The sequence below is a fragment of the Zoogloea ramigera genome, assembly GCF_006539865.1.
Classification (GTDB): Bacteria; Pseudomonadota; Gammaproteobacteria; order Burkholderiales; family Rhodocyclaceae; genus Zoogloea; species Zoogloea ramigera.
Genome location: NZ_BJNV01000029.1, coordinates 1 through 52,060, shown reverse-complemented (window position 1 = coordinate 52,060; position 52,060 = coordinate 1). Strand labels below are relative to the sequence as shown.

Here is a 52,060-nt window from a genome sequence, read left to right as displayed (position 1 = left end):
AGTCACGTTGGATTGCGATGAGTCAGGCGTACTTGCTGTCAGCGCGAAGAGTTCGCCTGACTTTCAGCGATGGCTAGCAGCGGCAAATCCCGATGTGATCTGGGAGCACGTTCTAGAGCCAATCCTCGCAAGTGAGGCCGCTTCCGACTGGCCAGCGCTCAGTGAAGCAAACGTCCGCAGTGCTGTTGCGATTGCTCTGCTGGGCGCAGACTCTCCAGTTGACCGTAACAAGGCGACCCCATCGAGGGCAGCGCTGCGCGTATTGGTTGAAGAGGAGCAACTGGAAAATCACATTGGCGAAGACATCGTTCTGCTGAAAAAAGACGGTCATGTCTTCCAGCGCTTGACTGCGCTGTTCAAGGGTGCAGATCATGGCCTTCGCCGGTTGCCATCTCAAAAGGGAACGATCTGGCTTGAAATGGCTCCACCATCGGATCTGCCCCCAGGATTTGACGGATTGGTGCTTCGCAAAGACGATCACGCACCAGAGGTGCGAATGACTGGATCGTCGCGAGTCTTTTGGGCGGGCCAGGAGCGTCGTGCAGTGCTCACGCTAACTGCCGAGAAAGATTCCAGCGCGCGCGTTTGGCAAACTGTGCAGACCGAGTTGAGTGCCGCCTTGAGTTCGGCACAGCCTGCTGACGTCTATGCGATCGCTTCTCTGTGGGAAGCGCCACAGGAAACCATTCTGCGCTGGCGATCGCGAGTCGAGGCATTGCCTATCGGCGAGTTGCTCACAGACGCCTCTGACTTCATCACCGCGCTGGAGCGATTTTCACCCGACGCTGGGGATGGTTGGCGAGCGGGCTGGTATAGCGCCTTGGCGGATCGCCTGATGTTGGCGATCGAGCGCTTTGCTGATGATGTTGATCTCGCCGAGATGTTGGCCTATCTCGCAGGAGTCGAACGGCTGATGCCAAATCAGTCGGATGAGCTCAAGTCTGCTCTTTTGAAGCACTGCCATCCGATTTCTGATACCGAGTCCCTTGAATCGCTTCGCAGAGCTGTCGGGCCATCGCTACCCCTGCCAGATGCCGTGATTGGCGATGCGCTTCTGCAGACCTGGGTCGCCCAAGTCCTGACAGATTCCAGTTTGGCCCTTCATGGTCCCCATTCTTATTCGCAACCATTGACGGCGATTAGGTCTGCTCACCAAGCTGTGCTGCGCGATGTCGGCTTGAAATCCCTTCAGGATGCATCCGATGGAGGCCTTAGCCTTCAAGGCGTAAAGACTTCTGCTTTGACCAGCGTCACAAAGTGGCAGGAGGCTTGCGCGGGTGTTCTCAATATGCGGAGAGCTCTCACGGGCGACACACTTTTGCCAATTCATCAATTTGATGCATTGGTCGGTTCATGGCGCGACTTGGCAGTGCGGAAACTTGCGCACCCGACAACTCCCGGCCAAAGACTAATCGTGCTTGACACCAATGCCTTGATGGTGGCTCCCGATCTTCTTACTACTATGCGTCGAAACGACATCCCTGTTGTTGCCCGACGCGTGCTTGAGGAGCTGGACGGAATCAAGGAATCCTCCGAAGAGGAAAGAGCCCAGAAGGCACGGGCTGCAATTCGTTCTTTGGAGCGTTCCGGGCAAGCCATCCGCTACGAGTCTGAGGTGCTGGATCTTTTGCCGCCAGACTGGGAGCCGACAGCAGACAATCGAATCTTGTCGGTGGCGCTCTATCTCCGGCTGAGTGATGTCATCGTGGTGACCGGTGACAGAAACCTCAGAAACAAGGCGCGTGCAGAGAACATCACTGCCATGCTGCCGGAAGAGTACAGGGGCGGAAGTCCAAATCAGACAGGACGTCGCGACGCAGGAGGAAAACGTAAATGAGCAGACATGACGAGGCACGTTATCAGATCGAACGCCAACGGCGTCAGGATCTTTTTAACCAGCGTGTTCGAGAGACGACTCGCACTTACCTCGCACGATATCGCGGCATTCTCGAAGATGTGCAAAGCCAGGGGCTCAACGAATATGTTCAGGCAGAGTTCTCTGAGCTGGAGAGGGAGCTGGCAAGCCTGACTCGCCTTGTCGAGAGCGATCCTGCCGCAGCGCGTGACCGCAGCATTGAGTTGGGGCGACAGGTGCATGCACTGCCACGACATGCACGAGGAATGAGGCAGGCATACGTCGAGGCACAACGCCAAGCCGAAGAAGCCGCCAGAGAAGAGGCTCGCCGTAGGGTCGAACAAGAGGCTAAAGCGCGGGACGAGTTGGAAACCGCGTGGCAAGACGAGTTGATGCGTTGGGCGGACCCATTGGCCAGGCAATTGGCTTTCAAAGCGCTGTCCGAAGCTCGGGCACGCCTGATGGGGGCGAATAGCCAAACGTCGATCGTTGAGCTGCGAACGGCGATTGGGACGATCAAGGCCGAGTACGAGCAGCGATCTCGGCAGATCAGAGAGAAGGAGTCCAAAGCAGCAGAAGAAAGTGCGTCAGTGGACGCGTTGCAATTATGTCGTGAGCAGATCGCCTCCGTCGGTGGCGGAGCAGCAGAGCGCGCTCAAGCATTGGGATCGATGCTCAATTCAACCAGCGCGATGTCGCCCGAAGAGGTTTCCAGGCGATTGGTTGAAGTCACCCGAGATCTCGATGCTGTCGTGGTTGATGAGAGTTGCAGGCGGGAAGTTGTGCAGGCCGTTTACCGCGCACTGGAGGACGCTGGGTTTGTCACTGAAAAGCCTCGACTCGTTCGCGAAGGTAGCTCCAACGAGGTAGTGATTCGCGGAAAACGCCCCGCTGGTGCCCAGGCAGAGTTCAAGGTTGAGCTCAGTGGAAAGCTGAATTACAAGTTTGATCACTATCACGGCGCTGCGTGCAAAAAGGACATTGATACGGTTCTGCCGCGACTGCAATCGATCTATGGAATACAGCTTTCCACCGAACGCACGATTTGGGAGAACCCAGATGACAAGGACAGCGATGCCAAGCCACAGCCTGGCATGACAAGGGAGAAGTAAATGGCATCTGGACAAACATCTTGGCAAGACGCTTTCCTTCGGGAATGCGGCATTCGGAGAGGGATCATCCTGCACGGCAATGTTGTCGATGTGGTGGCTGATCCAAGCTCGCTTGATCGTTGGCAGAGCGTGCCCGACGCAGTGGACACTATTCTCAAGCAGCGTGGTTATCGTCACGTGATCCGTTGGGATCGTGTCGCAGGCGTTTCTGGCGTCGACTCGAGAACCTGGCGAGAGCTGGCGGCGTCTGCCGTTGCCACTGCGCCTCCTGCGGCAGGAGAAGACTACGACATGGGCGAACCGCTCGCCCCCAGTCACCAAGTTCCGGACACGGGGTCACTAGAGGTAACCCCACAGGACTTTCTGTCGGTGGTTTCGCGCTTGATGAAGCAGTCTGGTCCAGATCGCGTGGCGTTTGTTTTGGACTGGTCACATCTCCTGTTTGGACAAGCCAATGCCTTGAGCGAAGCCGAAAGAGGATGGTTGCTGATGATGGGCAAGGCGACCAGGGATGCGCAAATTACGCTCAACCCGGCAGATGTAGATAGGCCGCAAACATTGATGGTCTTCCTGTGTCAGGGGCTCTCGGTCTTACCGCCGTCGCTCTATCTGAATAACCCGCTGTTCAAAGAAATCAATGTCCCTCTGCCACCTCGTGTAGTGCGGGAGACTGCTGTGCTTCAGCTTTCTTCTGTACTCAGTGTTGAGCCGCCAGTGCTTCCTAAGAGCCGAGTCCTCGCAGATATTGTCGACTCCCTAGAGGGACTCACACTTCGCGACATACACAACCTTGCGAAGCTTTCGCGCCAGCTGCCGAAGATGAGTGCTGAGTCGTTAGTCAGCATGTATCGCTACGGTGAACGCCATAGCCCGTGGGAGCAATTAAACCGGGACAAACTTGGTAAGGCTGTCGAGACACTGAAAGTCCGAGTCAAAGGCCAAGATCAAGCAATCGATGCGGTCAATCAGATCCTGGTTCGGGCATACACCGGATTGTCGGGGCTGCAGCATTCCAGCAAGCAAAGAACACCGAAAGGCGTATTGTTCTTTGTTGGCCCTACTGGCGTGGGCAAGACGGAACTGGCCAAGGCCCTCGCGCAGTTTCTGTTCGGTGATGATGAGGCCTGCCTCCGATTCGATATGTCGGAGTTCAATCACGAGCATGCTGATCAGCGCTTGGTCGGAGCGCCTCCTGGCTACGTTGGCTATGAAGAAGGGGGACAGCTCACCAATGCAGTGAAGAAGCGCCCATTCTCCTTGCTTCTATTCGACGAGATCGAAAAGGCGCACCCGCGGATTCTTGATAAGTTCCTTCAGATCCTGGAGGACGGAAGACTGACTGATGGTAAGGGAGATACCGTTCTGTTTTCCGACACCGTTATCGTGTTCACGTCGAACATTGGGGCGGCACAAATCGAAGCGGACAACCCGGACGCGCGATCAGCCTTTGTCGAGAGAGTCCGTGCGCATTTTGTGAATGAACTGAAGCGGCCGGAATTGCTTGGCCGTATCGGCGAGGGGAACATCATCCCCTTCAACTTTATGGCGGATGACAAGTTTCTCGTCGACATTGCTCGATCAAAGCTCGAGCCACTGCGGCACCGCCTCAGCGAAAAATGGGGAGCTTCTGCGCTGCAATTCGTTGACGAGACCAAGGCGCTGCAGTCGATCGTTGGCATGGTCGATCGAAGCAGCGGCGGGCGTGGTGTTCTCAACGCGCTGACAATTTACTTGTTCGACCCACTAGCTCAGTTCCTATTTGATCAGGTCGGCTCCCCAGACAGATCCCAAGGTCGAACCATTAGGGTTGTACAAGCTGGGTCCAAACCGAACTTCGACTTCGAACTGGAGTGACCCGTGTCTTGGTTGAATCTGGCGTCGTGGATACCTTGCACGGAAGTTGAGGGGCCCGGAAGACGTGCGGCACTCTGGGTCCAAGGCTGCGACAAGCGTTGTATCGGGTGCTGCAATCCGGGCTACCTGAAGATCATGGAACGCGACATTCTGAGTGCGGAGACCATGATTGAACGCTTGCTCGCGGCACACGAGGAGTGGGGTCTGGAGGGGGTCACGTTTCTTGGTGGCGAACCATTTCTTCAGGCGCAGGGACTTGCTGTAGTTGCCGAGGCGGTATCACGTGCGGGGTTGTCAGTCATGACGTTCACCGGCTACACGCTTGAGGAACTGAATGATTTGTCGCTGCCTGGCACGCGAGGCTTGCTTGCATGGACCGATGTGCTCGTCGATGGCCCTTACGAAGCATTGAACCCTGACCGCTCAAGGAACTGGGTCGGCTCAACAAACCAGCGATTTCACTATCTGACTGACCGGTACAACTCATCCATTGAAGGCGTAGATGTTCCGGATAGACAGCTGGAGTTGCGCATTCGCGATGATGGACGATTGGTCTTCAACGGCTGGCCATTTTTGATAAGGTGATTGTTTAGCTATTGGCCTTTGGAGTGGGTAGACTTCCATTGGTCTAGTTTGTGCGCCCAGTCTTGCATCATGACTCGCCGCTCGTCTAGGTAAGTGGCATGGTTGTATGTGCGCCGAACACTGTTCGGCTCCGCATGTGCAAGCTGGGCCTCAATGGCGTCAGGCCGGTAGCCCATTTCATTGAGCCGAGTGCTACCCGTCGTGCGCGTGCCATGCGGGCTGTACTTCGTTGCCCAGCCTAGCTTCTTGAGCGCCTGCCGCAGAGCGGCGTCGGCCATGGGGCGCTGGCGGTCATCGCGGTTCGGGAAAACGAACTTCGTGTGCCCTGTGATTGGATGCATGGCCTTGAGAAGTCCGACCGCTTGAGTCGGTAGCGGAACGACGTGCTCTCGCCGAGCCTTCATCCGGCGTGCAGGAATGGTCCAGAGCGCCTTGTCCAGATCGAACTCGACCCACTCTGCTTGGACGGATTCATTCGGTCGACTGAGCGTCAGCCACATCAGCTGGAACGCCTTGATGGTCTGGAAGTTGCCGCCATGTCCATCAAAGTCGTTCAGCAGCTGGCCGACCTCCTCCGCGCTGAGGGCGCGCTTGTGTTGCGTCTTGTTGGGCGGCAGCGCTTTGCGAACCGGCCAAACGGGGTCAGTGTCCGCCCGCAGGGTGGCTACCGCATGCTCGAAGACGCCAGACATGGTGCGCTTGGCTTCAGCTGCTACCGTGGGTGCGCCGCGCTTGACCGTCTTGTTGAGAATGTCGAGAACGTGGGCTGGGGTGATCTGACGCACCGGCAGCTTGCCAATCGATGGGAAGACCACGCGCTCCAGCATGTCGAGTCTGCGCTTCTTGGTTACTTCTTCCCAGTCCTTCAGGCCCAGCCACTCCTTGGCGATGGCCTCGAATGTGTTCGCTGAGTCTTGCTCGCGCTTGATGCGTTCGATCTGGCGATTCTGGACGGGATTGACGCCCTCCTTGACCAGCTTCCGCGCCGCCTCGCACTTCTCTCTGGCTTCGCCGAGCGTCACGCTGGGGTAGTCGCCAAGTGCGAACCATGATGCCTTCTCATTGAGCTTGAAGCGATAGCGCCAAGCCTTGATGCCGTTGGGTTTGATTTCTAGGTACAGCCCCTTGTAGTCATTGAGGCGGTAGATGCCTTCTCTAGGCTTGGCGGCTCGGCACTGGGCGTCTGTCAGCATCGTGAAGGTCTCCTGTTCGTCCTTAGGGCTTCATCGTATACACCTTCATCAGTCCAGTGCAAGATCCATATACACTCCCGTATTCACTTGCGCAGCGCTATCAAGTGTCGTTGCATGCAACGAGCTGAAATGAAAAAGCCCCGTATCTACGGGGCCTTTCGTCGTTTTCAGTGATGCGCCTGCAAGCAGATGCAATCGCCTGAAATGGCTTGCTCGAATCAGACGTTGAAAAGGAAGTTCAGCACGTCACCGTCCTTTACCATGTATTCCTTGCCCTCCGAGCGCATCTTGCCGGCTTCCTTGGCGCCGGCTTCGCCCTTGAACTTGATGAAGTCCTCAAAGGCGATGGTCTGGGCGCGGATGAAGCCGCGTTCGAAGTCGGTGTGGATCACGCCGGCGGCCTGGGGGGCGGTGTCGCCCACGTGGATGGTCCAGGCGCGGACTTCCTTGACGCCGGCGGTGAAGTAGGTCTGCAGGCCCAGCAGCTGGTAGCCGGCGCGGATCAGGCGGTTGAGGCCGGGCTCTTCGAGGCCCAGGTCGGCCAGGAAGGCCAGCTTGTCCTCGTCGTCCAGGTCGGCCAGCTCGGCTTCGATCTTGGCGCACAGGGCCACCACCGGGGCGCCCTCCTTGGCGGCGTGCTCGCGCAGGCGGTCGAGGTAGGGGTTGTTCTCGAAGCCGTCTTCCATCACGTTGCCCACGTACATGGCGGGCTTGAGGGTCATCAGGCACAGGGGCTTGAGGAGCAGCTTGTCGTCGTCGGTGAGCTGCATGGTACGCGCGGGCTGGCCCTCGTTGAGGTGGGGCAGTAGCTTCTCGAGCAGGGTGACGAGCTTTTGTGCGTCCTTGTCGCCGGCGCGGCCCTTCTTGCTTTCGCGGTGGATGGCCTTCTCGACGGCGGACATGTCGGCCAGGGCGAGTTCGGTGACGATGGTTTCGATGTCGGCCAGCGGGTCGACCTTGCCGTTCACGTGCACCACGTTCTCGTCGTCGAAGCAGCGCACCACGTTGACGATGGCGTCGGTCTCGCGGATGTTGGCCAGGAACTGGTTGCCCAGGCCTTCACCCTTGGAGGCCCCGGCGACCAGGCCGGCGATGTCGACGAACTCGACGATGGCGGGCTGCACCTTCTGCGGCTTGACGATCTCGGAGAGGGCGTCGAGGCGCGGGTCGGGCACTTCGACGATGCCCACGTTGGGCTCGATGGTGCAGAAGGGGTAGTTCTCGGCGGCGATGCCGGCCTTGGTGAGGGCGTTGAAGAGGGTCGATTTGCCGACGTTGGGCAGGCCGACGATGCCGCATTGGAGAGCCATGGAAATCCTTTGTTGTTCAGTCGCTTCCGGCCAGATGTGCCGGAGAAGGCCGCCATTGTAAACCACCGCCTCGGGTTTCCGGAAAAGGGCGGTTTTTTGGGGCCCTGCACGCAGCGCGAGCGCGACGCGCCGCCTTCAGCGGATGAGCAGCAGCCAGAGCATCAGCAGATTGGCGACCAGCGACACGGCGGTGAGGATCTTCAGGCCGAGCTGCGGGTCGCGCTCCAGCAGCGGCGACTTGCGGGGTACGACGAGGGGGCGGTGGGCGCCGCGTTCGAGGGCGAGCAGGAACTCCTCGGCGGTCTCGAAGCGCGCCTTGGGGTCACGGGCGACGGCCTTCAGCAGCACCGATTCGAGCCAGGCGGGGAGGTCGGGGCGGTAGCGGGTGGGGGGCACCGGGTCGCCGAACTTCGGGGTCTGGAAGGGTTCGATCTCGCCGTAGGGGTATTTGCGGGTGAGCAGCTGGTAGAGGGTGACGCCCACCGCGTAGAGATCGGTCTGCTCGCTGGCCGGCACCGGCCGGGCGGCGTGCAGCTCGGGGGCCATGTAGCTGGGGGTGCCGGGGTTGTTGATCTCCTCGAACGCCTGGCCGTCGTGCTGGCTGTCGGCGGCGGCGACGCCCAGGTCGAGGATGCGCAGCCGGCCTTCGGCGTCCACGTGCAGGTTGTCGGGCTTGATGTCGCGGTGGACGATGGACAGCCGGTGCAGGGCGGCGAGGCCCTTGAGGATGCGGGCGCCGAGCTCGGCCACCTCGCCGCTGCCGAAGCGGTGGCCGTTGTCGAGGCGGGCCTTGAGGGTGGCGCCGTCGTGCCAGCTCATCAGGTAGTAAAGGTGGCTGCGCGGCGGGTGGGGGATGACCTGGGGGAACCACGCGTCGCTCACCCGCCGGGCCAGCCACTCTTCGTGGGCGAGGGCGGCGGCGGCCTGCGGGTCGTCGTGCTCGGGGCGCAGGGTCTTCAGCACGCAGGCCTGGCCGCGGGCGTCGTGCACGCGGTAGAGCAGGGTGACGACGGATTCGTGGAGCAGGGCGTCCACCGTCAGCCCGTCGAGCTGTTGGCCGGGCTTGAGGCGCGGCGGCAGGGGCAGCTGGCGCAGGCGGGCGACGTTGTCGCGCAGGCGTTCGGCGGGCAGGGCGTCGACCCGCAGCACCAGGGCTGTGCAGTTGTCCTGGCTGCCACCGCCTTCGGCCGTCACGGCGAGGCGGGTGGCGGCGGCCTGGGGGTCGGCTTCGGACTGCAGGATGTCGGCGATCTTCCGGTCGCCGAGCTGGCCCCAGATGCCGTCGCTCATCAGCGCAAATACATTGCCGGCCTCCAGCTCGCCGTCGGCGTAGTCCACCGACAGGTGGGCGTCGAGGCCGACGGCGCGGGACAGCACGTTCTTCAGCTCCGGGTGTTCCCACACGTGGTCGGTGCTGAGCTGCTCCAGCCGGCCGCCCCGCAGCCGGTAGATGCGCGAGTCCCCCACGTGGGCCAGGTAGTAGCGCCGCCCGCGCAGCACGATGGCCGACAGCGTGGTAGCCATGCCGGCAGTTTCGCGGGTGCGCGCGGCGTGGGCCACCAGCCAGCGGTTGAGGGCTTTGATGACGGTGTCGAGGGACTTGTTGACGGCCCAGGTGTCGGGCGTCGCGTAGTAGTCGGAGAGCAGGCCGCGCACGGTGTATTCGGCCGCTTCCCGCCCGTTGGCGTGCCCCCCAACGCCGTCGGCCACCGCCGCCAGGATGCCCTTGGCGTCCAGCTCCGGCCCCTCCGGCGTGGCCGCGCCACAGAAATCCTCATTCCGCGGCCGTGGGCCGGTGAGGGAGGAGTGACCGAGGGAGATCTGGGGCATGGGCGGGGGGCGTTGGGGTAGTGGGTAGTAGGGAGTGGGGAGTGGGGGTGGGCATATGCGAGGGCTGCAGCCGGCCCCCACTCCCTAATTCCAACTTTCCAGTTGCCAGCTCGTCAGATCTTCGCCGCGGTCAGGTGCGGGGCGCCCCAGGTGGTGCGCCAGCGTTGCTTGACGGCGGTGAGGCCGATGAGGGCGGCGATGGCCAGGGCGGCGAAGATCAGGAAGCCGGCCTGGTAGCTACCGGTGACCTGCTTGCTGTAGCCCAGGCTGGAGGCCAGGTAGAAGCCGCCGACCCCGCCGGCCATGCCCACCAGGCCGGTCATCACGCCGATTTCCTTGCGGAAGCGCTGGGGCACCAGCTGGAACACCGCGCCGTTGCCCATCCCCAGCGAGAGCATGGCACACACGAAGACCGCCAGGGCCTGCCAGGCTTCGGGCATGCCAAAGCTGACGATGGCCAGGAACAGCGCTGCCAGCACGTACATCACGGTGAGGCTCTTGATGCCGCCGATGCGGTCGGCCACGTTGCCGCCGATGGGGCGCACCAGGCTGCCGGCAAACACGCAGGCGGCGGTGAAGAAGCCGGCGGTCTTCGGGTCGAGCCCGTACTGGGTGTTGAAGTAGATGGTGAGCGACGAGGCCAGGCCGACGAAGCCGCCGAAGGTGACCGAGTAGAAGAACATGAACCACCAGGCGTCCTTGTCCTTGAGCACCTTGAGGTACTCGGCCATCGACTTCGCCGGCGGGCACTCGGGGGCGTCCTTGGCCATCACCAGGTAGATCACGAAGACGATGGAGAGCGGGATCAGCGCCAGGCCGAACACATTCACCCAGCCGAAGGCGGCGGCCAGGCCCGGCCCGAACAGCGCGGCCAGCGCGGTGCCGGAGTTGCCGGCGCCGGCGATGCCCAGCGCGGTGCCCTGGTGCTCCGGCGGGTACCAGCGGGAAGCCAGCGGCAGCGCCACCGCAAAGGCGGCCCCGGCGACGCCCAGGAAGAGGCCCAGGGTGAGCACCTGCGCGTAGCTGTGGATGCCGAACTTCCAGGCCACGGCCAGGGCGGCAATCACGATGACCTGGCCGATGGCACCGGCCATCTTGGGCTTGAGGTGGTCCACCAGCACCCCCATCACGATGCGCAGCAGGGCCCCGGCGAGCACCGGGGTGGCCACCATTAGGCCCTTCTGGGTGTGGGAGAGGCCCAGGTCGCTGGCGATCTGCACGCCCAGCGGGCCGAGGATGACCCACACCATGAAGGCCAGGTCGAAGTACAAAAAGGCGGCCAGCAGTGTGGGCGTGTGGCCGGCCTGGAGGAATGATTTGCGGTCCATGGATGACTCCCGGTACGGATTTGAGTGTGAGGGGGCCCGGGCAGGCGCCGGAGGGGCGCTGCCAGGAAGGTTTCTTGGGTTCGGATGGGTGGGGCCCCGGCTGGCGGGAGGCGGTGGAGGAGAGACTGCCGCTGCAGGGCACGCCTCCCGCCGCGCGGGACCTTTATAGGGCGAGGAAGACCTCGCCGTTGTCCACCCTGGTGGCGAAGTGCTTCACGCAGCCCACGTCGGGCGGCACTACCTGGCCGTCGCGGAGCTGGATCTTCCAGCTGTGCAGCGGGCAGGTGACGGTGTCGCCATGCACGATGCCCTGGGACAGCGGGCCGGCCTTGTGGGGGCACTTGTCGAGCACCGCGAAGACTTCGTCGGCGGCGCTACGGAAGACCGCGATGCGGCCGTGGCTTGCACTGTCCACCACGCGGGCGCCCAGCACGGGGACGTCGCCGAGGGCGCAGATCTTTTTCCAGTCGCTCATGATGGGGGCCTCAAACCTTGATGATTTCGAACTGGCGTTTGTGGATGCCGCCGGCCTGGTCTTCGACGATCTCGGCCCACGGGTCCTTGTAGTTCTGCAGCGCGAACAGCAGGCGTTCGTAGAGGGCCTTGCGCTGCTCGGCGTCTTCGAGCACCGCCTTTTTCACGTGCTCCAGGCCGACCCGCTCGAGGTAGTGGCAGGTGCGCTCAAGGTAGAAGCCCTCCTCGCGGTAGAGCTGGATGAAGGCGCCGCCGTATTCGAGCACCTCGTCGTCGTCGGCCACCTTGCAGAAAAACTGGGCCACCTCGGTCTTGATGCCGCCGTTGCCGCCCACGTAGAGCTCGTAGCCCGAATCGACGCCGATCACGCCGATGTCCTTGATGCCCGATTCGGCGCAGTTGCGCGGGCAGCCCGATACGGCCAGCTTGAACTTGTGGGGGCTCCACATCCCGAACAGCATCTTCTCGAGCTTGACGCCCAGGTCCATCGAGCGCTGCGTGCCGAAGCGGCAGTGCTCCGAACCCACGCAGGTCTTCACGGTGCGCAGGCTCTTGCCGTAGGCGTGGCCCGACACCATGCCGGCCTTGGCGAAATCGGCCCACATGGCGGGCAGGTCTTCCTTCTTCACGCCGAGCAGGTCGATGCGCTGGCCGCCGGTGACCTTGACGGTGGGCACCTTGTATTTCTCGGCGGCGTCGGCGATGGCGCGCAGCTCGGCGGGGGTGGTGAGGCCGCCCCACATGCGCGGCACCACCGAGTAGCTGCCGTCCTTCTGGATGTTGGCGTGGGCGCGCTCGTTGATGAAGCGGCTCTGGGGGTCGTCCATCGCCTCGTGGGGCCAGCTGGAGATGCAGTAGTAGTTGAGGGCCGGGCGGCAGCTGGCGCAGCCGTTGGGCGTCTTCCAGTCGAGGAACTGCTGGGCCTCGGCCACCGACAGCAGCTTGTGCTCGCGGATCGCCCTGCGCACCTCGCCGTGGGAATGGTCGGTGCAGCCGCACACCGGCTTGTTGGTGGAGTCGGCCGGCTGGTAGGCGCCGCCGATGGTCGAGGCGAGGATCTGCTCGACCAGGCCGGTGCAGGAGCCGCAGGAGCTCGACGCCTTGGTGTGCTTGCGCACGTCTTCCAGCGTGAAGAGGCCTTGCTCCTTGATCGCCTTGACGATGGTGCCCTTGCACACGCCGTTGCAGCCGCACACCTCGGCGCTGTCGGGCATGCCGGCGGCCAGGCTGTTGCCCTTGTGGCCGACGTCGCCCAGGTGCGAATTACCGAACACCAGGTTGTCGCGGATGTCGTGGATGTCCTGGCCGTCCTTGAGCAGTTGGAAGTACCAGGCGCCGTCCTTGGTGTCGCCGTAGAGCACCGCGCCGACGAGCTTGTCGTTCTTCAGCACGAGGCGCTTGTAGATGCCGGCGCCGGGGTCGTGGAGGACGATGTCCTCGGTGCCGTCGCTGCCCGAAAAATCGCCCGCCGAGAACACGTCGATGCCCGTCACCTTGAGCTTGGTGCTGGTCACCGAGCCCTGGTAGCGGCCGATGCCGTACATCGCCAGGTGGTTGGCGCAAACCTTGGCCTGCTCGAACAGCGGCGCCACCAGGCCGTAGGCGGTGCCCCGGTGGTTGGCGCATTCGCCGACGGCGTAGATGCGCGGGTCGTAGGTCTGCAGGGTGTCGTTCACCACGATGCCCCGGTTGCAGTGGATGCCGGCCTGCTCGGCCAGCGCCACGTTGGGGCGGATGCCGGCGGCCATGCACACCAGGTCGGCGGGCAGGGTCGAGCCGTCCTTGAACCTCACGGCGCAGACGCGGCCTGATTCACCCTTCACCAGCTCGGCGGTGTGGGCGCTCAGCTTGAATTTCATGCCCTTCTTTTCGAGCGCGGCCTGCAGCATCTTGCCGGCGTTGCGGTCGAGCTGGCGTTCCATGATCCAGTCGGAGATATGCACCACGGTCACGTCCATGCCGCGCAGGGCGAGGCCGTTGGCCGCCTCCAGGCCCAGCAGGCCGGCGCCGATGACCACCGCGTGCCGGTATTTGGCCGCGGCGTCGATCATCTCGTCGGTGTCCTGGATGTCGCGGTAGGAGATCACGCCGGGCAGGTCGTTGCCGGGGACAGGCAGGATGAAGGGCGTCGAGCCGGTGGCGATCAGCAGGCGGTCGTAGCCCACGCTGATCGTCTCGCCGCCCTTGCCGGTGGCGGTGACCGAGCGCGTGTTGCGGTCGATCCCGGTGACGGTGCTGCCCAGGTGCAGGGTGATGCCGTTGTCGGCGTACCACTGCAGGTCGTTGAGGATGATGTCCTGTATCGTCATCTCGCCGGCCAGCACCGGGGAGAGCAGGATGCGGTTGTAGTTGGGGTGGGGCTCGGCGCCAAACACCGTGATGTCGTACATCTCCGGTGCGATCTTCCGCAGCTCTTCCAGCGTGCGGACGCCCGCCATCCCGTTGCCGACCATGACCAGTTTGAGTTTGCGCATGATTCCTCCGACGATTGATCCTTGCCGGCCCCGGCACGCAGGGCGGCCGGCGCGGGCGAATGAGCCTTGTGCAGGAGTGATCGTCGTTGATCAGGGGCCGGACCGCCGTTGGTCTGCCCGAGTCGCCTGGCCTGGTTAGGGCTGGCGCGCAATGCCTGGAGCACTTTGCGGGCAGTGCCGCATTTTTGCGATTGCGCGTGCCCGCATGATTTGCGAAGGAATTAGCAGGTTGTGTGCCAGCAGCACAAACCCGCGTGGCTGGCGGGATGTGGGCGTTTCACGGGGGTGTGAACGGGTGGCGGTGCGCACTGCCGTGGTGCGGCAAGCCCCGCGCTGGGGCGTTGTCAGCGGGTTTGTCTTGCGCGCTGCAGCAGATAAACCGTGAGGGCGACCAGGATGGTCGTGAAGCTGAGGAGGGACCAGTTGGCGATGGACAGGCCGAGGAAGGTCCAGTCCACCACCGAGCAGTCACCGGCGCCGCGGAAGATCATCGGCAGGGCGGCGCTGAGGGGAAAGCTCTCGAGCATGTATTCGAGGCCGGGGCCACACTCAGACACGGCGGGCGGAAACCACTGCATCCACGACTGGCGCGCCGCCACGCCCAGGCCGGCGATGGCCGCCACTGCGAGGAAGGCGCCATACACCGACACGCCGCGGCGGCCCGGGTCATGCAGCCCGGCCAGCAGGCCGATCAGCCCGCAGGCGGCCAGTGCGTAGCGCTGCATGATGCACATCGGGCAGGGCTCGATGCCCTTGGCGTGCTGCAGGTAGAGCCCGAAGGCGAGCATGGCCGCACAGATGGCAAAGAGGAGCAGGGCGAGGATGCGGAAGGGGAGGCGCGCGAGCATCGGTTGATGAAAAGGCAAGGGAAAGCTAAAGGATCATTGTAGCCGTCCCGGGTTCCCCTCGTCCGCTCGGGATGTCGATCAGGGCTTGCCGCCCTGGAGGGTGCGCGGCAGGTGATGCTGCGCGCGGTGCTTGAGGGTCTGGTGGAGCGCTCCGGGGAGTGGCAGGACGAGGGCGTGAATTGCCGGCGCTTCGGAGCTTTAACGCAAGCGGGGCGCACCGTGGGGCGCCCCGCCGGGAGCTGCCGGGTTGTGGCGGCTTACTTGCTCTTGATCATCGTGCCGACGCCGTGGTCGGTGAGGATCTCGAGGAGCAGGCAGTGTTCGACGCGGCCGTCGATGATGTGCACGCTCTTCACGCCGTTGCGGGCGGCGTCGAGGGCCGAGCCGATCTTGGGCAACATGCCGCCGGAGAGGGTACCGTCGGCCACCAGGTCGTCGATGTCGCGGGGCGTGAGGCCGGTGAGCAGATTGCCCGCCTTGTCGAGCACGCCCGGGGTGTTGGTGAGCAGCACCAGCTTCTCGGCCTTGAGGATTTCGGCCAGCTTGCCGGCCACCACGTCGGCGTTGATGTTGTAGCTTTCGCCGTCCTCGCCGACGCCGATCGGGGCGATCACCGGGATGAAGTCGCCCTTGTCGAGGAAGGAGATCAGGCTCGGGTCGATCTGGGTGATGTCACCCACCTGGCCGATGTCGATCAGGTCGCCCGGGTTGTCCTTGTTCTCCATCATCAGCTTCTTGGCGCGGATGAAGTTGGAGTCCTTGCCGGTGAGGCCCACGGCCTTGCCGCCGGCCTGGTTGATGAGGCTGACGATCTCCTTGTTCACCTGGCCGCCGAGCACCATCTCGACGACCTCCATGGTCTCGGCGTCGGTGACGCGCATGCCCTGCAGGAACTCGCCCTTCTTGCCGACGCGGGACAGCATGGTCTCGATCTGCGGGCCGCCGCCATGGACGACCACTGGGTTGAAGCCCACCAGCTTGAGCAGCACCACGTCACGGGCGAAGCACTCCTTGAGGTGGGGGTCGGTCATGGCGTTGCCGCCGTACTTGATGACGAGGGTCTTGTCCTGGAAGCGCCGGATGTAGGGCAGGGCCTCGGCGATGATCGCGGCTTTCTGGGCGGGGGAGAGGTTGGAGGTGTCGATATGCTCGGTCATGGTCTCGTGCGGCACGGGGAGTGATTTACGGGTAGCCGCGATTGTAATCCCTGTGGTGGGGCTTGGCGTGCCGTGTCGGTGCAAGTGAGAGGGGGCGGAAAGCTCGCGCCTTCCGCCCCCCGATGGCCGCGTGCGAGCGGCGTGGTGCTTACTCGATCACCAGGCGCTTGGCCTGGGGCGCGAGCTTCTTGGGCAGCGTGAGCTCGAGCACCCCTTCGTTGAACTTGGCGGTGGCCCGGCTTTCGTCCACATCCTGCCCGAGCTGGAAGCTGCGGGACACCTGGCCAAAATAGCGCTCGGTGCGCAGTACGCGCTCGCCTTCCTTCACTTCCTTGTCCTGCTTGCGCTCTGCGCTGATGGAGACCACCGGGCCATCGATATGGACATGGATGTCTTCCTTCTTGATCCCCGGCAGTTCGGCATGCACTTGGTAGGCGTCCTCCTGCTCCTTCACGTCCACGCGCATCTGCGGCGCTTCGGCGTTTGCGGCGGCCCCGCCACCATATTCCACCGGGCGCACGAAGAAGCCGCGGAAGAAGTCGTCAAGAGGGTCACGGCGAGTGATGTTGCTCATTCGTAAGTCTCCTTGTCTGGTCTCGGGATAGCGGGCTCTGCCCCGCTCTGATTCTTATATAGGGTTCGGCCTTCTTCACTTCAAGCCCCGCGCGGCGGGTAGACTGGGGTTTCGCAAAAAGGGAGCCCAGGCATGTCGCAAGAGAACAGTGAAGCGTCGACCAACATCTGCCCGGGCTGTGGTGCGGGCTTTACCTGCGGGATGCAGGCCGGCCAGCCCGAGTGCTGGTGTGCCACCTTGCCGCCGCTGCTGGCGGTGCCGGCGGCCGGCGCGGGCAGCTGCTATTGCCCGGCCTGCCTGGCGCGGATGATTGAGACCCAGCAGGGCGGGCCGAAGATCTAGCTGGCCTGGAGCCGCCGGGCGACGAGGTGGATGGCGTCGCGGTTGGTCCACGAGAACACTGCCTGGGCGGCCTCCTGCCAGGGCACCCAGCGGGCCGCCGTGTGCTCGTCGGGGGCTAGCCGCACGGGTTGTGGGGCCGGCAGGCACAGGCTGAAGACGTGTTCGGTATTCTGGGTGACGCCCGGCGCGTAGCGCTTGCGCCAGCGCTGCATGATCAAGAAGCGGTTGGCGAGCTGCCAGTCGTGGAGCGCGGCGGCGCTTGCCTGGATGCCGGTCTCTTCGGCGACCTCGCGCAGGGCCGTGTCGGCGAGGTGCTCGTCGCCTTCGCGGCTGCCGGTCACCGACTGCCACAGGCCCGTGCTCTCGGCCCGTTCGAGGAGCAGCACCTCCAGCGCCGGGGTGTGGATCACCACCAGCACCGACACGGGCTGCTTGAAGGCGGCGCTCAAGCCAGCTCCTGCAGCCAGTCGAGGCCGTCGGAGACGGTGCCGACGAGGGTCCAGAACGGTACGCCGTCGTCGCGCCAGGTGTCGGCCGCGTCCTGGAAGATGGACAGCGCGGTGGCGAAGTCGGTCGGGGCGGCGCTGGCGAAGGCGTCAGCGCGCTCGAGGACGATCACGTAGCCGTCGGCCGCCATCCACGACAAGTCGGTGAGGCAATCGGCCAGGGCGTCCCAGTTGTGGCCGTACCAGTCGGGAAAGTCGAGGGCCTTGCCGACGGCCTCGAGAAAGGCCTCCTTGGTCGTGACCCGGGCGAGATCGACCCGGTGCATGGGGTAGTCGAGGCTTTCGGCGGCTTCTTCGAGGGCGAGGTCGGCGGCAAAGGGCATGTGGTAGATCCCGGCCCGCTCGGCGCGGGGCAGCAGGGAATGGTAGGCAGGGGCGTGCATGGTCAGTCCTGGATGCGCCGGAAGCTGCGGTAGTGGTCGTTGCTGTAATAGAAGACCGAGGGCGGGTTGCCGCCGGTGACGATGCGCCGGGCGCCCCGGTCCCGCGAGCCGGGGGTCGGGACGGTGTATTCGCGGTAATAGCCGCGTCTGGCTTCGGGCAGCTGGTTTTCGCGGTTCTGGAAGGTGATGCCGTCGCGGCGGTAGGGGTAAGGCCCGCCCTGGCGGATCAGGGCGAGGGTCTCGCGGGCCTCGGGCGGCAGGCGGGACTCCGCAATGGTCGAGCTCTCGCGGCTGCCCCAGTCGAGGAAGTCGCGGGCCTCGGCGCCGGGGGCGGCAAAGGCGAGCAGAACGGCAACGAGCCGCAGAAAGCGTGGGAGCATGACGTGCCCTCGGATAAACGGAACGCAGTCAGTTTAGCAGGCGGGGAAGTGGGAGGTGGGAAGTGGGCGGGCACACCTTGAGTCCGTGCCCCCACTCCCCATCACCCATCACCCCCTCACGGCTGTATCCCGAATTTCTTCAGCAGGTTGTAGTAGTAGGTGGTGAGGGCCGGCAGGCGGGCGTTGCCCGGGTCTTGCGCGCGGGCGCGTTCCATCAGGTTGCGGGCCTGTTCGGCGAAGCGTTCGTTCCAGCCGCAGCTCTCGATGTGCTTGAGGAGCGCGAGGGTGGCGTTGAAGAGGACGTGGGTGTTGCCGGGCATCTTGCGCACCGCGGTGAGCATGAACTGCACAGCGCCGTCGAAGTCGCCATCCTGCGCCTTGCGGGCGCCTTCGGCGACGAGGTCGCGGATTTCCGTGTTGATCTGCCCGGCCAGCTGTTCGCCGAGCTCGGTCTTGCCGGCCTCCCGCAGTATGTTCTTGGTGGTGGCGAGGGTGCGTTCGTCGGGGGCGTTGCGCATGATGTCGAGGACGACCTGGGCGCCTTCGCCCTCGAGCTGGGTGGCGAAGCAGGCGCGGGCAAGCTCGCCCTTCAGCTTGAGGGACAGGCTCTGGCCGCCGTCGGATTCGGACATGAGGGCTTTGAGGGCTTCGCCGGCCCGGTCGGTCTCGCCCTTCTTGACATGCACGAGTGCGCTCGAGAGGGCCGTGCACATGCGGGTTTTGTCGAGGCCCGCCATGGAGCGCTCGAGGTCGCGGATGGTGGCTTCGGCCTGGGCGGTGTCGCCGCGGCCGAGCTGGGCCTGGAGCAGGCGGACGTGGTCTTCGGGGTCGCGGAAGTCGGAATACTTGCCCTTGCGCACGACCTCGGCGAGCACCTTTTCGGCGGCCTCGTGGTCGCCGGTCTCGATGGAGAGCTCGCCCAGGCGGCGCAGACGCCCGACCCGGTGGGGCGACAGGGCCATCGCGTTGGTCAGCACGTTGCGTGCGGCTTCCAGCTCGCCGGCCGCCTCGCGGGTGCGTGAAAGCCAGTCGTAGGCGTCCACGTAGAGCTCGTTTTCGCCGACCAGGGCCTGGAGGATCTCTTCGGCCTCGGCATAGCGGCGCTGCAGGTAGAGTGCCTTGGCCAGCCCGAGGCGGGCCCAGGGCACGCTGCGGGTGGACAGGATGCGCTCGTAGAGCTTCTGCGCTTCGTCTGCATTGCCGCTGGCCACATGGAGCTCGGCCCGCAGGCGCAGGAAGTCGAGCTGCCACTGGGGGTGCTTTTCTTCCGCTTCAGCGCAATAGGTGATCGCGTCGGGCACGTTGCCCAGCTCGATCAGCTGGTAAGCCGGCATGAAGGCTTCGCGCTTGACGAGGGCCCGCTCAATGCGGTCGTGCAGGGTGTCGGCGGCGAAGGGCTTCAGGATGTAGTCGTTGGGGGCCAGCTCGGCAGCGCTGACGACACGCTCGTACTGGCGTTCGCCGGTGACCATGATGAACAGGGTCGACAGGGGGATGACCGCGTTGTGGCGCAGGTCTTCGAGGAGGTGCTGGCCGTCCTGACCGTCGCCGATGTGGTATTCGCAGAGGATCAGGTCGTAGCGGGCGTCACGCAGCTTGCGCACGGCGACCCCGGCGGTGACGGCAAACTGGACTTTGGTGATGCCGGCCATGTTGAGCATGTTGCGGAGCTGGGTCCGCATGCTGGGGTTGGCTTCGACGATGAGGGCGGAGACGGTGCCGAGTTCGATCACGGTGGGCGGGGCGTTGGCGCGGGATTGAGGGGTGGAACGGCCGCGCGCGTGGATTCTTGAGGCCCGCACAAAAAGAAAGCGGGCAAACGGCCTGGCCGTGTGCCCGCTTTTGCAGCGCCGGAGAGGCGATCAGGCGGCCGGGGTTTCCGGGGCCTTCTGGCGCAGGCGGATGTGCAGCTCGCGCAGCTGCTTTTCGTCCACTGGCGACGGGGCGTCGGTGAGCAGGCACTGGGCGCGCTGGGTCTTCGGGAAGGCGATCACGTCGCGGATGGATTCGGCGCCGGTCATCATGGTGACGATGCGGTCGAGGCCGAAGGCCAGGCCACCGTGCGGGGGCGCGCCGTACTTGAGTGCGTCGAGCAGGAAGCCGAACTTGGCCTGTTGCTCCTCGGGGCCGATGTTGAGGGCCGAGAAGACCTTCTCCTGCACCTCGGCGCGGTGGATACGCACCGAGCCGCCGCCGATTTCCCAGCCGTTGAGGGCCAGGTCGTAGGCCTTGGCGAGGCACTTGCCCGGGTCGGTGAAGAGCAGCTCCATGTGCTCGTCCTTCGGGCTGGTGAAGGGGTGGTGGCAGGCGGTCCAGCGCTTGTCTTCCTCGTCGTATTCGAACATCGGGAAGTCGACGACCCACAGCGGCTCCCAGGCCTTGCCGTTGACGTAGCCCTTCTCGTGGCCGAGCTTGGTGCGCAGCGCGCCGAGGGCGTCGTTGACGACCTTGGTCTTGTCGGCGCCGAAGAAGATCAGGTCGCCGGACTGGGCGCCGGTGCGTTCGAGAATCGTGCGCAGGGCGGTTTCGTGGAGGTTCTTGACGATCGGCGACTGGAGGCCGGTTTCGTTGACCTGGGTGACGTCATTGACCTTGATGTAGGCGAGGCCGCGGGCGCCGTAGATGCCGACGAACTTGGTGTATTCGTCGATCTCGCCGCGGGACAGGCTGGCGCCGCCGGGCACGCGCATGGCCGCCACGCGGCCGCCGGAGGTGGCGGGGCCGCTGAAGACCTTGAAGGCCACGTCGGCCACGGCGTCGGTGACGTCGGTGAGCTCGAGGGTGACGCGCAGGTCGGGCTTGTCGGAGCCGAAGCAGCTCATGGCCTCGGCGTAGGTCATGCGCGGGAAGGGGTTGGGCAGCTCGACGGACAGCACTTCACTGAAGATCGTGCGGATCATCTCTTCCATCATCGCCGTGATCTCGGTCTCGGTGAGGAAGGAGGTCTCGATATCGACCTGGGTGAATTCGGGCTGGCGGTCGGCGCGCAGGTCTTCGTCGCGGAAACACTTGACGATCTGGTAGTAGCGGTCGTAGCCGGCCACCATCAGCATCTGCTTGAAGAGCTGCGGCGACTGGGGCAGCGCGAAGAACTGGCCGTCGTGGACGCGGGAGGGCACCAGGTAGTCACGGGCGCCCTCGGGGGTGCTCTTGGTGAGCATCGGGGTTTCGATGTCGATGAAGCCGCGGGCATCGAGGAAACGGCGGAAGGCCATTGCCGTCTTGTAGCGCAGCATCATGTTCTTCTGCATCTGGGGGCGACGCAGGTCGATGACGCGGTGGGTGAGGCGGGTGGTCTCGGAGAGGTTTTCCTCGTCGAGCTGGAACGGCGGCGTGGCGGAGGTGTTGAGCACCTCGATGTCGTGGCACAGGATCTCGATCTCGCCCGACACCAGGCCGGCGTTCTCGGTGCCGGCGGGGCGGCGGCGCACCTTGCCGGTGATCTTCAGGACGAACTCGTTGCGGACGGACTCGGCCACCTGGAACATCTCGGCCCGATCGGGGTCGCAGACGACCTGGACGAGGCCTTCACGGTCGCGCAGGTCGATGAAGATCACGCCGCCGTGGTCGCGCCGGCGATGGACCCAGCCGCAGAGGGTGACGATCTGGTCGAGGTAGGCGGCGGAGACGAGGCCGCAGTATTGAGTTCGCATGGTGGGATCTTTATTCCTGGAAAAAACGGAACGCACCTGACCGGCAGGCGCGTTTATCGATTCAGTAGGGCTGCGCTGGAGTGAAGGGCGCTGCCGGGGGGCGAGGGCGGCGCGACCACGCCCATCGAGATGATGTACTTGAGGGCGTCATCGACGCTCATGTCGAGCTCGATGGCGTCCTTGCGCGGCAGCATCAGAAAGAAGCCGGAGGTCGGGTTGGGCGTGGTGGGCACATACACGCTGACGAAGTCGTCGCCAAGGTGGCGGGCGGCGTCACCACCGGGCTTGCCGGTCTGGAAGGCGATGGTCCAGATGCCCTGATGGGGGTACTGGATCAGGAGGGCCTTGCGGAAGGCCTGGCCGTTACTGGACAGCAGGGTGTCGGAGACCTGCTTGACGCTGTAGTAGATCGACTTGACCACCGGGATGCGCGACAGCAGGCTTTCCCAGAAACCCACCAGCCGCTGGCCGACGAAGTTGGCTGCGGCGAGGCCGGTGATCAGGATCAGCAGCAGCGTGACGAGGACGCCGACGCCCGGCAGGTGGAACCCCAGCAGGGCGTCGGGCCGAACTGCGGCCGGTGCGATCAGGAGGATCTGGTCGAGGGTGTTGACGATCCAGGCCAGCACCATCAGGGTGATGACCAGCGGAATCCAGATCAGCAGTCCGGTGACAAAGTATTTTTTCATTCAGCGGTTTCGCGGGCGTCCTGGCTCAGTGGCACGCGCAACTGCCGCCGCAGGGGGTCGGGGCAGGGCTTTCGCTCTTGGTGGCCTCGGCCTTGGGGCTGGAACCGCTGCTGCCCTTGAAGTCGGTGGCGTACCAGCCACTGCCTTTGAGCTGGAAGCCGGCGGCCGAGAGCTGCTTGGAGTAGGTTTCGGCACCGCAGGCGGGGCAGGTGGTGAGCGGGGCGTCGCTCATTTTCTGAAGGTGGTCTTTTTGATGGCCGCAGGCGCTGCAGCGATACTCGTAGATGGGCATGACGAGCTCCGGAAAGTCAATTGGGCGAAGTTTAGCGCATCGCAACATCGGGCGAAACAGACCCCGAGCCGATCAGATGGGGGCAGGCGCTGCTGTTTCAAGTCGTGGGCCCGGGCCGTGCCGGGAAGCGCCCCGTCAGAGCAGGCCCAGGTAGGCCTCCGTGAGGGGCTTGCCCCAGTAGAGGGCCAGCAGCCCGGCGGCGGCCAGGTAGGGGCCGAAGGGGATGGGGATCTCCCGCCCGTGCTTGCGTAGCACGATGAGCGCGACGCCAACCACGGCCCCCACCAGGGACGAGAGCATGATCGTGAGCGGCAGGATCTGCCAGCCGAGCCAGGCACCGATGGCGGCGAGCAACTTGAAGTCTCCATAGCCCATGCCCTCCTTGCCGGTGGTGAGCTTGAACAGCCAGAACACCGACCACAGGGCCAGGTAGCCCGCCGCGGCACCGACCACGGCACCGGCGAGGTCGGTGAAGGTGCTGTCGAGGTTGAGCAGCAGGCCGAGCCACAGCAGGGGCAGGGTGATGCTGTCGGGCAGCAGCTGGGTGTCGAGGTCGATGAAACACAGCGCGATCATTGCCCACAGGAAGATCAGCGCACCCGCCCCTGCCAGGCCATAACCGAAATGCAGCGCGGTGAAGCCCGACAGGGCGGCGCAGGCGATCTCGACCAGCGGGTAGCGCACGCCGATGGGCGCGCTGCAATGCCGGCAGCGGCCACGCAGCACGAGGTAGCTGACGACCGGGATGTTTTCGAGGGCGCCGATCGCGTGGCCGCAATGGGGGCAGCGCGAGCGGGGCGTGGCAATGTTGAAGACCTGGGCTTCGCCATCGGCCTCCTCACCCCGCAGGCTGGCGGCTTCGGCCTGCCATTCCCGCTCCATCATCACCGGCAGGCGGTGGATGACCACATTGAGGAAGCTGCCGACGAACAGGCCCAGCAAGGTGCACAGGGCGGCGAAGACGAGGGGATCCCGCAGGGCGCTCATGACTGCTTCCAGGGAGCTTGCGGCATCAGCCGACCACGGCGCCGAGCTTGAAGATCGGCAGGTACATCGCGACCACGAGGCCGCCGATCACCACGCCCAGGAAGACCATGATTATTGGTTCGAGCAGCTGGCTGAGGCCGGCGACGGCATCGTCCACCTCGCGCTCGAAGAAGTCTGCGACCTTGCTGAGCATGGAGTCGAGCTGGCCAGACTCTTCGCCGATGGAGACCATCTGGATCACCATGGTGGGGAAGACGAGGACGTTCTGCATGGCCACGGTCAGGCTGGTACCCGTGCTGACGTCGGACTGGATCTGCTTGGTGGCGTTTTTGTACACCACGTTGCCGGATGCGCCGCCCACCGAGTCGAGGGCTTCGACGAGGGGGACGCCGGCGGCGAACATGGTGGACAGGGTGCGCGTCCAGCGGGCGATGGTGGCCTTGCGGATGACGTCGCCGATCACCGGGATCTGCAGGGTGAGGCGGTCGACGGTGGCCTGCATCTGCGGCGAGTGCTTGTAGGTGTAGGAGATGGCGGTGATGGCGCCGAAGATCAGGCCGAAACCGATGTACCAGTAATTGACGAAGAAGTCGGAGAGGGTGATGACCAGCATGGTCGGTGCCGGCAGGTCGGCGCCGAAGCTGGCGAACACCTTCTTGAACTCGGGCACCACGAACAGCATCATCACCGAGACCACCAGGGCCGCCACCACGACCACCGAGATCGGGTAGAACAGGGCTGACTTGATCTTGCTCTTGATGGCGAGGATCTTTTCCTTGTAGGTGGCCAGGCGGTCGAGCAGGGAGTCGAGGATACCGGCCTGTTCGCCGGCGGCGACCAGGTTGCAGAACAGCGCGTCGAAGTGGTCCGGGTGGCGCCGGAAAGCCTGGGACAGGCTGCTGCCGGTCTCGACGCTGGCGCGCACGTCGTTGAGCAGGCGCGCTAGCGAGGGGTTGCCGCAGCCCTTGATGGCGATGTCGAAGGATTGCAGCAGCGGCACCCCCGAACGCACCATGGTGGCCAGCTGGCGGGTGAACAGCGCGATATCCTTGTCGCCGATCTTGCGCCCGCGGGCGAAGGCCTGCTTGCGGATCTTGTGGGAGAGGATCCCCTGGCGGCGCAGCACGGTTTGCACGACGGTTTCCGTCGTGGCGCGCATTTCGCCGCGGATGATCTTGCCGGTCTTGTCTTTCCCCTCCCAGACGAACAGGTGTTCGCGTACGGCGGTGGTGCCGCGGGCGGGGGTTTTCTTGGTAGGTGCAGTGGCCATCGGTTGTTTCCGCGTGGGGCGATCACTCGTTGGTGCAGGCGAGGACTTCGGTCAGTGAGGTGACCCCTTGCTTCACCTTCAGGAGGCCGGACTGGCGCAGATCCCGTACGCCTTCACGCTGGGCCTGGGCGGCGATGTCCATCGAGTTGCCGTTCGTCATGATTATACGTGCGATCTCCTCGGAAATCGGCATGACCTGGTAAATGCCCAGCCGACCCTTGTAGCCGCTGCCCTTGCAGCGCTCGCAGCCCTTGGGGCCGTAGGGCTGCCAGCTGCCGTCCAGATCCTCGTGGGTGAAACCGGCCGATAGCAGCGCCTCGATCGGGATGTCCACCGGCTGTTTGCAGGTGCACAGGCGTCGGGCGAGGCGCTGGGCGGTGATCATGATCACCGAGGATGCGATGTTGAACGGCGCGACGCCCATGTTCTTTAGGCGTTCGAGCGTCGAAGGGGCGTCGTTGGTGTGCAGGGTGGACAGCACCAGGTGGCCGGTCTGGGCGGCCTTGACCGAGATCTCGGCGGTGTCCAGGTCACGGATTTCGCCGACCATGATCACGTCCGGATCCTGGCGCAGGAAGGCGCGCAGGGCGAACGAGAAGGTCAGGCCGGCCTTCTCGTTAACGTTGACCTGATTGACGCCGGGCAGGTTGATTTCGGCCGGGTCTTCGGCGGTGCTGATGTTCACGCCGGGCTTGTTGAGGATGTTCAGGCAGGTGTAGAGCGACACCGTCTTGCCGCTACCCGTCGGGCCGGTGACCAGGATCATGCCGTAGGGGCGCCCGATGGCCTCCATCAGGGCGGCCCGCTGCTCGGGCTCGTAGCCGAGGGCGTCGACGCCGAGCATCGCCGAGCTCGGGTCGAGGATACGCATGACGATCTTCTCGCCATACAGGGTCGGTAGCGTCGATACCCGGAAGTCGATGGCCTTGTTCTTGGAGAGCACCAGCTTCATCCGGCCGTCCTGGGGGATGCGCTTCTCGGAGATGTCGAGGCGCGAGATGACCTTGATGCGGGCGGCGATCTTTTCCTTGAGGACCAGCGGCGGCTGGGCGATCTCGCGCAGGATGCCGTCGGTGCGGAAGCGGATCCGGTAGTACTTTTCGTAGGGCTCGAAGTGGATGTCCGAGGCCCCTTCGTTGATGGCGTCGATCAGCAGCTTCTGGATGAAGCGCACCACCGGCGCGTCTTCCACGTCGGAGGCCGTTTCGTCCTGCTGGGGCGTCTCGACGCCGCTCTCCTGGCCGAGGAGGTCCATGTCGAACTCTTCGCCGGTCAGCTCCTTGAGGGTGGTGCTGGCCGATTCGGAGAGCTGGTCGACAAGGGCCACCAGCTTGGGCGCTTCGACCACCACCGGGTCGACGGCGAGCCCGGTCTGGAAGCGGATCTCGTCGAGGATGCGCAGGTTGGACGGGTCGGCCAGCGCCAGGGTGAGCCGGTTGCCGCGCCGGCCCAGGGCCACTACCTGATGCTTGATCATCAGCTTGCGGTCGATGGCGTCGACGGGCAGGTGGCCGACGTCGTAGGCCGCCAGGTCCATGATCGGCGAACCGAAGGTCTGGCCGGCGAAGCGCGCCAGGTCGCCGGCGCTCATCAGCCCGCGCTTGATCAGCTCGAGGAGGAAGTCGTTGGGGTTGGCGGACGGCGAGGTGCACGCCAGCGCCTCGGCTTCGAGGATCCGGCCGTGCTGTACGAGGGCGCGAGCGAGCCCGCTCAGGGCAACTTGGGGTGGTGCTGACATGCCGGAGCGTCTAAATGGGTGGTCTGGCTGAAATTTGCAGCGATCATGCCGCCGGGGGGCGGGCTTGTAAACCCGCGCCACATTCTGTGTCTATTTGCCGGTTTGCGGGCGGAATATTCTCACGGTCTTGATGCGACGGTCTTCGGCCTGCATCACTTCGATGGGCACCCCGGCGATGCGCACCGAAAGGCCCGATTCGGGGATGTCCTGGAGATGTTCGAGCACCAGCCCGTTGAGGGTCTTCGGCCCGTCCACCGGCAGGTTCAGGCCGAGCTTGCGGTTGAGGGCGCGCAGGGGTTGGCTGCCGTCGGCGATCACGCTGCCGTCCTCGCCCCAGCGCAGCCGCTCGCTGGCGTCGGGGGCGCCGGTGGTGAACTTGCCGATGAGCTCCTCGATGATGTCCTCGAGGGTTAGCAGGCCGAGCAGTTCGCCGTATTCGTCGACCACCAGGCCGAGGCGTTCGCGGTTCTCCTGGAAGAACTGGAGCTGGGAGTAAACCGGCGTGCTGGCCGGGATGAAGTAGGGCCGGGCCAGCAGCTCTCGGATGTCGGGCACCGACAGGCGGTTCTCGAAGCTGTGGGCGAGCAGGCGGCGTACGTGGAGCACGCCGATCACCGCGTTCATCTCGCCATCGAAGACCGGCAGCCGGGTGTGATAACAGGTGGCCAGGTGGCCCTGGATGATCTCCATCGGCTCGGCGATGTCCACCGCCTCGATCTGGTGGCGGGGCGTCATCACGTCCTCGACGGTGATGTCCTCGAGCTCGAACAGGTTAACCAGGATGCTGCGGTGCTTGGGCGGGATGAAGGCGCCGGATTCGAGCACCATGGTGCGCAGCTCGTCGGTGGACAGATCCTGGTTGCCGCTGCCGGCATCACGCAGGCGCAGCAGGCCGAGCAGGCCGGCCACAAAGAGGTTCACGAACCACACGACGAAATACAGGCCCTTCAGCAGCCCGGTGAGCGGGTAGCTGACGACGCAGGCCAGGCGATTGGCGTGGTTGGCGCCGATCACCTTGGGGGTGATCTCGGAGAACACCAGGATCAGGAAGGTGACCCCCAGCGTGCTCACGCCGAGCACCCACTCCTCGTTGCCGAAGAGCTGGATCGTGATCACGCTGACCAGGGTGGCCGCGGCGGCATTCACGAGGTTGTTGCACAGCAGGATGATGCCCAGCAGCTTGTCGGTCTGGTCGAGCAGCGCCAGCGCCAGCCGGGCCCCGCGGGAGCCCTGCCCGGCGGCCGAGCGCAGCCGGTAGCGGTTGGCCGCCATCATTGAGGTCTCGGCCATGGAGAAGAAGCCCGACAGCGCGAGGAGCGTGACGAGGATCAGCGACTGGACGGAGAGGGGGATGCTTTCCAAGCGGGGCGCGGGGGAGGAGGTTCAGCCGGGGGATTGCCCGAGTATTGGATTCGGGCCGGGGCTTGTCAAGCCGCGCGCCCGAGCAGCACGTCGGCCACGAAGCGGCTGCCCACGTAGGCCAGCATCAGCGCCACGAAGCCGGCCAGCGTCCAGTACTGGGCCTTGCGACCCCGCCATCCGCGAGTGTGGCGGCCCACCAGCAGGCTGCCGAAGAGCAGCCACGAGATGATCGCGAAGACGGTCTTGTGGTCGAGGCGGAAGGCCTTGCCGAACAGGGCCTCGGAGAACAGCACACCCGAGGCCACGGTGAGCGTGAGCAGCACGAAGGCGATGCCGATCAGGCGGAACAGCAGCGTTTCCATGGTGAGCAGCGGCGGCAGCGCGGCGAAGGCCCGGCTTAGGCGCGCGCCGTGGAGGCGTTTCTCGGCCACCGCCATCAGCACCGCGTGGAGGGCCGCCAGCGTAAACAGGCTGTAGGCGAGCATCGCCACGACGAAGTGGGCCCTGAACAGCGCGCTGCCGGCGTTGGCGAGCAGGTGCTGGTCGGGGAAGAAGGCCGGCAGCAGCGAGCACACCGCGGCGAAGGGCATGGCCAGCGTCTGCAGGCCCTCGAGGCGGGCGTAGAGGCTCTCGATCCAGTAGAACAGCATGGCCAGCCACATCATCAGCGAAAGGGCCAGGCTGAAGCCGAAGTGGATGCCCTCCGGTGAAAAGAACACGCTGTGCAGTGCAAAGCCGTGGGCCAGCAGCGCCAGCAGCATCAGGGCGCGCTCCCACGGCCGCAGGCCGGGGCGGGAGGACAGGGCCGGTGCGTGCCAGCGGCTGTGCCAGAAACGCACGCCCAGTGCGGTGTACAGGGTGGCGGGGAGCAGATGAAGTAGAATCGAGGGCATTTCGCAAGTTTACTCCAAGCCCTCGGCTACAGACCATCATGCTGGACAACCTCACTACGCGACTGGCCAAGGTCGTCAAGACCCTGCGCGGCCAGGCCCGCCTTACCGAAGACAACATCCAGGACGCCCTGCGGGAAGTCCGCATGGCGCTGCTGGAGGCCGACGTGGCCCTGCCGGTGGTCAAGGACTTCATCGCCCGGGTCAAGGAAAAGGCCGTCGGCACCGAAGTGCTCAGCTCGCTGACCCCCGGCCAGGCCCTGGTCGGCGTGGTGCATCGCGAGCTCACCGACCTCATGGGCGGCGCCCATGCCGGCCTCAACCTGGCCACCCAGCCCCCGGCGATCATCCTGATGGCCGGCCTGCAGGGCGCCGGCAAGACCACCACCACCGGCAAGCTCGCCAAGCTGCTCTCCGAGCGGATGAAGAAAAAGGTGATGGTGGTGTCCACCGACGTCTATCGCCCGGCCGCCATCGCCCAGCTCCAGACCGTCGCCCAGCAGGCGGGGGTCGAGTTCTTCCCGTCCACGGCCGACCAAAGGCCCGTCGACATCGCCCTCGCGGCCGTCGACTACGCCCGCCGCCATTACATGGACGTGCTGCTGGTCGACACCGCCGGCCGGCTCGCCATCGACCAGGCGATGATGGAGGAGATCCAGGCCCTCCACGCGGCGGTCAAGCCCATCGAGACGCTGTTCGTGGTCGACGCCATGCTCGGCCAGGACGCGGTCAACACCGCCCGCGCCTTCAACGATGCGCTGCCCCTTACCGGCGTCGTGCTCACCAAGCTCGACGGCGACGCCCGCGGCGGTGCGGCGCTGTCGGTGCGCCACGTCACCGGCAAGCCGCTCAAGTTCGCCGGTGTCGGCGAGAAGCTCGCCGGCCTCGAGGAGTTCCACCCCGAGCGCATGGCCAGCCGCATCCTCGGCATGGGCGACATCCTGTCGCTGGTCGAGGACGCGCGCCGCGGCGTCGATGAGGAGAAGGCCAAGGAGTTTGCCCAGAAGCTCAAGAGCGGCAAGGGCTTCGACCTCAACGACTTCAAGGACCAGCTCGGCCAGATGAAGAAGATGGGCGGCCTCACCAGCCTCATGGACAAGCTGCCGGCCCAGTTCGCCCAGGCCGCCGGGCAGCTCCAGGGCGGCGTCGAGGAGAAGGCGGTCAAGCGCATCGAGGGCATCATCAACTCCATGACCCCCGCCGAGCGGGCCCGGCCGGAGCTCCTCAAGGCTTCCCGCAAACGCCGTATCGCCGCGGGCTCCGGGGTGACGGTGCAGGAGGTCAACCGCCTGCTCAGCCAGTTCGAACAGACCCAGAAGATGATGAAGCAGTTCTCGAAGGGGGGCATGCAGAAGATGATGCGTGCCATGAAGGGCATGATGCCGGGCGGCGGCCTGCGCTGACGGCTGGCGGCGTGGCCGTGGAGCAGCCGCAAGCCTTTCCCCGTGAGCCCGGCGGGCCGCCGCCGGATGATGCCGAGCGCTGGCGGCTGGCTCTCGAAGCCTCCGGCGACGGCGTGTGGGACTGGCATCTGGCCAGCGGCCACGAATACCGCTCGCCCCTCTGGGGTGCCATGCTCGGCTACACGCCCGACGAGACGGCGGGCCTCGAGTGGCGCACTCTGCTCCACCCCGAAGACCGGGACGACGCCCTGCGGCGGCTCGAAGCCTGCCTGCACGGTTCTACTGTGGCCTATGAGGCCGAGTTCCGGCTGCTCTGCAAGGACGGCAAATATCGCTGGATCCAGGCCCGGGGCAAGGTCTGTGAGCGTGGCGCCGGCGGCGATCCGCTGCGCTTTGTCGGCACCCACCGGGACGTCAGCCATGCCCACGAGGAGATCGAAAATCTCCGTAAATCCGAGCGGCTGTGGCGCTTCGCCCTCGAAGGCTACGGCGATGCCCGCTGGGACTGGAGCATTGACGGCGGCGAGATCCATGTCAGCCCTTCGTTCCGCAGCATCATCGGCCTGTGCGGAAATCGCCCGGTGCGGGGCAACGACATCTGGCCCGAGCGCCTGCACCCGGCCGATCTGCGGCGGGCGATGGCCGTCTTCGACGCCCACCTCCGGGGGCGCGAGCCGATCGCCGACGTCGAGTTCCGCCTGCGCTGCGAGGATGGCACCTACCGCTGGGTGGCGGTGCGCGGCAAGGTCATGGAGCGCAACGCCGCCGGCAAGGCGCTGCGCATGACGGGCACCGTGCGCGATGTGCACGATCGCCACCTGGCCGTCGAGCGCGAGAAGCGTCAGGCGCAGGAGCTGGCCCACGCCGGCCGGCTCATTCATGTGGGTGAGATGGCCACCGCGCTGGCCCACGAGCTCAACCAGCCGCTCACCGCGATACGTAACTTCAGCGGCGTTGTGCTGCGCCGGCTCGATGCCGTGGGGCCCCTCGCCGACCCCATCCGCGAGCCGCTCCAGATGATCGCCCAGCAGGCCCTGCGTGCCGGCGAGATCGTCCATCGGGTGCGTGGTTTCGTGCGCAAGGGCCGTCCGGTGACCGCTCCGGTGGCCATTGCTAGCGTCGTGCGCAGCGTGGTGCGTTTCATGCAGCCCGATCTGGGTGCCAGCAACGTGCGGGTGGTGGTGGATCTGGCCGAAGGTCTGCCGCCGGTGCTGGCCGACCACGTGCAGCTCGAGCAGGTGCTGGCCAACCTGATCCGCAACGCCATCGACGCCATGGCGGAGCTCGCCGATGAGCGCATCCTGCGGATCACGGCGTGCACCGGCGCCGACGGTTGCGTGGTGCTGGCCGTCTCCGACCGGGGCCCGGGGCTCGCCGACGCCATCCGGGCCGACCCCTTCGCGCCCTTCCTCACCACCAAGCCGGACGGCGTGGGGCTCGGCCTGCCGATCTGCCGCACTATCGTCGAGAATCATGGCGGGCGTTTGTGGGTCGAACACAGTAGTCCCGCTGGGACGACGTTCTGTTTTACGCTCCCGGCCCTCGCCGGATGAGGCTGTGCCGACAGCCGCCGGCAGCGGCGGGGTTGAGCTGGCAGGAGGCCTGAAATGGATGATCCACTGGTTTGCGTGGTTGACGACGACGATGCCGTACGCCTCTCGATGAGCCTGCTCATCGAGACGCTGGGGCTGCCGGTGCAGAGCTTCGCCAGCGCCCTCGACGTGCTCGCCGACGAGGAGGCGCTGCGCCAGGCCCATTGCCTGGTGCTCGATGTGCGCATGCCGGGGCTGAGTGGGGTGGGGCTGCAGGAGCGCCTCAGTCGCCTCGGCCACCCGCTACCCATCATCTTCGTCTCTGCCCACGGTGATGTTCCGATGGTTGCCCGCGCGATGCGGGAGGGGGCCTTCGATTTCCTCCAGAAGCCCTTCAACGAGCAGGTGCTGCTGGATCGTGTCCAGGAGGCCGTCCAGTTTGCCGCCGCCCAGCGTGCCGCGCGGGGCTGGCTGGCCGAGATCCAGGCGCGGATCGACAGCCTGACCGCCCGCGAGTCCGATGTCATGGCCGGGATGGTCGCCGGCCGCCTCAACAAGCAGATCGCCGAGGGCCTCGGCATCAGCATCAAGACGGTGGAGCAGCACCGTGCCCGGGTGATGGAAAAGCTGCAGGTCGATTCCCTGGCCGAACTCGTCCGCCTGGTCGTTGGCGTGGGCTGGTCTGCGGAGTCGAAAAACGGGCAATGAGCAGGCTGGCGGCGGCTTGCTTCCGGGTTTTCCCGGATGCCTGAAGGGGAAAAGCCGGATTTGGTGATATCGCTAAATTTGGCACACTCCGGCTCGTTGTGCACCGCAATCAAGGTGCATCGCGAGCCCGGCCACTGCGTGGGACGCAACCCATAGAGGTGGAGGAGACAACCCCCCGCGCGCCGCCCACCGGCTCATTCAATCGAGAGGAAGCAAGGAATGTCCGTCAAAGATTTCAGTCAGTTCGTCCAGTTCAACCCGGCCGCGTTCGATCGTCTCGCCGAGCTTGGCCAGAGCCTGGGCGACCAGCTCGAGAAGATCACCCGCATCCAGTTCGACGCCGGCCTGGCCTCCACCCAGAGCGCGCTGGCGGCCACCCGGGCCCTGCTCGAAGTGCGTGAGCCGGCCGCCCTGCTGCAATGGCAGGAGGCCCATGTGACCCCGGGCTTCGAACGCGCCGCAGCGAGTGCCCGTGAGCAGTACGAAGTGCTCATCGAGACCCGTGACATGATCTCCGCTGCCCTGCAGCAGTCCGTCGTCGAGGCGACCCGCCAGATGCAGGAGAGCATCGAGCGTCTGGCCGAGGGCGCACCGGAAGGTTTCGGCGTGGTGTTCGACGCCTTCCGCAAGAGCCTCGAAGCCCAGATCACCGCGATGGACAACATGAACAAGGTCGGCGCCCAGATCCAGGGCATCACCGACTCCAACCTGCTCGCCATCAAGCGTGCCGTCGAGACCGGCGCCGCGGCGCCCGTGGCTGCCAAGCGCAAGGCCGCCTGAGCGTCCGAAACAGAAAGTTCGTATCAAGGGTTAGAGCCGCATCGGCAAGGATGCGGCTCTTTTTTTGCGTGCAAACCCTGCCCGCGGGGTTGAGCGGGAGCTGCTACCATCCGCTCCCATGTTCCAGAACGACGATCTGTACGCCCGCGCCTACCGGGCCCTGATGTGCTGCGCCCCGGCCGACAAGGTGGCAGCGGTGGTGCAGCTGCATGACGACCGCGCCGCCGGGCGTCTCCCGCTGCCGCTGGCGAGCGCCTGCCCGGTCCTGCCGGTGGAAGACGCCGGTCGCCCGGCCCGCCCCGAGCTCATCCCCCACACCGCCGTGCCGCGCCGCAAGCCGGGCTCGCCCGAGGGACACGCGGCGCTGCTGCACGCCATCGCCCACATCGAGTTCAACGCGATCAACCTGGCCCTCGACTGCGTCTATCGTTTTCGGGGGTTGCCGGACGACTACTACGACGGCTGGCTGCAGGTGGCTCGGGAAGAGGCACATCACTTTGGCCTGGTGAGCGCCCGCCTCGCCGACCTGGGCTTTGCCTATGGCGACTTCCCGGCCCATCGCGGCCTGTGGGACATGGCCGTCAAGACCGCCGCCGACCCGCTCGCCCGCATGGCCCTGGTGCCACGGGTGCTGGAGGCGCGGGGGCTGGACGCCACCCCGCCCATCGTGGCCAGTCTGCGCCGGATCGGCGACGAGGCGAGCATCGCGGTGCTCGACATCATTTTGCGCGACGAGATCGGCCACGTGGCGCTGGGCGACCGCTGGTTCCGCCATTTCTGCGCCGAACGCGGCCTCGAGCCCGAGGCGACCTATCTGGCGCTGATGGCGGATTTCGACGCCCCGTGGCCGCCGCGGCCCCTGAATGTCGAAGCCCGCCGGAGGGCGGGCTTCAGTGCGGCCGAGATCGCTCGCCTCGAGGCGGGCCGGCGGGGCGGGTGAGTTACAGCGACCCGTAGGAGTGCAGGCCTGACAGGAACATGTTGACGCCCACGAAGGCGAAGGCGGTCACCAGCAGGCCGATCACCGCCCACCAGGCCAGCATCGGGCCGCGCAGGCCCTTGGTCAGGCGGATGTGCAGCCAGGCGGCGTAGTTGAGCCACACGATGAAGGCCCAGGTCTCTTTCGGGTCCCACTGCCAGTAGGTGCCCCAGGCTTCGGCCGCCCACAGGGCGCCGAGGATGGTGGCGATGGTGAAGAACGCAAAGCCGATCGCGATGGCCTTGTACATCACGTCGCCCAGCACATCCAGGCTCGGCAGGCGGCTGGCCAGGATGCCGCGGCGCACCAGCAGGTCGGCCACGCCTATCATCGCCGCCAGCGCGAAGGCACCGTAGCCGATGAAGTTGGCCGGCACATGAACCTTCATCCAGTAGCTCTGCAGCGCCGGGATCAGGGGCTGGATCTCGTGGGCCTCGCGGGAGAAGCTGTACCACAGCAGGAAGGCCACCGCCGCCGAGATCACCAGCAGCACGAAGGCGCCCATCCGCCGGGTGGCGTAGTGGCCTTCGTAATACAGGTAGAGCAGGCCGGTGATCAGCGAGAACAGCACGAAGACTTCGTACAGGTTGCTCACCGGGATGTGGCCCACGTCGGTGCCGATCAGGTAGCTCTCGTACCAGCGCACCAGGAGGCCCGTGGTGCCCATCGTGACGGCGCACCAGGTGAGTGCCGAGCCGGTCTTTTCGGCAAAGTCGGAGCGGGCCAGCAGGCCCAGCCAGTAGGCACCGGTGGCGATGAAGACGAGGGCGCTCATCCACATGATCGCCGTCTGGCTGGATATCAGGTATTTGAGGAAGAACACCTGCTCGGCCCGGGCCAGGTCACCCTGGTAGAGCGTGATGCTGGCCAGGGCGAGGGCTGCCGCCGCCGCCAGGAAGGCCCGGAAGGGCTTCCAGGCCCAGCCGATGGCGGCCAGGCCCGGCACGACAAGCAGCAGGATGCCCTTGTCGTAAACATCCATGAAGCCGCCGTACTGGCGCAGCGCGAACACCGCGGCGCCGGCCAGCACGAGGGCGAACAGCCAGTCGCCGATGCCGGTGGGGCGCAGCAGGCGGGAGTGGTCGGGCTGGGCGATATCCATGATCAGGCGATCCTCACATCAGGAGCGGGCAGACGGCCCGGCGTTCGGGTTGAGCAGGGCGGCGAGGGCGTCCCGGTGCTGCCGGAAGCTCTCGTCCACGTCCAGCGACTTGCGGTTGGAGCTGAGGGCCACCAAGGCCTCGCCAGAGGCTTTGATCAGCACGAAGAGCCGACGTTCGCGAATATAAAGCATCGCGAAGACGCCCAGCACCAGCAGCAGCGAGCCCAGGTAAACAATCGGCTTGCCCGGCGAGCGGGTGACCTGCAGCACGGTGGCGCGCACCTCTTCAAAGCCGTTGAGCTGCAGATACACAGGCGCGCCGTAATGCAGGCTGTCGCTGGTGGCGTTGAGGGTGTCGCGCAGCAGGCGGGCGCGGGCGCCGTTCATCTCGAGGGGCGGCTGGCCGGCGCTGGCGCGGGCGATCTTCCAGGCTTCCCAGCCGGCGCCTTCGAGGATCTTGATGAAGACGTCGGCGGCCTTCTCGCGCTCGGCCTCGGGGATGGTGCTCTCGATGAACTTGCCGACGCTCTCGAAGCCGCCCACCGCGAAGAGTTCGAGGGTCTTGGCGGTGGTTTCGTGCATGCGGGTGCGGATGGCCGGCGTGGCGTCGGCGCCGAGCATCACGCTGGCGAAGCGGCGGGCGAGCTCGTCGTGGCGGCTCTTGTCGATGAGCACGCGGCGGATCGCCAGGCTGGTGTCGGCCTTGCCGTCCTCGTCGACCGGGATGCGCATGAAGCGGAAGGGCGCCGAGGGGCTCTCGCGCATGCCCGACAGCATGTACCAGGCGCCGTCCTGTTCGATCGGCTGCATGTAGTTCTGGTACTCGCGGGCCTGGCCAGCGGAGTCGCGCAGCTTGTACTGGACGCTCGGGCCGACGTTCTTCATGTCTTTTTTGGTGGGCGACTTGGCGCCGCTGCCCAGGTGCTTCTCGAGGCTGGCGATGGTGTTCGTCTCGGCGGCCTCTTCGTTCGCCATGTTCTCGATGTTGAAGGCGCGGAAGCTGCCGACTTCCAGGGTGTAATCGAGGCCCGCATTGCTGAGCTTGATGCTGTCGCCCACAGCGGCCTCGGCCGGGAAGGTGGCGGCGGTGCTGCCCGGGCGCAGGTCGTGGCCCACCAGCTTGAGGCGTGAGCCGCCGTCCTCGAAGCTGGCCTGATACATCATGATGCCGTCGAACTCGAAGGGCTTGTTCACCTCGATGGTCTTCTCGACCGACTTGCCGGTGGCGTTGTCGGTGATCAGGATGTCGCTGGCGAAGCGCTTCGGCATCCCGGTGTCGTAGTGCTCGAGGTGGAACTTGTGCAGGGACACGGTGAAGGGCAGGTCCTGCAGCAGGATGCCGTCCTGCACGTTGAGCACCGCCACGTTGGCGCTCTTGCCCTCGGGGATGAACACGTTGCCGCGGAAGCTCCAGTTCTCGAGGCCCAGGCGGCTCTCGGGCTTGATGTCGGAGATCAGCTGGTTGCCCGAGGTGACGACCTTGCCGCCCAGCGCCATCTGGGCCTTGAGGGGCAGGTTGCCGTCGAGCAGGCCGCCGAGGCAGATCAGCACGATCGCCGAGTGGGCCAGGAAGTAGCCGATGCGGGTCCAGCTGCCCTGCTTGGCGGCCAGCAGCAGGCCGTCCTCGCGGGGGTTGGCGCGCACCTTGAAGCCGGCGCGGGCCAGGTAGGCTTCGGTAGCCTGGCGGGCGGCGTCGGCGTCGAGGCTGGTGCCCAGCCGGGCGTGGTGCTGGAACTGGGCCAGCGAACTCTCGCGGGCGCCCTCGCGGAAGCTGCGCATGTCACGCAGCATCGGGCGGGTCTGGCGGACGATGCAGGTGCTGGTCGACAGCACAAGGAAGCCGAGGATCGTCAGGAACCACACCGAGTTATAAACCGTGTACAGCTCGAGCTTCTCGAAGACCGGGAACCAGAACGGGCCGAACTGGTTGAGGTAGTTGTTGTAGGGCTCGTTCTGCTTGAGCACCGTCCCGATGATGGAGGCGATGCCGAGGATGGTCAGCAGGCTGATCGCGAAGCGCATCGAACTGAGCAGTTCGTAGAGGGCGCGGGAGGTGCTGCGGTGTCGCATGGATGCTTTCGCGGTGGTGGGGCCGGTCGATGGCAGAGGCGTCACGGTCGTGAAAAGTCAGGCTGGGGTGGGAGCCGGCACCGCAAGGCCATGGAATGAGAAAGGGGTGGCCTCGACCACCCCTCTCGTCGGCCCGATCGGGCCGCCACCTGCCTCGTGCCCCCTGGGGGGCGGGGCCAAAATGACCACCCCACGGGGTGGTGACCCCGGGGGCTGTCGTCGCTTAGCGCAGGCCGGCGGCGTAGTCGGAGACGGCCTTGATGTCCGGGTCGGTCATCTTGAGGGCGATGGTGCGCATCATCTTGGCCGGGTCGTTGGCGCGCTCGCCGGCGCGGAAGGCCTTCAGCTGGGCCTCGGTGTAGTCGGAGAACTGGCCGGACAGGCGCGGGTACTGGGCCGGCAGGCCGGCACCGGCGGGGCCGTGGCAGGCCGCGCAGGCGGGGATGCCGCGCTTCTGGTCGCCGGCGCGCCACAGGCGCTGGCCGAGCTCGATGGAGGCCTTGTTCTTGGCGGACTCGGGCTTCAGCTGCTGGCTCGCGAAGTGGGCGGAGAGGCCTTTCATGTCGTCGTCGGACAGGGCTGCGACCATGCCGCCCATGATGCCGTTGACGCGCTCGGCGGGTTTGCCGTCGACGCTCTTGAAGTTGCGGAGCTGCTTGAGGAGGTACTCCGAATGCTGGCCGGCGAGCTTCGGATTGGCGGAGATCTGGCTATTGCCGTCAGCGCCGTGGCAGGCGCCGCACACCTGTTCGGCAGTCTGTTTCGCCTTGGCCATATCGGGCTGGGCGGCGGCCTTGTCTTGGGCCTGAGCCGCAGTGGCGGCCAGAAGCAGCGAAAGCAGAAGGGAACGCTTGATCATGATGTCCTCGGAAGCCAAGAATGTGGGTGTCTCAAACCTGTTATTCTATATTAACTCCAGTCATTTGCGCGACGCAGTGGCGCTGCAGGCAGATGCCCGCTGTGTCCAGGTCGGCTCATCCATGTCCCTCTTCCGTCACGCCCAGTTCGAAATCTCGATTGCCAAGCCCAGCGGGCTGCCTCCACCCAATGGGCCGGAGATCGCCTTCGCCGGCCGCTCCAACGCCGGCAAGTCGAGTGCGATCAACACCCTGGCCAACCACGTCCGCCTGGCTTTCGTCTCGAAAACGCCCGGCCGCACCCAGCTGATCAACTTCTTCCGGCTGCAGAACGGCGCGGTGCTGGTCGACCTGCCCGGCTACGGCTACGCCGAGGTGCCCGAGGCCATCCGCCGCCAGTGGCAGCACCTCCTCGAGGACTACCTCACCCGCCGCCCGAACCTGATCGGCCTGGTGCTGATCATGGACTCCCGCCACCCGCTCAAAGACCGTGACCGCACGATGATCGGCTGGTTTGCCCCGAGCGGCCGGCCCATCCACGTGCTGCTCACCAAAAGCGACAAGCTCACCCGCAGCGAGGCCGCCGCCACGCTGGCCGCGGTGCGAAAAGAGCTCGCGCCCCTCGGTGAGCAGGTCACCGTGCAGTTGTTCTCGAGTCTCAAGAAGACAGGGGTTGAGGAAGTGGAGCAGGTGGTCGGATCATGGCTGGCAGCAGCGCCGTCCGCGTCGTCGGCATAATGCCCCTGGATTGATTGGTAACGAATCTCCCGGCGGATTCATGCTAGAAAGACGGCTGCGCGTGCGCCGGCACGGTTGCCGCTGACAGCTGTCGGCCACACCCTACATTCCATTCATTACCTTTCATTCCATGGAACTCCAGCCCGTCATTCTCTCCGGGGGCTCCGGCACCCGCCTGTGGCCGCTCTCCCGCGAGCAATACCCCAAACAGCTGCTGGCCCTGGTCGGCAACGAGACCATGCTGCAGGCCACCGCGGGCCGTCTGGCCGGCTTTGCCGGCCGCCTGCCGGTGGCGTCGGCCCCGGTCGTGGTGTGCAACGAGGAATACCGCTTCGTCACCGCCGAGCAATTGCGCTCGGCCGGGCGCGGCAGCAACAACATCGTGCTCGAGCCGGCCGGCCGCAACACCGCGCCGGCCCTCACGCTGGCCGCCCTGGCGGTCGCCGACACCGACCCGGTGATGCTGGTGATGCCGGCCGACCACGTCATCGCCGATCTGGCCGGTTTTCAGGCCGCCATTGACGCGGGCATCCCGGCGGCCCTCGAGGGCGCCATCGTGACCTTCGGCATCGTGCCCGACCGCGCCGAGACGGGCTACGGCTACATCCGTTGCGGCGCCGACCGCGCCGATGGCAGCAAGGCCATCGCGGCCTTCGTCGAGAAACCCGACGCCGCCACCGCCCAGCGTTACCTCGACAGCGGCGATTACCTCTGGAACAGCGGCCTCTTCATGGTCCGGGCGAGCACCTGGCTGAAGGCCATCGACAGCCTGCAGCCGGCGATGGCCGCGGCCTGTGTCGACGCCTGGAAGGCTGGCGCGCGGGACGCCGACTTCGTGCGCGTCGCCAAGGACGCCTTCGGGGCCTGCCCGTCGGACTCCATCGACTACGCGGTGATGGAGAAGCTGGCGGCGGCCGAAGGCCTCGGCATCGCCGGTTGTGTCGTGCCGATGTCGGCCGGTTGGTCGGACGTGGGCGCCTGGGACGCCCTGTGGCAGATCGCCGACAAGGACGGCAACGGCAACGTGGCCCGCGGCGACGTGCTCTTCGAGGACAGCCGCGACACCCTGGTGTATGCCCAGGACCGCCTGGTGGCCTGCGTCGGCCTCGAAGGCGCGGTGATCGTCGAGACCCCCGACGCGGTGCTCGTTGCCAGCAAGGACAAGACCCAGAACGTCAAGCAGATCGTCGCTGCCCTCAAGGCCAGCAAGCGCAGCCAGGCCTCGGCCCACCGCAAGATCCACCGGCCGTGGGGCTGGTACGACTCGATCGACAACGGCTCCCGCTTCCAGGTGAAGCGCATCGTCGTGAACCCGGGCGCCAGCCTCAGCCTGCAGATGCACCATCACCGGGCCGAGCACTGGATCGTCGTGAAGGGCACCGCCGAGGTCACCAACGGCGAGCGCACTTTTTTGCTTGGCGAGAACGAATCCACCTACATCCCGCTCGGCCATGTGCATCGGCTTGCCAACCCGGGCAAGCTGCCCCTCGAGATCATCGAGGTGCAGTCGGGGAGCTACCTGGGCGAGGACGACATCGTCCGTTTCGAAGACACCTACGGCCGGGGCTGAGCCCCGCCGGGTGTTGCCGCCGGCCTGGCTTCAGGCCGGCTGGCCGACGAAACCGAAGCGGGCGGGCACGTCGGCCTGCGCGATGCGCTCCACGGGCAGGCAGCGCCCGCTCCAATTGAGGCTGATGGGCGCGTCCGGCTGCTCGAGCTCGCCGACGAGGTGGGCGGCCATCGCGGCCAGGTCGCGGTCGTCGAGCAGCGCGATGCCGTGCTCCGAGGCCAGCAGCAGGCTGCCTTCGTCGTCGAGCCAGGCCCCGCTGAGGGTTTCGACGGGCTGGCCGGTGTGGGTCTGCAGGCGCGCAGGCGCTGCCAGGCGCAGCACGGTGGGCGTGTAGGCGAGGCTCACGAAGACACGCTGCGGGCCGTTCTGGAAATACCAGCGGCCGTCGGCGTCGGCCTCGTAGTTGCGGCCGATGAAGGCCGCGAGCCCCGCGTGGCGGATCGGCCCGTCGGGCAGCTGCCATTCGCCGCGCCGCGACAGGCTCAGCCAGCCGAAGCAGTCGGGCACGTCCGGCCAGCGCGCGAGGGCCTGGCGGACGGCGTCATCCATGGTGGCCGCTCACCACATCTTCCACCACGGCGCGCGGGCCTTGTCGTCGGGCAGGCCGAGGCCCAGGTAGCGGCTGTTGGGGAAGTTCTTGCGCATCACGCGGTCGGCGTCGTCGCGCAACTCGGGCATGTTGAGGGCGTCGTAGCTCTTCGCCATCACGAACAGGGCTTCTTCGGTTGCCGGCGAGTTGGGGAAGTCCTTGACCGTCGCCTGGGCCCGGTTGGCCGCCGCCACGTAGGCGCCGCGCTTGAGGTAGTAGCGCGCCACATGCACCTCGTAGGAGGCGAGGGCGTTCACCAGGTAGCGCATGCGCTTCAGGGCGTCGGGGGTGTACTTGCTGTCGGGGAAGCGCTGGCTGAGCGTCCTGAAGGTCTCGAAGGATTCGCGGGCGGCCTTCGGGTCGCGCTCGGAGAGGTCCTGGTTGGACAGCGTGCCGAGGAAGCCCAGGTCTTCGTTGAAGTAAGCCAGGCCCTTCAGGTAATAGGCGTAATCGACGTTCGGGTGGTTGGGGTGCAGCTTGATGAAGCGCTCGCACGCCGCCACCGCCGACGCCTGCTCGTTCGACTTGTAGTAGGCGTAGGCCACCTCGAGCTGCGCCTGCTGGGCGTAGCGGCCGTAGGGGTAGCGCGCCTCGAGCTTCTCGAACATCTTGATGGCGCGGTCCCAGGCGCCGTCGCCCATGGACTCCTTGGCTTCGGTGTAGAGCTTCTGGGCGCTCCAGCCGACGGTTTCGTCCGCCATGTCGGGGAGGCCGCTGCATCCGGCGAGCAGCAGGAAGCCGGTAAGCGTTAAACTACGCAGGGTGAAATGCGCCATTGAAAACTCTTTCGAAGAAGACTGGCCGGATTATAGCCCAGCCGCTTCCACCCCTTCGCCGCAACGCGAGTCGATTCCCCACGAATGTGCCGGCATGCGGGCCGACCAGGCCCTCGCCCGGCTGTTCCCCGAACATTCCCGCAGCCGCCTGCAGTCCTGGCTGAAGTCGGGGCGGATCACCATCGCCGGTGCCTCCCCCGACTCCAAGACCAAGGTGTGGGGCGGCGAGGCCGTGCTGGTGAGCCCCGAACCCTCCGAAGCCATGCTCGCCGAGCAGGCCGAGGACATTCCGCTCCAGGTGGTCTTCGAGGACGACACCCTCGTCGTCATCGACAAGCCGGTCGGGCTGGTCGTCCATCCGGGCAGCGGCAACTGGTCGGGCACCCTGCTCAACGCGCTGCTGCACCACGCTTCGGTGTTCCGCGAGCTGCCGCGGGCCGGCATCGTGCATCGCCTCGACAAGGACACCAGCGGTCTGCTGGTCGTCGCCAAGACCCTCGAGGCCCAGACCGACCTGGTGCGCCAGCTCCAGGCGCGCAGCGTCAAGCGGCACTATTACGCCCTCGTGCATGGCGAGCCTTCGCCGAGCGGTGAGGTCAATGCGCCGATCGGCCGCCATCCGGTGCAGCGCACCAAGATGGCGGTGGTGCCCGGCGGGCGCGAGGCCCTGACCCGCTACCGGGTCGTCGAGCGTTTCGCCCGGGCGACCCTCGTCGAATGCGAGCTCGCCACCGGGCGCACCCACCAGATCCGCGTGCACATGGCCCACATCGGCCACCCGCTGGTCGGCGATGCCACCTACGGCAAGGCCAAGAGCGCCGACCCGCGCCTCGACGCCTTTCCGCGCCAGGCGCTGCACGCCTGGCAGCTCGGCCTGATCCACCCCCGCAGCGGCGAGGCCTGCCGCTGGCAGTCGGCGCTGCCGGCCGACTTCGACGAGCTGCTGCAGCGCCTGCGGGGGGAAACCCCATGACCGACGCCTGGATCGTCCCCGCCTGGCCGGCTCCGGCCAACGTGAGGGCCTTGTCCACCACTCGCGCCGGTGGCGTCGGCGTGGCGCCCTTCGACAGCCTCAACCTGGGCACCCATGTGGGCGACGACCCGGCCGCGGTCGCCGCCAACCGGGCCCGCCTGCGCGCGCTCCTGCCCGCCGAACCGGGCTGGCTCAACCAGGTGCACGGCACTGCCGTCGTCGACCTCGCCACGCTGCGTGGCGTGCCCGATGCCGACGGTGCGGTGTCCCGCAAGCCGGGCGCCGTCTGCGTGGTGATGACCGCCGACTGCCTGCCGGTGCTGCTGTGCGACCGGGCCGGCACCGTCGTCGGCGCCGCCCACGCGGGCTGGCGCGGGCTGCAGGGCGGCGTCATCGAGGCCACCACCCGCGCGATGGGCGTGCCCGCCGGCGATCTCATGGCCTGGCTCGGCCCGGCCATCGGCCCGGAGGCCTTCGAGGTCGGCGACGAGGTGAGGGCCGCCTTCGTGGCGGATGATCCGGCCGCCGCGGCAGCCTTCCGCCCGGCCGGGCCGGCGGGCAAGTGGCTGGCCGATCTCTACCTGCTCGCCCGCCAGCGCCTCGCCGCGCTGGGTGTCGCAGGCGTGTACGGCGGCGATGCCTGCACCTTCACCGAAGCCGCGCGCTTCTTTTCCTACCGCCGCGATGGCCGGACGGGCCGCATGGCCTCGCTGGTCTGGCTTGCCTGAGTTCCGGCCGCGGCCCCGACAGGCGGTATACTGCCCGCCCACTGTAAAACCCCTATGACCATGACGCCCATCGCCTGGATCGTTCTGATGAGTCTTGCCGGCGGGCTGCTCAGCGTGTTGGTGGCCTCTGGCGTTTCATACGCCGCGCGGCCCCACTGGGTACCGGTGCTGATCAGCTACGCCATCGGCGCGCTGCTCGGGGCCGCCTTCCTCGAGGTGCTGCCCCACGCCATCGAAGCCGCCGAATCCCCCGAAAAGGCCGCGATGAACATCCTGGCCGGCATCCTGTTGTTTTTCGTGCTCGAAAAACTCGTGCTGTGGCGGCATTGCCACGACGAGGGCTGCGCCGGCCATGAGCCGCACAGCCACGGCCACGGGCATGGCGGCCACGAGCACGGCCGCAGCGGCCTGCTGATCCTGGTGGGCGACACCTTCCACAACTTCGTCGATGGCGTGCTGATTGCCGCCGCCTTCGTCGAGAGCACGCCGCTGGGCATCGTCACCGCGCTGGCCATCATCGCCCATGAGATCCCCCAGGAGCTCGGCGACTTCCTGATCCTGCTTCACTCGGGCTACAGCCGCGGCAAGGCGCTGGCCTTCAACCTGCTCTCCAGCCTCGCCACGCTGGTCGGCGGCATCCTGGCGTATTTCGCGCTGTCCGAAATGCAGCAGCTGGTGCCGGTGTTTCTCGCCCTTGCCGCCGCGAGTATGATCTACGTGGCGGTGGCCGACCTGATTCCGGGCCTCCATAGGCGAACAGAATTGCGCGCCACCGCCCAGCAGGTATTATTGATCGCCGCCGGCATCGCCTCGATCGTCTTCGCCCACCCGCTCGCTGAGCGCGCGTTGGGCTGAGCGACGGCGCCTGGCAGGCGTTCCGAACAGCCAGAGAAACAGGGAGAGCGGCGCCACGCCATAAAAGACGAAGGTCAGGATCCCGCCAATGAGGGTCGTATCGGCTGCTGCAGCCAGCACCGCGACGTACAACCAGGCAATCGCAACAATATACATACACGAATTCTACAAGGCCGCAGGTCGCGACGGGGTCTCTCCGCGCACCCGGCGTCCGGGGCTGTCTGTGTGCCCACTGGTGGTGGCGCCGGCGGTCGAAATCGAAAAAGGAGATACGGATGTCTGTTACACCGGAGCAGTCTGCCGAAGCACTCAACGGAATGTTCAAGTTCGGTCAGTCGCTGGCCGCGGGTTTTTTCGATTATCTCGGCAAGCAGAACGCTGCCTTCCAGCAGGCCGCGCCGGCCCAGGCGCCGCAGCTGCCGCTGCCTGAAGCCTCCGACATGGCCCGGCTCCAGCAGGAGCTCGCCGAGGCCCACGCCCGCCTGTGGGCCGGCATGGCCCAGGCCCGCCCCGGCGAGCCGGTCCAGCCCATCGCCCAGCCGGCCCCCGGCGACCGCCGCTTCAATGCCCCCGAATGGACGGCCAGCCCGGTCTTCGACTACATCCGCCAGGCCTACCTGCTCAACTCCGACTATCTCACCAAGCTGGCCGACGCGCTGCCCATCGCCGACGGGCGCACCAAGGAGCGCATGCAGTTCCTGACCCGCCAGTACGTCGACGCGCTGGCGCCGTCCAACTTCGCGGCGACCAACCCCGAGTTCATCCAGACCGCCATCGAGACCCGCGGCGAGAGCATCACCCAGGGCATCAAGAACCTCATCTCCGACATGGAGAAGGGCCGCATCTCGATGACCGATGACTCGGCCTTCGAGATCGGTCGCAACCTGGCCACCACGCCGGGCTCGGTGATCTACGAAAACGCGCTGATGCAGCTCATCCAGTACGCGCCGCTCACCGAGCAGGTCCACAAGACCCCGCTCTTGATCGTGCCGCCCTGCATCAACAAGTTCTACATCATGGACCTGCAGCCGGCCAACTCGCTGGTGCGCTTCATGGTCGAGCAGGGCTTCACGGTGTTCCTGGTGTCCTGGAAGAACATCCAGGCCGAGCAGGCCCACTTCGGCTGGGATGATTATCTCCAGCTCGGCCCCATCACCGCCCTCGACGTCGTGCGTGACGTCACCAAGGTCAAGAAGCCCCACGCGCTGGGCTTCTGTGTCGGCGGCACCATCCTTACGTCGGCGCTGGCCGTGCTTAAGGGCCGCGGCGAAGACCCGGTCGAGAGCCTCAGCCTCATGACGACCCTGCTCGATTTCGCCGACGCCGGCGAGATCGGCTGCCTGGTCGACGAAGCCTCGGTGGCCGGCCGTGAGGCCACCATCGGCAAGGGCGGCGTGTTCCAGGGCCGCGAGCTGGCCCAGGTCTTCTCCAGCCTGCGCGCCAACGACCTCATCTGGCAGTACGTCGTCGGCAATTACCTCAAGGGCAAGAAGCCCGAGGCCTTCGACCTGCTGTACTGGAACTCCGACAGCACCAACATCGCCGGCCCCTTCATCGCCTGGTACCTGCGCAACATGTACCTCGAGAACAACCTGCGCGTTCCGGGCAAGCTCGAGATGCTCGGCGTCAAGGTCGATCTCGGCAAGGTCGACGTCCCGGCCTACCTGATGGCCGCCCGCGAAGACCACATCGTGCCCTGGACCAGCGCCTACCTGGTGCGTCAGCTCCTCGGCGGCGACACCACCTTCGTGCTCGGCGCCAGCGGCCACATCGCGGGTGCCATCAATCCGGCCTCCAAGAACCGTCGTAGCTACTGGGTCAGCGAATCCAGCGCCGCGGTGCCCGAAGAATGGCTCGAGGCCGCCACCGAGCAGAAGGGCAGCTGGTGGCTCAACTGGGTCGAGTGGCTGCGCCCGAAGAGCGGCGACATGGTGGCCGCCCGCAACAAGCCGGGCAACACCAAGTACAAGGTGATCGAGCCCGCGCCCGGTCGCTACGTCAAGGAAACCGTCTGATCGACAACGTTACGGCGTCGGGCATTGCCCGGCGCCGTATTTGCATGAACAGCACCGTCAGCGTTGCCCGGAGCCCTTAAGGGGAGGGGGCGTGTCGTGTAGGGGCGACTGAAGTCGCCCCTACAACTCGCCTCGTCATCACCCCCGCATGTCCGCGCTTTCACTGACGACGCCCGAACGGCCATCAGAGCCAGGGCACCAAGGTTTCACCCGCGGCGGCTGTCAACCATGCGGCCCCGCACAATACTAACCACAAGGAGGGAAACAACATGGCACGTGTAGCACTGGTTACCGGGGGTATGGGCGGTCTGGGCGAATCCATCTGCATCAAGCTGGCGGCGCTCGGCTACAAGGTGGTCACCACCCATTCGCCGGGCAACACCACGGCGGCCGAATGGCTGCAGACAATGAACAACATGGGTTACGGCTTCAAGGCCTACCCCTGCGACGTCGCTGATTTCGACTCCTGCAAGGCCTGCGTCGAAACCATCACCCACGACATCGGCCCCGTGGATGTGCTGGTGAACAACGCCGGCATCACCCGCGACATGACCTTCAAGCGCATGACGAAGGCCGACTGGGACGCCGTCATCCACACCAACCTCGACAGCGTCTTCAACATGACCAAGCAGGTCATGGACGGGATGGTCGAGCGCAAGTGGGGCCGCGTCATCAACGTGTCCTCCCTCAACGGCATCAAGGGCGCCTTTGGTCAGACCAACTATGCGGCCGCCAAGGCTGGCATGCACGGTTTCACCAAGTCCCTGGCGCTCGAAGTGGCCAAGTCCGGCGTGACGGTCAACACCATCTCCCCGGGCTACATCGGCACCAAGATGGTCCTCGCCATTCCGCAGGAAGTCCTTGAAAGCAAGATTCTTCCTCATATTCCGATGAGCCGTCTCGGCAAGCCCGAAGAGATCGCCGGCCTGATCGCCTACCTCTCGTCCGATGAGGCGGCCTTCGTAACCGGGGCCAATATCTCTATCAACGGCGGTCAGCATATGTTCTAATTCCGGTTCCGTTTGGCACTGCAACAAAGGAAAGTGAAATGACGCAACGTATCGCTCTCGTTACTGGCGCAGTCGGTGGTCTTGGCACCGCGATTTGCAAGTCCCTGGCCGCTGCCGGTGTTCGCGTGGTTGGCAACTTCTTCCCCGGCGATCCCGCCAAGGAAGCCTGGGTTGAAGCCCGCAAGGCCGAAGGTCTCGACATCCCGCTGTACGGTTTCGACGTCTCCGACTACGAGCAGTGCAAGGCCGCTGTCGAGCAGATCGCCGCTGAAGTCGGCCCGATCGACATCCTGGTGAACAACGCCGGCATCACCCGCGACAAGTTCTTCCCGAAGATGGAAAAGGGCCAGTGGGATGCCGTCATCGCCACCAACCTGACCAGCCTCTTCAACGTCACCCACAGCATCTCCCCGAAGATGGCCGAGCGTGGCTTTGGCCGCATCATCAACATCTCCTCGGTGAACGGTGTCAAGGGTCAGGCTGGCCAGACCAACTACTCCGCCGCCAAGGCGGGTGTGATTGGCTTCACCAAGGCTCTCGCTGCCGAGCTCGCCACCAAGGGCGTGACCTGCAACGCCATCGCCCCGGGCTACATCGGCACCGACATGGTCATGGCGATCAAGGAAGAAGTGCGTAACGCCATCATCGACACCGTGCCCGTCAAGCGTCTGGGCAAGCCCGAAGAAATCGGCGCGGCCGTGGTTTACCTGGCCTCCGATCTGGCTGGCTACGTCACCGGCGCCACGCTGAACGTCAACGGCGGTCTGTACTACCAGTAATCGTTTTCGCGACGCATTGCACAGCAACCCCGCCAGTTGGCGGGGTTTTTTATTGCGCAGTGCAGTATAATCTCCGTGGGCGAGTCTATCGCCACCGAGGAGATATAACTAATGGCCGATCCAATTCGCCTGATCAAGAAATACCCGAACCGCCGCCTTTACGACACCCAAACCAGTTCCTACATCACGCTCGCCGACGTGAAGGAGCTCGTTCTCGAACACGGTATTTTTCAGGTCGTCGACGCCAAGTCCGGCGAAGACCTCACCCGCAACATCCTGCTGCAGATCATCCTCGAAGAAGAGGCTGGTGGTGCGCCGATGTTCACCAGCGATCTGCTCTCCCAGATGATCCGCTTCTATGGCAACGCCATGCAGGGGATGATGGGCAAGTACCTGGAGAGCAACATCAAGTCCTTCACCGACATGCAGGCCAAGCTCCAGGAGCAGGTCCGATCGGTGTACGGTGAAAACGCCACCGTCAGCCACGACCTGTGGGCCCAGTTCCTGAACTTCCAGGGCCCCGCCATGCAAAGCATGATGGGCGCCTACATGGACCAGAGCAAGAAGATGTACGCGCAGATGCAGGAGCAGCTCGACAGCCAGACGCGCAACCTCTTCTCCGGCTTCCAGTTCCCGGCCTTCCCCGCGGGCTTCAACCCCGAAAAGCTCGATCCGGACACGCCGCCGGCCGAGCCCGACAGCTCCGCCAAATAAAAAAACCGGGCCGCGATCGTAGCGGCCCTTGTGCTTTCTACCCTTCAGGTTTTTGACGCATGACCCAATCCAAACCCGCGGCCGCTCCGAAAGTCGGCTTCGTCAGCCTTGGGTGCCCCAAGGCACTCGTAGACTCCGAACACATCCTCACCCGATTGCGTGCCGAGGGCTATGAGATCTCCCCGTCCTACGAAGGCTCCGACCTCGTCGTGATCAACACCTGCGGCTTCATCGACGCCGCGGTCGAAGAATCCCTCGACGCCATCGGCGAAGCCCTCGCCGAGAACGGCAAGGTCATCGTCACCGGCTGCCTCGGCGCGAAAGACGACGTGGTCATGGCGGCCCACCCGCAGGTGCTCGCCGTCACCGGCCCCCACGCCACCGAGCAGGTCATGCAGGAGGTGCACAAGCACCTGCCCAAGCCCCACGACCCCTTCATCGACCTGCTGCCGCCCCAGGGCATCAAGCTCACGCCCAACCACTACGCGTATCTCAAGATCTCCGAGGGCTGCAACCACCGCTGCACCTTCTGCATCATCCCGTCCCTGCGCGGCGACCTCGTCAGCCGCCCGATCGGCGACGTCATGCGCGAGGCCGAAAACCTCGTCAACGCCGGCGTCAAGGAACTCCTGGTGGTCTCCCAGGACACCTCCGCCTACGGCGTCGACACCAAGTACCGCACCGGCTTCTGGGGCGGCCGCCCGCTGCGCACCAAGCTCTACGACCTCTGCAACGCCCTCGGTGAGCTCGGCGTGTGGGTTCGCCTGCACTACGTCTACCCCTACCCGAGCGTCGACGACATCATCCCGCTGATGGCCGAAGGCAAGATCCTGCCCTACCTCGACGTGCCCTTCCAGCACGCCAGCCCGCGCATCCTCAAGGCCATGAAGCGCCCGGCCAGCTCCGAGAACAACCTCGAGCGGGTTCGTCGCTGGCGCGAGATCTGCCCCGACCTCACCATCCGCTCCACCTTCATCACCGGCTTCCCGGGTGAGACCGACGCAGATTTCGAAGAGCTCCTGCAGTTCCTCGAAGAGGCCAAGCTCGACCGCGTCGGCGCCTTCGCCTACTCGCCCGTCGAAGGCGCTGCCGCCAACGAACTCCCCGGCGCCGTGCCCGAGGAGATCCGCGAAGAGCGCCGCATCCAGCTCATGGAGTTCCAGGAAGATATCTCCACCGAACGCCTCGAACGCTTCATCGGCCGCGAGATGACCGTGCTGGTTGACGAGATCGACGAAGAAGGCGCGCTGGCGCGCTCCCCCGGCGACGCCCCCGACATCGACGGCCTCGTCATCATCCCCGCCGGCGAGCACCTCGAGCCCGGCGAATTCGCCCGCGTCCGCATCACCGACTGCGACGTCCACGACCTCTACGCCGAGCCGCTGTAAGCGGGGGAGGGCGACGGCCTCGGCCAGACCCCCCTGTCCCCCCTTGGCAGGGGGGAACCTTGCTGAACGCTACCCGCATGAGGCCCACGAGCCGTCCCCTGGTTCCTTGATACGGTGAGCCTTGCTGGTCGGGCGTCTCCTAGAATTGGCGGGGCGCCGAGGACCGGCCGGTGTCCTCCCTCCCCTGACAAGGGGAGGGCCGGGGAGGGGTTTCGTCGGTTCCGGTGTCAGCTTGCCGTTTCCTGCGGCACCAACCGTCGGATATCGGCTGTCCTTGTAGGGACGACTTCAGTCGCCCCTACAACGCGCCCCCGTAGCGCCCCCTCGCATCGAATCTACCGCAGGCCGCAGCAAGCGCCCAATCGTTCCTGCCACAACCAACCCCCACGACGAGGCCCCCATGAAACGCACCCCCCGCATCGGCATCGCCCTTGGCAGCGGCTCCGCCCGGGGCTGGGCGCATGTGGGGGTGCTGCGGGCGCTGGCGCGGGAGGGCATCGAGCCGCAGATCATCAGCGGTTGCTCCATCGGGGCCTTCGTCGGTGCCGTCGCTGCGGCCGGCGATCTGGAAAAGCTCGGCAGCTGGGTCGAAACCCTCGGCTGGCAGGACGTCGTCGGCCTGATGGACATGGGCCTGCGCGGCGGCCTCATCAAGGGCGACAAGCTCATCGGTTTCTTTGAGCGCAACTTCGTCGACCGTGATTTCACCGCGCTGTTGCACAGCTTCGGCTGCGTCGCCACTGATCTCCAGAGCGGCCACGAAGTCTGGCTGCGCGAAGGCAGCGTCTCGGCCGCCGTGCGCGCCTCCATCGCGCTCCCGGGCCTTCTCACCCCCGCCTGGCAGGACGGCCGCCTGCTCGTCGATGGTGCGCTCGTCAATCCGGTGCCGGTGTCCCTGGCCCGCGCCATGGGGGCCGACATCGTCATCGCCGTCGACCTCAACTCGGACGTCGTCGGTGCCGCCTGGCGTCACAGCCCCCGGGTCGAAGCGCCCGCCGACACCCCCGCCAGCTGGCACCGCAAGCTGCTGTCCCGCCTCGGGCGAAACGGGGCGCCTGCCGCCGCCGACGACACCGCGACCGAGCCCGAAGGCCTGCCCTCCATGCTCACCGTGATGCAGAGCAGCATCTCCATCATGTCCGTGCGCATCGCCCGCAGCCGCCTCGCCGGCGAACCGGCCGACGTGCTCATCTCGCCGCGCCTTGCCCAGCTCGGGCTGATGGATTACCACCGCGGCGCCGAAGCCATCGCCGAAGGCGAAGCCGCCGTCGAACTCGCCCTGCCGTCCATCCGCCGCGCGCTCGGGCGCTGAAGGCTGCGCAGCCGTAGCAGGCGTAGGTCGGAGTAGCGCAGCGTAACCCGACATCACCCACGTTCAAATGTCGGGTTACGCCCTGCGGGCTAGCCC

General features: G+C 65.7%; 47 protein-coding genes. 21 read left to right on the top strand and 26 right to left on the bottom strand.

The window, feature by feature from the left end; all coding sequences use genetic code 11:
- The 4 genes from ZRA01_RS09875 to ZRA01_RS09860 all read left to right on the top strand — a co-directional run.
- A partial coding sequence (locus ZRA01_RS09875; protein ID WP_141351674.1) for a PIN domain-containing protein occupies positions 1-1,837 on the top strand: 1,837 nt, incomplete at its 5' end.
- On the top strand, positions 1,834-2,967 hold the full coding sequence (locus tag ZRA01_RS09870; RefSeq protein ID WP_141351672.1) for a hypothetical protein: 1,134 nt from the start codon (positions 1,834-1,836) through the stop codon (positions 2,965-2,967). The genes ZRA01_RS09875 and ZRA01_RS09870, both read left to right, overlap by 4 nt.
- Positions 2,968-4,821: an AAA family ATPase gene (locus tag ZRA01_RS09865; RefSeq protein ID WP_141351670.1), complete on the top strand. Its 1,854-nt coding sequence runs from the start codon at positions 2,968-2,970 to the stop codon at positions 4,819-4,821.
- A gap of 3 nt (positions 4,822-4,824) precedes the next feature.
- The gene (locus ZRA01_RS09860) at positions 4,825-5,406 is read left to right on the top strand and encodes a 4Fe-4S single cluster domain-containing protein (RefSeq protein WP_141351668.1); all 582 of its coding nucleotides are present in this window, start codon (positions 4,825-4,827) and stop codon (positions 5,404-5,406) included.
- A gap of 8 nt (positions 5,407-5,414) precedes the next feature.
- Here the strand turns inward: ZRA01_RS09860 and ZRA01_RS09855 are convergent, their stop codons facing one another.
- The 9 genes from ZRA01_RS09855 to ZRA01_RS09815 form a co-directional block, all read right to left on the bottom strand.
- Positions 5,415-6,599, bottom strand: coding sequence for a tyrosine-type recombinase/integrase (locus ZRA01_RS09855; RefSeq protein WP_141351666.1), 1,185 nt, complete (start codon positions 6,597-6,599; stop codon positions 5,415-5,417).
- A 218-nt stretch (positions 6,600-6,817) separates the two neighbouring features.
- Complete coding sequence (gene ychF / locus ZRA01_RS09850; RefSeq protein WP_141351664.1) at positions 6,818-7,909, bottom strand: redox-regulated ATPase YchF; 1,092 nt, start codon at positions 7,907-7,909, stop codon at positions 6,818-6,820.
- Between the two features lie 135 nt (positions 7,910-8,044).
- Positions 8,045-9,739 carry a bifunctional protein-serine/threonine kinase/phosphatase gene (locus ZRA01_RS09845; protein WP_141351662.1) on the bottom strand — a complete coding sequence of 565 codons (1,695 nt, stop codon included), beginning with the start codon at positions 9,737-9,739 and terminating at the stop codon, positions 8,045-8,047.
- A gap of 113 nt (positions 9,740-9,852) precedes the next feature.
- Positions 9,853-11,067, bottom strand: coding sequence for a nitrate/nitrite transporter (locus tag ZRA01_RS09840; RefSeq protein ID WP_141351660.1), 1,215 nt, complete (start codon positions 11,065-11,067; stop codon positions 9,853-9,855).
- A gap of 163 nt (positions 11,068-11,230) precedes the next feature.
- Complete coding sequence (gene nirD, locus ZRA01_RS09835; protein WP_141351659.1) at positions 11,231-11,542, bottom strand: nitrite reductase small subunit NirD; 312 nt, start codon at positions 11,540-11,542, stop codon at positions 11,231-11,233.
- A 10-nt stretch (positions 11,543-11,552) separates the two neighbouring features.
- Positions 11,553-14,015: a nitrite reductase large subunit NirB gene (gene nirB, locus ZRA01_RS09830; protein WP_141351657.1), complete on the bottom strand. Its 2,463-nt coding sequence runs from the start codon at positions 14,013-14,015 to the stop codon at positions 11,553-11,555.
- Between the two features lie 344 nt (positions 14,016-14,359).
- The gene (locus ZRA01_RS09825) at positions 14,360-14,863 is read right to left on the bottom strand and encodes a disulfide bond formation protein B (RefSeq protein WP_141351655.1); all 504 of its coding nucleotides are present in this window, start codon (positions 14,861-14,863) and stop codon (positions 14,360-14,362) included.
- A gap of 257 nt (positions 14,864-15,120) precedes the next feature.
- Complete coding sequence (gene argB / locus ZRA01_RS09820; RefSeq protein WP_141351653.1) at positions 15,121-16,020, bottom strand: acetylglutamate kinase; 900 nt, start codon at positions 16,018-16,020, stop codon at positions 15,121-15,123.
- Between the two features lie 148 nt (positions 16,021-16,168).
- Positions 16,169-16,594 (bottom strand): Hsp20/alpha crystallin family protein, encoded by a 426-nt coding sequence (locus tag ZRA01_RS09815; protein ID WP_141351651.1) that lies wholly within the window; start codon positions 16,592-16,594, stop codon positions 16,169-16,171.
- A gap of 132 nt (positions 16,595-16,726) precedes the next feature.
- Here ZRA01_RS09815 and ZRA01_RS09810 point away from each other — a divergent pair, with 132 nt between their 5' ends.
- A complete protein-coding gene (locus ZRA01_RS09810; RefSeq protein ID WP_141351649.1) occupies positions 16,727-16,936 on the top strand; it encodes a cysteine-rich CWC family protein in 210 nt (69 codons plus the stop codon).
- Here ZRA01_RS09810 and nudB read toward each other — a convergent pair.
- The 12 genes from nudB to ZRA01_RS09750 form a co-directional block, all read right to left on the bottom strand.
- Positions 16,933-17,385 carry a dihydroneopterin triphosphate diphosphatase gene (nudB, locus tag ZRA01_RS09805; protein ID WP_141351647.1) on the bottom strand — a complete coding sequence of 151 codons (453 nt, stop codon included), beginning with the start codon at positions 17,383-17,385 and terminating at the stop codon, positions 16,933-16,935. The two genes, ZRA01_RS09810 and nudB, sit on opposite strands and share 4 nt — an antisense overlap.
- Positions 17,382-17,825 carry a barstar family protein gene (locus ZRA01_RS09800; protein ID WP_141351645.1) on the bottom strand — a complete coding sequence of 148 codons (444 nt, stop codon included), beginning with the start codon at positions 17,823-17,825 and terminating at the stop codon, positions 17,382-17,384. Before ZRA01_RS09800 ends, nudB begins: the two co-directional genes overlap by 4 nt.
- 2 nt (positions 17,826-17,827) lie before the next feature.
- Positions 17,828-18,205, bottom strand: coding sequence for a guanyl-specific ribonuclease (locus ZRA01_RS09795; RefSeq protein WP_141351643.1), 378 nt, complete (start codon positions 18,203-18,205; stop codon positions 17,828-17,830).
- A 116-nt stretch (positions 18,206-18,321) separates the two neighbouring features.
- Positions 18,322-19,938: a tetratricopeptide repeat-containing response regulator gene (locus ZRA01_RS09790; RefSeq protein WP_141351641.1), complete on the bottom strand. Its 1,617-nt coding sequence runs from the start codon at positions 19,936-19,938 to the stop codon at positions 18,322-18,324.
- 129 nt (positions 19,939-20,067) lie between these two features.
- The gene (aspS, locus tag ZRA01_RS09785) at positions 20,068-21,858 is read right to left on the bottom strand and encodes an aspartate--tRNA ligase (protein WP_141351639.1); all 1,791 of its coding nucleotides are present in this window, start codon (positions 21,856-21,858) and stop codon (positions 20,068-20,070) included.
- Between the two features lie 53 nt (positions 21,859-21,911).
- On the bottom strand, positions 21,912-22,547 hold the full coding sequence (locus ZRA01_RS09780) for a DUF502 domain-containing protein (protein ID WP_141351637.1): 636 nt from the start codon (positions 22,545-22,547) through the stop codon (positions 21,912-21,914).
- Between the two features lie 25 nt (positions 22,548-22,572).
- Positions 22,573-22,839, bottom strand: a complete 267-nt coding sequence (locus ZRA01_RS09775; RefSeq protein ID WP_141351635.1) for an FmdB family zinc ribbon protein — start codon at positions 22,837-22,839, stop codon at positions 22,573-22,575.
- Between the two features lie 135 nt (positions 22,840-22,974).
- Positions 22,975-23,826: a prepilin peptidase gene (locus tag ZRA01_RS09770; protein WP_141351633.1), complete on the bottom strand. Its 852-nt coding sequence runs from the start codon at positions 23,824-23,826 to the stop codon at positions 22,975-22,977.
- A gap of 25 nt (positions 23,827-23,851) precedes the next feature.
- Entirely contained in the window at positions 23,852-25,096 is a 1,245-nt protein-coding gene (locus tag ZRA01_RS09765; protein ID WP_141351631.1) for a type II secretion system F family protein, read from the bottom strand.
- A gap of 22 nt (positions 25,097-25,118) precedes the next feature.
- On the bottom strand, positions 25,119-26,834 hold the full coding sequence (gene pilB, locus ZRA01_RS09760; protein WP_141351629.1) for a type IV-A pilus assembly ATPase PilB: 1,716 nt from the start codon (positions 26,832-26,834) through the stop codon (positions 25,119-25,121).
- 90 nt (positions 26,835-26,924) lie between these two features.
- A complete protein-coding gene (locus tag ZRA01_RS09755; RefSeq protein WP_141351627.1) occupies positions 26,925-28,196 on the bottom strand; it encodes an HlyC/CorC family transporter in 1,272 nt (423 codons plus the stop codon).
- 65 nt (positions 28,197-28,261) lie between these two features.
- Positions 28,262-29,089 carry a cytochrome C assembly family protein gene (locus ZRA01_RS09750; RefSeq protein WP_141351625.1) on the bottom strand — a complete coding sequence of 276 codons (828 nt, stop codon included), beginning with the start codon at positions 29,087-29,089 and terminating at the stop codon, positions 28,262-28,264.
- Between the two features lie 38 nt (positions 29,090-29,127).
- Here ZRA01_RS09750 and ffh point away from each other — a divergent pair, with 38 nt between their 5' ends.
- The 5 genes from ffh to ZRA01_RS09725 all read left to right on the top strand — a co-directional run bounded on the left by ffh (position 29,128) and on the right by ZRA01_RS09725 (position 34,449).
- Positions 29,128-30,489 carry a signal recognition particle protein gene (ffh, locus tag ZRA01_RS09745; RefSeq protein WP_141351623.1) on the top strand — a complete coding sequence of 454 codons (1,362 nt, stop codon included), beginning with the start codon at positions 29,128-29,130 and terminating at the stop codon, positions 30,487-30,489.
- 17 nt (positions 30,490-30,506) lie between these two features.
- On the top strand, positions 30,507-32,042 hold the full coding sequence (locus tag ZRA01_RS09740) for a PAS domain-containing sensor histidine kinase (RefSeq protein WP_141351621.1): 1,536 nt from the start codon (positions 30,507-30,509) through the stop codon (positions 32,040-32,042).
- Between the two features lie 54 nt (positions 32,043-32,096).
- The gene (locus ZRA01_RS09735) at positions 32,097-32,729 is read left to right on the top strand and encodes a response regulator transcription factor (protein ID WP_141351619.1); all 633 of its coding nucleotides are present in this window, start codon (positions 32,097-32,099) and stop codon (positions 32,727-32,729) included.
- 219 nt (positions 32,730-32,948) lie between these two features.
- Entirely contained in the window at positions 32,949-33,509 is a 561-nt protein-coding gene (locus ZRA01_RS09730) for a phasin family protein (RefSeq protein ID WP_141351618.1), read from the top strand.
- A gap of 118 nt (positions 33,510-33,627) precedes the next feature.
- Entirely contained in the window at positions 33,628-34,449 is an 822-nt protein-coding gene (locus tag ZRA01_RS09725; RefSeq protein WP_246093554.1) for a ferritin-like domain-containing protein, read from the top strand.
- Between the two features lies 1 nt (position 34,450).
- Here ZRA01_RS09725 and ccsB read toward each other — a convergent pair whose 3' ends face one another.
- The 3 genes from ccsB to ZRA01_RS09710 form a co-directional block, all read right to left on the bottom strand.
- Positions 34,451-35,590, bottom strand: coding sequence for a c-type cytochrome biogenesis protein CcsB (ccsB, locus tag ZRA01_RS09720; protein WP_141351616.1), 1,140 nt, complete (start codon positions 35,588-35,590; stop codon positions 34,451-34,453).
- Positions 35,591-35,608: 18 nt separating this feature from the next.
- Positions 35,609-37,660, bottom strand: a complete 2,052-nt coding sequence (locus ZRA01_RS09715; RefSeq protein WP_141351614.1) for a cytochrome c biogenesis protein ResB — start codon at positions 37,658-37,660, stop codon at positions 35,609-35,611.
- Positions 37,661-37,883: 223 nt separating this feature from the next.
- Positions 37,884-38,519, bottom strand: a complete 636-nt coding sequence (locus ZRA01_RS09710) for a c-type cytochrome (RefSeq protein ID WP_141351612.1) — start codon at positions 38,517-38,519, stop codon at positions 37,884-37,886.
- Positions 38,520-38,640: 121 nt separating this feature from the next.
- Here ZRA01_RS09710 and yihA point away from each other — a divergent pair, with 121 nt between their 5' ends.
- Positions 38,641-39,255, top strand: coding sequence for a ribosome biogenesis GTP-binding protein YihA/YsxC (gene yihA, locus ZRA01_RS09705; protein ID WP_141351610.1), 615 nt, complete (start codon positions 38,641-38,643; stop codon positions 39,253-39,255).
- A 130-nt stretch (positions 39,256-39,385) separates the two neighbouring features.
- Positions 39,386-40,825, top strand: a complete 1,440-nt coding sequence (locus tag ZRA01_RS09700; protein WP_141351608.1) for a mannose-1-phosphate guanylyltransferase/mannose-6-phosphate isomerase — start codon at positions 39,386-39,388, stop codon at positions 40,823-40,825.
- A gap of 30 nt (positions 40,826-40,855) precedes the next feature.
- Here ZRA01_RS09700 and ZRA01_RS09695 read toward each other — a convergent pair whose 3' ends face one another.
- On the bottom strand, positions 40,856-41,374 hold the full coding sequence (locus tag ZRA01_RS09695; RefSeq protein ID WP_141351607.1) for a DUF2946 family protein: 519 nt from the start codon (positions 41,372-41,374) through the stop codon (positions 40,856-40,858).
- Between the two features lie 9 nt (positions 41,375-41,383).
- Complete coding sequence (locus ZRA01_RS09690; protein WP_141351605.1) at positions 41,384-42,190, bottom strand: outer membrane protein assembly factor BamD; 807 nt, start codon at positions 42,188-42,190, stop codon at positions 41,384-41,386.
- Here ZRA01_RS09690 and ZRA01_RS09685 point away from each other — a divergent pair.
- From ZRA01_RS09685 to ZRA01_RS09640, 9 genes are all read left to right on the top strand, one after another.
- Complete coding sequence (locus ZRA01_RS09685; protein ID WP_371859290.1) at positions 42,177-43,163, top strand: RluA family pseudouridine synthase; 987 nt, start codon at positions 42,177-42,179, stop codon at positions 43,161-43,163. The genes ZRA01_RS09690 and ZRA01_RS09685 overlap by 14 nt on opposite strands.
- Complete coding sequence (gene pgeF / locus ZRA01_RS09680; RefSeq protein WP_141351601.1) at positions 43,160-43,891, top strand: peptidoglycan editing factor PgeF; 732 nt, start codon at positions 43,160-43,162, stop codon at positions 43,889-43,891. Before ZRA01_RS09685 ends, pgeF begins: the two co-directional genes overlap by 4 nt.
- A gap of 54 nt (positions 43,892-43,945) precedes the next feature.
- The gene (locus ZRA01_RS09675) at positions 43,946-44,746 is read left to right on the top strand and encodes a ZIP family metal transporter (protein ID WP_246093541.1); all 801 of its coding nucleotides are present in this window, start codon (positions 43,946-43,948) and stop codon (positions 44,744-44,746) included.
- A 275-nt stretch (positions 44,747-45,021) separates the two neighbouring features.
- Positions 45,022-46,761, top strand: coding sequence for a PHA/PHB synthase family protein (locus ZRA01_RS09665; RefSeq protein ID WP_141351597.1), 1,740 nt, complete (start codon positions 45,022-45,024; stop codon positions 46,759-46,761).
- Between the two features lie 269 nt (positions 46,762-47,030).
- Positions 47,031-47,771 (top strand): acetoacetyl-CoA reductase, encoded by a 741-nt coding sequence (gene phbB, locus ZRA01_RS09660; protein WP_141351595.1) that lies wholly within the window; start codon positions 47,031-47,033, stop codon positions 47,769-47,771.
- 38 nt (positions 47,772-47,809) lie between these two features.
- On the top strand, positions 47,810-48,550 hold the full coding sequence (gene phbB, locus ZRA01_RS09655; RefSeq protein WP_141351593.1) for an acetoacetyl-CoA reductase: 741 nt from the start codon (positions 47,810-47,812) through the stop codon (positions 48,548-48,550).
- Positions 48,551-48,661: 111 nt separating this feature from the next.
- Positions 48,662-49,264, top strand: coding sequence for a polyhydroxyalkanoate synthesis repressor PhaR (gene phaR, locus ZRA01_RS09650; protein WP_141351591.1), 603 nt, complete (start codon positions 48,662-48,664; stop codon positions 49,262-49,264).
- A 59-nt stretch (positions 49,265-49,323) separates the two neighbouring features.
- Positions 49,324-50,652 carry a 30S ribosomal protein S12 methylthiotransferase RimO gene (gene rimO, locus ZRA01_RS09645; protein WP_141351589.1) on the top strand — a complete coding sequence of 443 codons (1,329 nt, stop codon included), beginning with the start codon at positions 49,324-49,326 and terminating at the stop codon, positions 50,650-50,652.
- A gap of 400 nt (positions 50,653-51,052) precedes the next feature.
- On the top strand, positions 51,053-51,964 hold the full coding sequence (locus tag ZRA01_RS09640; RefSeq protein ID WP_141351587.1) for a patatin-like phospholipase family protein: 912 nt from the start codon (positions 51,053-51,055) through the stop codon (positions 51,962-51,964).
- Positions 51,965-52,060: the final 96 nt, after the last annotated feature.

Excerpts from the sequence above, each read along its gene's own strand:
- ZRA01_RS09665 (WP_141351597.1), top strand. The coding sequence starts at position 45,022 with ATGTCTGTTACACCGGAGCAGTCTGCCGAAGCACTCAACGGAATGTTC.
- phbB (WP_141351595.1), top strand. The coding sequence starts at position 47,031 with ATGGCACGTGTAGCACTGGTTACCGGGGGTATGGGCGGTCTGGGCGAA.
- ZRA01_RS09725 (WP_246093554.1), top strand. The coding sequence starts at position 33,628 with ATGTTCCAGAACGACGATCTGTACGCCCGCGCCTACCGGGCCCTGATG.
- ZRA01_RS09710 (WP_141351612.1), bottom strand. The coding sequence starts at position 38,519 with ATGATCAAGCGTTCCCTTCTGCTTTCGCTGCTTCTGGCCGCCACTGCG.
- ychF (WP_141351664.1), bottom strand. The coding sequence starts at position 7,909 with ATGGCTCTCCAATGCGGCATCGTCGGCCTGCCCAACGTCGGCAAATCG.
- ZRA01_RS09815 (WP_141351651.1), bottom strand. The coding sequence starts at position 16,594 with ATGAGCAACATCACTCGCCGTGACCCTCTTGACGACTTCTTCCGCGGC.
- ZRA01_RS09695 (WP_141351607.1), bottom strand. The coding sequence starts at position 41,374 with ATGGATGACGCCGTCCGCCAGGCCCTCGCGCGCTGGCCGGACGTGCCC.
- ZRA01_RS09825 (WP_141351655.1), bottom strand. The coding sequence starts at position 14,863 with ATGCTCGCGCGCCTCCCCTTCCGCATCCTCGCCCTGCTCCTCTTTGCC.
- ZRA01_RS09855 (WP_141351666.1), bottom strand. The coding sequence starts at position 6,599 with ATGCTGACAGACGCCCAGTGCCGAGCCGCCAAGCCTAGAGAAGGCATC.
- ZRA01_RS09865 (WP_141351670.1), top strand. The coding sequence starts at position 2,968 with ATGGCATCTGGACAAACATCTTGGCAAGACGCTTTCCTTCGGGAATGC.
- phaR (WP_141351591.1), top strand. The coding sequence starts at position 48,662 with ATGGCCGATCCAATTCGCCTGATCAAGAAATACCCGAACCGCCGCCTT.
- ZRA01_RS09800 (WP_141351645.1), bottom strand. The coding sequence starts at position 17,825 with ATGCACGCCCCTGCCTACCATTCCCTGCTGCCCCGCGCCGAGCGGGCC.
- ccsB (WP_141351616.1), bottom strand. The coding sequence starts at position 35,590 with ATGGATATCGCCCAGCCCGACCACTCCCGCCTGCTGCGCCCCACCGGC.
- pilB (WP_141351629.1), bottom strand. The coding sequence starts at position 26,834 with ATGTCAGCACCACCCCAAGTTGCCCTGAGCGGGCTCGCTCGCGCCCTC.
- ZRA01_RS09840 (WP_141351660.1), bottom strand. The coding sequence starts at position 11,067 with ATGGACCGCAAATCATTCCTCCAGGCCGGCCACACGCCCACACTGCTG.
- yihA (WP_141351610.1), top strand. The coding sequence starts at position 38,641 with ATGTCCCTCTTCCGTCACGCCCAGTTCGAAATCTCGATTGCCAAGCCC.
- ZRA01_RS09795 (WP_141351643.1), bottom strand. The coding sequence starts at position 18,205 with ATGCTCCCACGCTTTCTGCGGCTCGTTGCCGTTCTGCTCGCCTTTGCC.
- aspS (WP_141351639.1), bottom strand. The coding sequence starts at position 21,858 with ATGCGAACTCAATACTGCGGCCTCGTCTCCGCCGCCTACCTCGACCAG.
- ZRA01_RS09810 (WP_141351649.1), top strand. The coding sequence starts at position 16,727 with ATGTCGCAAGAGAACAGTGAAGCGTCGACCAACATCTGCCCGGGCTGT.
- ZRA01_RS09735 (WP_141351619.1), top strand. The coding sequence starts at position 32,097 with ATGGATGATCCACTGGTTTGCGTGGTTGACGACGACGATGCCGTACGC.
- nirD (WP_141351659.1), bottom strand. The coding sequence starts at position 11,542 with ATGAGCGACTGGAAAAAGATCTGCGCCCTCGGCGACGTCCCCGTGCTG.
- ZRA01_RS09730 (WP_141351618.1), top strand. The coding sequence starts at position 32,949 with ATGTCCGTCAAAGATTTCAGTCAGTTCGTCCAGTTCAACCCGGCCGCG.
- ZRA01_RS09640 (WP_141351587.1), top strand. The coding sequence starts at position 51,053 with ATGAAACGCACCCCCCGCATCGGCATCGCCCTTGGCAGCGGCTCCGCC.
- ZRA01_RS09750 (WP_141351625.1), bottom strand. The coding sequence starts at position 29,089 with ATGCCCTCGATTCTACTTCATCTGCTCCCCGCCACCCTGTACACCGCA.
- argB (WP_141351653.1), bottom strand. The coding sequence starts at position 16,020 with ATGACCGAGCATATCGACACCTCCAACCTCTCCCCCGCCCAGAAAGCC.
- nirB (WP_141351657.1), bottom strand. The coding sequence starts at position 14,015 with ATGCGCAAACTCAAACTGGTCATGGTCGGCAACGGGATGGCGGGCGTC.
- ZRA01_RS09675 (WP_246093541.1), top strand. The coding sequence starts at position 43,946 with ATGACCATGACGCCCATCGCCTGGATCGTTCTGATGAGTCTTGCCGGC.
- ZRA01_RS09765 (WP_141351631.1), bottom strand. The coding sequence starts at position 25,096 with ATGGCCACTGCACCTACCAAGAAAACCCCCGCCCGCGGCACCACCGCC.
- rimO (WP_141351589.1), top strand. The coding sequence starts at position 49,324 with ATGACCCAATCCAAACCCGCGGCCGCTCCGAAAGTCGGCTTCGTCAGC.
- ZRA01_RS09770 (WP_141351633.1), bottom strand. The coding sequence starts at position 23,826 with ATGAGCGCCCTGCGGGATCCCCTCGTCTTCGCCGCCCTGTGCACCTTG.
- ZRA01_RS09690 (WP_141351605.1), bottom strand. The coding sequence starts at position 42,190 with ATGGCGCATTTCACCCTGCGTAGTTTAACGCTTACCGGCTTCCTGCTG.
- ZRA01_RS09775 (WP_141351635.1), bottom strand. The coding sequence starts at position 22,839 with ATGCCCATCTACGAGTATCGCTGCAGCGCCTGCGGCCATCAAAAAGAC.
- ZRA01_RS09845 (WP_141351662.1), bottom strand. The coding sequence starts at position 9,739 with ATGCCCCAGATCTCCCTCGGTCACTCCTCCCTCACCGGCCCACGGCCG.
- ffh (WP_141351623.1), top strand. The coding sequence starts at position 29,128 with ATGCTGGACAACCTCACTACGCGACTGGCCAAGGTCGTCAAGACCCTG.
- ZRA01_RS09700 (WP_141351608.1), top strand. The coding sequence starts at position 39,386 with ATGGAACTCCAGCCCGTCATTCTCTCCGGGGGCTCCGGCACCCGCCTG.
- ZRA01_RS09780 (WP_141351637.1), bottom strand. The coding sequence starts at position 22,547 with ATGAAAAAATACTTTGTCACCGGACTGCTGATCTGGATTCCGCTGGTC.
- pgeF (WP_141351601.1), top strand. The coding sequence starts at position 43,160 with ATGACCGACGCCTGGATCGTCCCCGCCTGGCCGGCTCCGGCCAACGTG.
- ZRA01_RS09870 (WP_141351672.1), top strand. The coding sequence starts at position 1,834 with ATGAGCAGACATGACGAGGCACGTTATCAGATCGAACGCCAACGGCGT.
- phbB (WP_141351593.1), top strand. The coding sequence starts at position 47,810 with ATGACGCAACGTATCGCTCTCGTTACTGGCGCAGTCGGTGGTCTTGGC.
- ZRA01_RS09715 (WP_141351614.1), bottom strand. The coding sequence starts at position 37,660 with ATGCGACACCGCAGCACCTCCCGCGCCCTCTACGAACTGCTCAGTTCG.